This is a genomic window from Pseudomonas sp. B13(2017), assembly GCF_002113245.1.
Taxonomy (GTDB): Bacteria; Pseudomonadota; Gammaproteobacteria; order Pseudomonadales; family Pseudomonadaceae; genus Aquipseudomonas; species Aquipseudomonas putida_Z.
The window spans coordinates 115344-173014 of the sequence record NZ_NEJX01000001.1 but is presented as its reverse complement, the minus strand read 5'-3'; the positions used below and the strand labels follow the sequence as shown (position 1 = coordinate 173014).

The 57671-nt window shown below is 64.6% G+C and carries 49 protein-coding genes and 1 pseudogene (2 of these 50 cut by a window edge); 21 read left to right on the top strand and 29 right to left on the bottom strand.

Annotation, left to right across the window (positions count from 1 at the left end):
- On the top strand, positions 1–1126 hold the 3' portion of the coding sequence (gene hutI / locus CAG44_RS00750) for an imidazolonepropionase (RefSeq protein WP_085587773.1). 80 nt of this gene lie to the left of the window's left edge; only the last 1126 of its 1206 coding nucleotides appear in the window; its start codon lies off the left edge, out of view; the stop codon is at positions 1124–1126.
- A 10-nt stretch (positions 1127–1136) separates the two neighbouring features.
- Positions 1137–1940: an N-formylglutamate deformylase gene (gene hutG, locus CAG44_RS00745; RefSeq protein WP_085691411.1), complete on the top strand. Its 804-nt coding sequence runs from the start codon at positions 1137–1139 to the stop codon at positions 1938–1940.
- A 59-nt stretch (positions 1941–1999) separates the two neighbouring features.
- On the opposite strand, the gene CAG44_RS00740 is transcribed toward hutG, so the two are convergent.
- Positions 2000–7525, bottom strand: a complete 5526-nt coding sequence (locus tag CAG44_RS00740) for a dermonecrotic toxin domain-containing protein (protein ID WP_256575191.1) — start codon at positions 7523–7525, stop codon at positions 2000–2002.
- 170 nt (positions 7526–7695) lie between these two features.
- Here CAG44_RS00740 and pip point away from each other — a divergent pair, with 170 nt between their 5' ends.
- From pip to CAG44_RS00705, 7 genes are all read left to right on the top strand, one after another.
- Complete coding sequence (gene pip, locus CAG44_RS00735; protein ID WP_013974556.1) at positions 7696–8667, top strand: prolyl aminopeptidase; 972 nt, start codon at positions 7696–7698, stop codon at positions 8665–8667.
- The gene (gene dtd, locus CAG44_RS00730; RefSeq protein ID WP_025340925.1) at positions 8664–9101 is read left to right on the top strand and encodes a D-aminoacyl-tRNA deacylase; all 438 of its coding nucleotides are present in this window, start codon (positions 8664–8666) and stop codon (positions 9099–9101) included. Before pip ends, dtd begins: the two co-directional genes overlap by 4 nt.
- A 323-nt stretch (positions 9102–9424) precedes the next feature.
- A complete protein-coding gene (locus CAG44_RS00725) occupies positions 9425–11086 on the top strand; it encodes a glucan biosynthesis protein G (protein WP_085691409.1) in 1662 nt (553 codons plus the stop codon).
- Positions 11079–13652 (top strand): glucans biosynthesis glucosyltransferase MdoH, encoded by a 2574-nt coding sequence (gene mdoH / locus CAG44_RS00720; RefSeq protein ID WP_025340923.1) that lies wholly within the window; start codon positions 11079–11081, stop codon positions 13650–13652. Before CAG44_RS00725 ends, mdoH begins: the two co-directional genes overlap by 8 nt.
- Before the next feature lie 253 nt (positions 13653–13905).
- On the top strand, positions 13906–14703 hold the full coding sequence (locus CAG44_RS00715) for a transporter substrate-binding domain-containing protein (protein ID WP_024087841.1): 798 nt from the start codon (positions 13906–13908) through the stop codon (positions 14701–14703).
- Between the two features lie 78 nt (positions 14704–14781).
- The gene (locus CAG44_RS00710; RefSeq protein ID WP_015272097.1) at positions 14782–15744 is read left to right on the top strand and encodes an amino acid ABC transporter permease; all 963 of its coding nucleotides are present in this window, start codon (positions 14782–14784) and stop codon (positions 15742–15744) included.
- Entirely contained in the window at positions 15737–16471 is a 735-nt protein-coding gene (locus CAG44_RS00705; RefSeq protein ID WP_013974550.1) for an amino acid ABC transporter ATP-binding protein, read from the top strand. The genes CAG44_RS00710 and CAG44_RS00705 overlap by 8 nt, the downstream gene beginning before the upstream one ends.
- Before the next feature lie 134 nt (positions 16472–16605).
- Here the strand turns inward: CAG44_RS00705 and CAG44_RS29250 are convergent, their stop codons facing one another.
- The 12 genes and pseudogenes from CAG44_RS29250 to ubiE form a co-directional block, all read right to left on the bottom strand.
- The gene (locus CAG44_RS29250; RefSeq protein WP_371858525.1) at positions 16606–17310 is read right to left on the bottom strand and encodes a methyl-accepting chemotaxis protein; all 705 of its coding nucleotides are present in this window, start codon (positions 17308–17310) and stop codon (positions 16606–16608) included.
- 150 nt (positions 17311–17460) lie between these two features.
- Positions 17461–18549: pseudogene (locus CAG44_RS29245) on the bottom strand (methyl-accepting chemotaxis protein); the annotation flags it as partial.
- A 262-nt stretch (positions 18550–18811) separates the two neighbouring features.
- The gene (locus tag CAG44_RS00695; RefSeq protein ID WP_085691408.1) at positions 18812–20728 is read right to left on the bottom strand and encodes a methyl-accepting chemotaxis protein; all 1917 of its coding nucleotides are present in this window, start codon (positions 20726–20728) and stop codon (positions 18812–18814) included.
- 100 nt (positions 20729–20828) lie between these two features.
- Positions 20829–21536: a 16S rRNA (uracil(1498)-N(3))-methyltransferase gene (locus CAG44_RS00690; protein ID WP_013974547.1), complete on the bottom strand. Its 708-nt coding sequence runs from the start codon at positions 21534–21536 to the stop codon at positions 20829–20831.
- Positions 21533–22321 carry a twin-arginine translocase subunit TatC gene (gene tatC / locus CAG44_RS00685; RefSeq protein WP_013974546.1) on the bottom strand — a complete coding sequence of 263 codons (789 nt, stop codon included), beginning with the start codon at positions 22319–22321 and terminating at the stop codon, positions 21533–21535. The genes CAG44_RS00690 and tatC overlap by 4 nt, the downstream gene beginning before the upstream one ends.
- A complete protein-coding gene (tatB, locus tag CAG44_RS00680; protein ID WP_025340918.1) occupies positions 22318–22695 on the bottom strand; it encodes a Sec-independent protein translocase protein TatB in 378 nt (125 codons plus the stop codon). Before tatB ends, tatC begins: the two co-directional genes overlap by 4 nt.
- 3 nt (positions 22696–22698) lie before the next feature.
- Positions 22699–22971 carry a twin-arginine translocase TatA/TatE family subunit gene (locus CAG44_RS00675; protein ID WP_025340917.1) on the bottom strand — a complete coding sequence of 91 codons (273 nt, stop codon included), beginning with the start codon at positions 22969–22971 and terminating at the stop codon, positions 22699–22701.
- 154 nt (positions 22972–23125) lie between these two features.
- Entirely contained in the window at positions 23126–23461 is a 336-nt protein-coding gene (locus CAG44_RS00665; protein ID WP_046613456.1) for a phosphoribosyl-ATP diphosphatase, read from the bottom strand.
- 1 nt (position 23462) lies between these two features.
- Entirely contained in the window at positions 23463–23855 is a 393-nt protein-coding gene (hisI, locus tag CAG44_RS00660) for a phosphoribosyl-AMP cyclohydrolase (protein WP_013974544.1), read from the bottom strand.
- A gap of 72 nt (positions 23856–23927) precedes the next feature.
- Positions 23928–25547, bottom strand: a complete 1620-nt coding sequence (gene ubiB / locus CAG44_RS00655) for a ubiquinone biosynthesis regulatory protein kinase UbiB (protein ID WP_075046599.1) — start codon at positions 25545–25547, stop codon at positions 23928–23930.
- The gene (locus tag CAG44_RS00650) at positions 25544–26167 is read right to left on the bottom strand and encodes an SCP2 domain-containing protein (RefSeq protein ID WP_085691407.1); all 624 of its coding nucleotides are present in this window, start codon (positions 26165–26167) and stop codon (positions 25544–25546) included. Before CAG44_RS00650 ends, ubiB begins: the two co-directional genes overlap by 4 nt.
- Positions 26167–26937, bottom strand: coding sequence for a bifunctional demethylmenaquinone methyltransferase/2-methoxy-6-polyprenyl-1,4-benzoquinol methylase UbiE (gene ubiE / locus CAG44_RS00645; protein WP_013974541.1), 771 nt, complete (start codon positions 26935–26937; stop codon positions 26167–26169). Before ubiE ends, CAG44_RS00650 begins: the two co-directional genes overlap by 1 nt.
- Positions 26938–27061: 124 nt before the next feature.
- On the opposite strand from ubiE, the gene CAG44_RS00640 reads away from it, so the two are divergent.
- The 3 genes from CAG44_RS00640 (at position 27062) to CAG44_RS00630 (ending at position 28678) form a co-directional block, all read left to right on the top strand.
- Positions 27062–27337, top strand: a complete 276-nt coding sequence (locus tag CAG44_RS00640) for a polyhydroxyalkanoic acid system family protein (RefSeq protein ID WP_015272091.1) — start codon at positions 27062–27064, stop codon at positions 27335–27337.
- A gap of 122 nt (positions 27338–27459) precedes the next feature.
- Positions 27460–27879 (top strand): phasin family protein, encoded by a 420-nt coding sequence (locus tag CAG44_RS00635; RefSeq protein ID WP_023663112.1) that lies wholly within the window; start codon positions 27460–27462, stop codon positions 27877–27879.
- A gap of 10 nt (positions 27880–27889) precedes the next feature.
- Positions 27890–28678, top strand: a complete 789-nt coding sequence (locus CAG44_RS00630) for a phasin family protein (protein WP_085691406.1) — start codon at positions 27890–27892, stop codon at positions 28676–28678.
- A gap of 120 nt (positions 28679–28798) precedes the next feature.
- On the opposite strand, the gene CAG44_RS00625 is transcribed toward CAG44_RS00630, so the two are convergent.
- The 14 genes from CAG44_RS00625 to gshB all read right to left on the bottom strand — a co-directional run bounded on the left by CAG44_RS00625 (position 28799) and on the right by gshB (position 42785).
- Positions 28799–29413: a TetR/AcrR family transcriptional regulator gene (locus tag CAG44_RS00625; RefSeq protein ID WP_075046596.1), complete on the bottom strand. Its 615-nt coding sequence runs from the start codon at positions 29411–29413 to the stop codon at positions 28799–28801.
- A gap of 13 nt (positions 29414–29426) precedes the next feature.
- Positions 29427–31109, bottom strand: a complete 1683-nt coding sequence (gene phaC, locus CAG44_RS00620; RefSeq protein WP_085587798.1) for a class II poly(R)-hydroxyalkanoic acid synthase — start codon at positions 31107–31109, stop codon at positions 29427–29429.
- 119 nt (positions 31110–31228) lie between these two features.
- Entirely contained in the window at positions 31229–32080 is an 852-nt protein-coding gene (phaZ, locus tag CAG44_RS00615; protein WP_025340911.1) for a poly(3-hydroxyalkanoate) depolymerase, read from the bottom strand.
- 63 nt (positions 32081–32143) lie between these two features.
- Positions 32144–33823: a class II poly(R)-hydroxyalkanoic acid synthase gene (phaC, locus tag CAG44_RS00610; RefSeq protein WP_025340910.1), complete on the bottom strand. Its 1680-nt coding sequence runs from the start codon at positions 33821–33823 to the stop codon at positions 32144–32146.
- A gap of 268 nt (positions 33824–34091) precedes the next feature.
- The gene (locus CAG44_RS00605) at positions 34092–34469 is read right to left on the bottom strand and encodes a gamma-butyrobetaine hydroxylase-like domain-containing protein (protein WP_003249306.1); all 378 of its coding nucleotides are present in this window, start codon (positions 34467–34469) and stop codon (positions 34092–34094) included.
- A 163-nt stretch (positions 34470–34632) separates the two neighbouring features.
- The gene (gene hslU, locus CAG44_RS00600) at positions 34633–35976 is read right to left on the bottom strand and encodes an ATP-dependent protease ATPase subunit HslU (RefSeq protein WP_015272084.1); all 1344 of its coding nucleotides are present in this window, start codon (positions 35974–35976) and stop codon (positions 34633–34635) included.
- 76 nt (positions 35977–36052) lie between these two features.
- The gene (hslV, locus tag CAG44_RS00595) at positions 36053–36583 is read right to left on the bottom strand and encodes an ATP-dependent protease subunit HslV (protein WP_003249309.1); all 531 of its coding nucleotides are present in this window, start codon (positions 36581–36583) and stop codon (positions 36053–36055) included.
- A gap of 213 nt (positions 36584–36796) precedes the next feature.
- Positions 36797–38068 carry a dihydroorotase gene (locus CAG44_RS00590; RefSeq protein WP_015272083.1) on the bottom strand — a complete coding sequence of 424 codons (1272 nt, stop codon included), beginning with the start codon at positions 38066–38068 and terminating at the stop codon, positions 36797–36799.
- Complete coding sequence (locus tag CAG44_RS00585; protein WP_003257774.1) at positions 38065–39069, bottom strand: aspartate carbamoyltransferase catalytic subunit; 1005 nt, start codon at positions 39067–39069, stop codon at positions 38065–38067. The genes CAG44_RS00590 and CAG44_RS00585 overlap by 4 nt, the downstream gene beginning before the upstream one ends.
- 12 nt (positions 39070–39081) lie before the next feature.
- Complete coding sequence (gene pyrR, locus CAG44_RS00580) at positions 39082–39600, bottom strand: bifunctional pyr operon transcriptional regulator/uracil phosphoribosyltransferase PyrR (protein ID WP_025340908.1); 519 nt, start codon at positions 39598–39600, stop codon at positions 39082–39084.
- A gap of 49 nt (positions 39601–39649) precedes the next feature.
- Positions 39650–40087 carry a Holliday junction resolvase RuvX gene (gene ruvX, locus CAG44_RS00575; protein ID WP_013974530.1) on the bottom strand — a complete coding sequence of 146 codons (438 nt, stop codon included), beginning with the start codon at positions 40085–40087 and terminating at the stop codon, positions 39650–39652.
- Entirely contained in the window at positions 40087–40656 is a 570-nt protein-coding gene (locus CAG44_RS00570) for a YqgE/AlgH family protein (RefSeq protein ID WP_015272081.1), read from the bottom strand. The genes ruvX and CAG44_RS00570 overlap by 1 nt, the downstream gene beginning before the upstream one ends.
- A 178-nt stretch (positions 40657–40834) precedes the next feature.
- Positions 40835–41740 carry an energy transducer TonB gene (locus CAG44_RS00565; RefSeq protein WP_085691405.1) on the bottom strand — a complete coding sequence of 302 codons (906 nt, stop codon included), beginning with the start codon at positions 41738–41740 and terminating at the stop codon, positions 40835–40837.
- Positions 41741–41831: 91 nt separating this feature from the next.
- Positions 41832–42785, bottom strand: coding sequence for a glutathione synthase (gene gshB / locus CAG44_RS00560; protein WP_085587811.1), 954 nt, complete (start codon positions 42783–42785; stop codon positions 41832–41834).
- A gap of 238 nt (positions 42786–43023) precedes the next feature.
- Between gshB and CAG44_RS00555 the strand changes: the two genes are divergently transcribed.
- The 7 genes from CAG44_RS00555 to CAG44_RS00525 all read left to right on the top strand — a co-directional run bounded on the left by CAG44_RS00555 (position 43024) and on the right by CAG44_RS00525 (position 52697).
- Positions 43024–43425 (top strand): PleD family two-component system response regulator, encoded by a 402-nt coding sequence (locus CAG44_RS00555; protein WP_003257770.1) that lies wholly within the window; start codon positions 43024–43026, stop codon positions 43423–43425.
- Positions 43426–43472: 47 nt separating this feature from the next.
- A complete protein-coding gene (pilH, locus tag CAG44_RS00550; protein ID WP_025340906.1) occupies positions 43473–43838 on the top strand; it encodes a twitching motility response regulator PilH in 366 nt (121 codons plus the stop codon).
- Entirely contained in the window at positions 43835–44389 is a 555-nt protein-coding gene (locus CAG44_RS00545) for a chemotaxis protein CheW (protein ID WP_025340905.1), read from the top strand. The genes pilH and CAG44_RS00545 overlap by 4 nt, the downstream gene beginning before the upstream one ends.
- Before the next feature lie 11 nt (positions 44390–44400).
- Positions 44401–46455, top strand: a complete 2055-nt coding sequence (locus CAG44_RS00540) for a methyl-accepting chemotaxis protein (RefSeq protein ID WP_025340904.1) — start codon at positions 44401–44403, stop codon at positions 46453–46455.
- 48 nt (positions 46456–46503) lie between these two features.
- Positions 46504–51456, top strand: coding sequence for an Hpt domain-containing protein (locus CAG44_RS00535; protein ID WP_085691404.1), 4953 nt, complete (start codon positions 46504–46506; stop codon positions 51454–51456).
- Positions 51449–51922, top strand: a complete 474-nt coding sequence (locus CAG44_RS00530) for a chemotaxis protein CheW (protein WP_025340902.1) — start codon at positions 51449–51451, stop codon at positions 51920–51922. Before CAG44_RS00535 ends, CAG44_RS00530 begins: the two co-directional genes overlap by 8 nt.
- 157 nt (positions 51923–52079) lie before the next feature.
- Positions 52080–52697 carry a hemolysin III family protein gene (locus tag CAG44_RS00525; protein ID WP_013974522.1) on the top strand — a complete coding sequence of 206 codons (618 nt, stop codon included), beginning with the start codon at positions 52080–52082 and terminating at the stop codon, positions 52695–52697.
- Here CAG44_RS00525 and CAG44_RS00520 read toward each other — a convergent pair whose 3' ends face one another.
- On the bottom strand, positions 52698–53417 hold the full coding sequence (locus CAG44_RS00520) for a 16S rRNA (uracil(1498)-N(3))-methyltransferase (RefSeq protein ID WP_085691403.1): 720 nt from the start codon (positions 53415–53417) through the stop codon (positions 52698–52700).
- A gap of 148 nt (positions 53418–53565) precedes the next feature.
- Positions 53566–54972, bottom strand: a complete 1407-nt coding sequence (locus CAG44_RS00515; RefSeq protein WP_025340900.1) for an adenosylmethionine--8-amino-7-oxononanoate transaminase — start codon at positions 54970–54972, stop codon at positions 53566–53568.
- Between the two features lie 265 nt (positions 54973–55237).
- On the opposite strand from CAG44_RS00515, the gene CAG44_RS00510 reads away from it, so the two are divergent.
- Together CAG44_RS00510 and CAG44_RS00505 are read left to right on the top strand one after the other, a co-directional pair.
- The gene (locus CAG44_RS00510; protein WP_085691402.1) at positions 55238–57085 is read left to right on the top strand and encodes a flavin monoamine oxidase family protein; all 1848 of its coding nucleotides are present in this window, start codon (positions 55238–55240) and stop codon (positions 57083–57085) included.
- Between the two features lie 364 nt (positions 57086–57449).
- Positions 57450–57671: the start of a cytochrome b gene (locus CAG44_RS00505; protein WP_025340898.1), read on the top strand. 330 nt of this gene lie beyond the right edge of the window; 222 of the gene's 552 nt are visible here — the first part of the coding sequence; the start codon lies at positions 57450–57452; its stop codon lies beyond the right edge, outside the window.

The window sequence follows — 57671 nt, the reverse complement described above, 5'->3', positions numbered from 1 at the left end:
CACCGACGCCGGGCTGATCGAGTGGATCGGCCCACGCGTCGAGCTGGCGTCGGTCGATGCCGAGCGTACGGTGGACCTGGGCGGCGCCTGGGTCACCCCGGGGCTGATCGACTGCCACACCCACGCGGTGTTCGGTGGCAACCGCAGCGGTGAGTTCGAGCAGCGCCTGCAGGGCGTAAGCTATGCCGAAATCGCCGCACAGGGCGGTGGTATCGCCAGCACCGTGCGGGCTACCCGTGCGGCCAGCGAGGACGAGCTGTTCGCCAGTGCTCGCCAGCGGGTCCAGGCGCTGATGCGCGATGGCGTGACCACCATCGAGATCAAGTCCGGCTACGGCCTGGACCTGGCCAACGAGCGCAAGATGCTGCGTGTAGCCCGGCGCCTGGCCGACGAGTTGCCGCTGGCGGTGCGCGCCACCTGCCTTGCAGCCCATGCCTTGCCGCCGGAATACGTCGGCCGGGCTGACGACTACATCGCGCACATCTGCGACGAAATGCTGCCGGCCCTGGCCGCCGAAGGCCTGGTGGACGCAGTGGATGCCTTCTGCGAACACCTGGCGTTCTCCCCGGCCCAGGTCGAGCGGCTGTTCATCAAGGCGCGCGAGCTGGGTCTGCCGGTCAAGCTGCACGCCGAACAGTTGTCGTCGCTGCACGGCTCCAGCCTGGCGGCGCGCTACCAGGCGCTTTCGGCTGACCATCTGGAATTCATGACCGAGGAAGACGCCATTGCCATGGCAAAAGCCGGCACGGTCGCCGTGCTGCTGCCGGGCGCGTTCTACTTCCTGCGCGAAACCCAGCTGCCGCCGATGGACGCCTTGCGCCGCCACGGCGTGAAGATTGCCCTGGCCAGCGACCTCAACCCCGGCACCTCGCCAGGGTTGTCGCTGCGGCTGATGCTGAACATGGGCTGCACCTGCTTCCGCATGACCCCGGAAGAAGCCCTGGCCGGTGTCACCGTGCACGCTGCCACGGCGCTGGGCCTGGGCGACAGCCACGGCTCGCTGGAAGTGGGCAAGGTCGCCGACTTCGTCGCCTGGCAGATCGAACGCCCCGCCGACCTGGCCTACTGGCTGGGCGGCGACCTGCCCAAGCGCGTGGTGCGCAAGGGCCACGAGATTTCCAACTGAGTGAGGCACGATGGACAAGGTACTGAGTTTTCACCAGGGGCGCCTGCCGCTGCTGATCAGCATGCCCCATGCCGGCCTGCAACTGTCGCCGGCGGTACGAGACGGCTTGGTCGACCAGGCGCGCAGCCTGCCGGACACCGACTGGCATATTCCACGGTTGTATGACTTTGCCCGTGACATGGGCGCCAGCGTGGTGGCGGCGGAGTATTCCCGCTTCGTCATCGACCTGAACCGGCCGGATGACGACAAGCCACTGTACGTTGGTGCCACCACCGGCCTGTACCCGGCCACGCTGTTCGATGGCGAGCCATTGTTCAAGGACGGGTTGGTGCCGACAGGCGAGGAGCGCAAGCAGTATCTGGAGCAGATCTGGCGCCCCTACCACGACACGATTCGTCGCGAGCTGGCGCGGCTGCGCGAGCAGTTCGGCTACGCCCTGCTGTGGGACGCCCATTCGATCCGTTCGCTGATCCCGCACCTGTTCGACGGCAAGCTGCCGGACTTCAACCTGGGTACTTTCAACGGCGCCAGCTGCGACCCGGCTCTGGCCGAACGGCTGAAAGAGGTGTGCGCCCAGGCCCAAGGCTACAGCCATGTGCTCAATGGCCGTTTCAAGGGCGGGCATATCACCCGGCATTACGGCGATCCGGCCAATTACATCCATGCGGTGCAGCTGGAGCTGGCGCAGAGCACCTATATGGAAGAGACCGAGCCGTTCGATTACCGCGAAGACCTGGCACGGCCGACACAGGAGGTGTTGAAGCAGCTTCTGCAGGCAGTGCTGGACTGGGGCAAGGCACATTACGGGCGGTGAAGTTCGCCAGTAAGAATGGCGACGCGATGCAGGCCATGCGCGTCGCCAGTCACTACGGGTCAGTTGTTGTTGATCTGCTTGATGGTAAGTTCGCGCAGTAGCTCCTTCTCCTCCTGATCCTTGTCATCTTGCAGGCCTTGCTGCAAGTTCAACTCGTCCTGAAGCGAGTGGTCCTTGCTGGCCAGCTCGAGCACCCGCAGGCGGAAACGTGCGTCTATTTCGGCGAAGCGGTCGGCACACTCGGCGCGCAGGCGCGTGGTCCAGTCCGTATTCGCCAGCATGTAGTCGACCAGTGCATCGCTCAGTTCACTTTTCCGGACCTTTTCCAGCACACTGGATAGCTCATCGCGCGCCAGGTTCGCAGCACCTCGAAAACGCATGCTGTCGGCGATCGGCAGGTCCAGTTCCCTGGCCAGTTCCCGGCGGTAGGCCAGGCGTACCGAGACCAGGTCACCCGAACCAGTCCGTTGGTTGGCCAGCAGCTCCAGCTGTTCGATCCGGAAAAGCTGCAACAGGCGACGACGCAGTGCTTGCAGGGAATCGCCGGCGTCGACCAACAGGCGTTGGCTCATCAGGTACAGTTCAATATTGTTGAACTCCTGCAGCGCTCCGTCATGGCAGGTCTGCGAGCCGGTTACCGGGTCTGGCAATGCCGCTGCGGCGATGCTCTCCATGATCGGGCGTTCGGTTTCGTTGCTTGCAGCCACCACCAGCATCAAGCGCACCCGTTCGCAGAAGGTGGCACGCGTATTCGGGTCAACGTATGGGGCGGCATTGTGCAAACGGCCCGCCAGACGCAACAGATCACTGCCTTCGAGCCGCTCCCAGCAGTCCTGCAATGCGGCATTCTGTGCTTCGCTACCCAGCAGCCAGTCCTCCAGCCTGGGCGTATCATCGCCCAGCAGTGGGAAGTGAGGGTGGTCGAGAGATCCTTCGCTGGAAGAATCGAAGAACATCAGGTCGTCGGGGATATCCAGGGCAAAGGAATAGCTGTGCTGGCTGTCCGAGAAGGTGCGTACCCGCAGGATGGTTTCAAGAGGCAGTGGGTTGTCGAACAAGGCGATCGACGAGATTGGCATGGAATTGTTCAGGTTCGTCAGGATGTGCTCGGGCAACTGGGTGATGTTGTTCGAGCTCAGGTCCAGAAGTTCCAGTGGCAGCAAACTGTCACACCAGCTGGGCCAGGCTTGCAGGTTCATGTTGGTCAATGCGATTGACTGCAGGTTGCCGGCCAGCGATGCGGGCACATGGTCGATGTTGCCTGCACGGTTGCCCGACAGGTCCAGCGAGGTCAGGTTTCGCAGCCCTGCGAAAATGTCCATCATGGCCTGGTCGACCTCCAGCCCCATGTTGCGAAACTCCAGGTAGGTGAGCTGGGGAAGGCGGGCCAGGGCGGATGCCAGCGAGGGCATGGCGGCCTGGTGTTCATCGATGGTCAGTCGGCTGATGTTAGGGAACCGGCTGAGTAGTTCATCGAGCTGTGAGGTGCTGCCTCGCAACCGCGTCAGGCTGAGTGCACGTACGCGGGCGCCGAAGAACGCTGGAAGCCGCCTGGGGAAATGCTCGATGGCCACGTCCTCGAGTTGCAGGCGCAGGTATGACTGGCCCTGCTCCTGCTGTTCCCAGAATTGATCGATCGCTGACGCGATACGTTGCCTGTCCGCCAGTGCGGCCTGGGTCAATGGGTTGCTCGAACTGGATGCCTGGGCCCAGCCATCGATCGCATCGCGCATCTGTCGTCGCTCATCGCGAATGCGTGCTAGCTGTTCGGAAAGTGAGGCTGGCTGGTCCGTGGTGATACCCGAGGTGTCGACGTGCTCGTTCAGCAACAAGCGCTGCAGGTGGGATTCATTGATGCTGTTGCCTTCCAGCGAGATCACCGGTGGGGTGGTCAGCATGTCCGCTTCATGAAGCAGGAACGTGGGCAACGACCTGAGATTGTTGTGGCGCAATGACAGGTGGGCAATGCGCGCCAGGGCGTCGCTGCCAATCCCGATCGGCCATTGGGCCAATTGCATCTGGTCCAGGCCCAGGTAATCCAGGGTCAATTCATGGAAGCTTGGCCTGTTGCTCTGCGCCAGCCGGTTACCACTCAGGTCCAGGTATCTCAATTGGCGAAGCCCTGACAGCAGGTTCAGGTCGCTTTCGGAAAGCGTCATGTTCTGGTTGGTGAGCACCAATCGTTGCAACCCTGGCAGGCACTCGGTGATGGTGGGCACGCTGAACAGGAAGGGCGAGGGCGTTGCCCTGGGGTCAAACGGACGGCTGATTTCAAGCGACTCGATCTGCGGCATCTGCCTGAGCAGGCGTTGCAGCAGGCGCTCGTTTTGCGCCCAGCCCGCCAAGGACCCTGACGGTAAGTCGATCAGGCTCAGGCTGCGCACGCGTGCGTTGAAAAAAGCGGGCAAGGTGAGGGGCACGTCGGCAAGGGGGACGCGGGCGATACGCAGTTCTGTGGTGGGCCCGGTGCTCTCGTCCAGCGCAGTGTCGTACCAATGTTGCATGATCGAGTCACGCAGGCTGTCGTAGTCCTGTGCTGCCTGGTCGCTTGCCGGCGAAATGGCTTCGCTCCAATCGTCCAGGCTGCTTTGCAGCTCGTTGCGTTGCTCCACCAGCGTCTGCAAATGCTCGAATATCTGCAGCTGTGTACGGCCGCGGCTGGCAAGTGCCAGCAGAATCTGATCTGCCGAGCGGCCGGTGCGTGTGGCGAGCCCTGTGGCTTCGATAGCTTCGAGCAGGCGCTGACGGGTGATGCCGTGGGTGGCCGGGCCGCCGCCACTGAGTGGGTAGCCCAGGCGGCCATCGGCCAGGCGCATGGGAGAACGGTAGCCGGGGCGTACGGGCTGCATGCCCAGCAGCACCCTCAGGGCTGGGCGGGGTAGTAACGGGCTTTCCTGTACAAGGCGCTGCAGCGCTTGCTGATCGGTGACGTCCATGCCCGCCATCGCCGCGGGCAGTGCCTCGTACAATGCAGCGTAAAGGCTTGGGTACACCTTGACCGCCGCACTGGGCAGGCTTTCGTCGTGGACGATGTACCCTGCCGAAGCATGGGTAATGGTCGTGTATGGGCGAGTGCCCGGGGTGCCTATGGCATGATCCTGGGTCGGCCAGGACATGCGCTGGAGCAGCCGGAGCCTGGTCTGTGCAGGCCAGCCTGGCAAGCGTTCGAGCGTATGCATGATCAACAGGTCGCTATCCCAGTTCGGCACGCTGGACAGGTACATCCCTTCGCAGGCGCGGGCAAGGCGAATTTGTTGCTGGTAGATGCGGGCCTCTTCGGCAAGGCGCAGTGGTACCTTGCCGTTGTCGAGTATCTGCAGTTCGTTGGCACTGGCCTCGCGCGCCAGCTCATTGGCGACTGCCGATGGCAATTTCGGATACGCCCTCTGGATGGCCTCGGCGCCCGGCGCCAGGTCGCGCGAAAGGCCGGCGTAGGCCCTGGCAAACTCAGCGGGCCGAGTGCTCTCGTCTGCCAGCTGGCAGACCGTTTCGTCCAGCTTGAAGCGTTGCAGGGTGTCCTCCAGCAAGGCCGGCAGCCGCTGGCTTTCGGCCAGGGCCCGGCGCAGCTCGTCTTCGTGTACGCCGCTGACGGCGATAATCCGTTGCAGCGTCGGTTCGTCAAAGTGCCCACTCAAGTGGCCGATGCGGCGCAGGAGTGTCATGCCCGACCAACTCAGTGGCTTATCGGTAACGTGCAGCCATGCTCCGGCACCGTTGTGCCGCACTGGCGGCTGGTAACGGCGAGGACTTGCAGGGTGTTGCAAACGATATTCACCAGTCGTTGGCGTTTGGCTGACGATGTACTGATTGCCCTGCAGTACCAGCCAGCGTTTGCCTTGGTGATGCCGTAGGCCCAGTTCGTCCGGTACCAGGTCATGGGGCAGTGTCTCGACGCTCTGGTAGGGTGTGAGGTCGGGTTTCCACAGCCTCATCTGACCATCGGATGTTTCCACGTCTTCCAGTTCTTCGATAAATGAAGGCGTTTCTACAGGAATACGGGTTATCCCTGGCCCCTCATCCTCTGGCTCTTCTATCTCCGGCCCTTCCGAAGCCATGCCGGTTTCGCTGCCCTGCGAGCCTCTCAATGCTTTGGCTGCTGCGCTGAGGGCGGCCATGACGGCCACGTTTTCGATCACATCGACCAGATAGCCATAGGCAGTATCACGCTCGTCGTTTTCCCAGGCGTCGATCCCTTCATACACCTCATGGGCCAGCAGGGCCAGGCAAACGGCAAGCATTGCCTCGCCAAGCCCCGGCACGAAGAAGCCGGCGATGTTCAAGGCCGTAAGCACACGGCCGGCGATCAGTTCCCGATGGGCTTGCGTGGTGCGCCGGTCGACGATTTCGGTGGGAGTGGCGTGGAACAGCACATCCTTTTCATGACGCTGGGCCTTCTGGAAAGCCATCACGCCTTGGAAGGCGTGGCTGAAAGGCTTCATGACCGGATACAGGGTGGCGTGCGGGTCCGGAACACGTTCATGCAAGCCGCGGGCACTCCAGGCGAGGGGCATGAGCCGGTCCTTCAGGCGGGTGGTTATCGGCGCCTTGTCGCGGTCGGCGAGGTGCTTGTCCAGGTAGCCGATATCGGCCTGGAGCCTGTCGCGCAATTCGTCGTGCATGGCTTGCTGGCTGGTGAACTCCTTGAGGGGCGTGGTGCTGTCTTCAGGGATGTACAGCGCCACGGCCTGATGCCCTTCAGCTTGCAGGGTAATGAGCACAACGCCGGTCAGCTCGGCTTCCCACAACTCGAGCAAGCTGAATGTCACCGGCGAAGAGGGCGCTGGCGCCCGGTCAAGTGGTGTGGCGAGAGCGGCGGAATATAGCGTTTCGCTGATATCACCCTTGAGGCGGGCGAAATGCAGGGATTGCCGGAATGCCGAGACCTCGGCACGCCCCAGGGTTTCATAAACGGCCAGTGCGGCTTCATCGGCGCCGAGTGACGGCGTGGCCGCCGGGTAGTAGATGGCATGTACCTGTTCGTGATACTTGCCGCCGATATCCAGCGTGCGACACAAGTCGGCGAAGTCTTCGGCGGTGATACCCAGTGCATTGGTGATCGGCACGGTGCCCATGAAGCGCCGGTGATCGACGATGACCGACCTCTTGAGCAGGGAGGCGGGCGCGTCCATGCCGTGTTCGGCAGCGGCGGCCTGGTCGAAGTTGTGCAAGGCGCAGTGCAGCAGCGAGCGTGTAGCCCGGTCTACGGCCTGGCGGCTGTCGATGGCGTCGGTCGTTTCGATCGGGCGGGCATCGACGAGGTAGGTGTTGCGCACATCCAGGTCAAGCCTGAATCGCTGCTTGATGGCATCGGTGAGTGCCTTGGTGGCGTAGGTTTCCAGGGTTGGAAGCTGTTCGAACAGCTTGTGCACCTGCACCTGGTGCTCGCGGTGGCGTGCGTGCTCTTCCTGCCATGCCTTGGCGACCTCCGGTTGTTGCTGGAGTGCCGTCACCAGCCAGGCAGGGGGCTGATGCCAGTTGCGCAACGCACGTCGGGTTTCTGGGGGAGCCTGCTTGAGCCAGGTGGGGATTCTGCGCTCGATGGTGGCGTAATGAACACTAGGCACGGCAGTGACTGCAGTTGGCATGGCGAGGCCCTTGCTTGATTTGGGGCGAGGGACTATCGCGGGCCTGCCTGAACTGCTGGAGGTAGATATATGTGCCCTTGAGGTGCGGCGGCATCAGCGCGGGCAGTGCTCAAAGCGCAATTCAGGTTTATGATGGCCCACGGCCGAATAATCCTCACACGGAGTGCGCAATGCAGACCCTGTACCCGCAGATCAAACCCTACGCCCGGCACGATCTGGCCGTGGAAGCGCCGCATGTGCTGTATGTCGACGAAAGCGGCTCGCCAGAAGGTCTGCCGGTGGTATTCATCCACGGCGGCCCGGGCGCCGGATGCGACGCCCAGAGCCGCTGCTACTTCGACCCGACCCTGTACCGCATCATCACCTTCGACCAACGCGGCTGTGGCCGCTCCACGCCGCACGCAAGCCTGGAGAACAACACCACCTGGCACCTGGTCGAGGACCTCGAGCGCATCCGCGAGCACCTTGGCATCGACAAGTGGGTGCTGTTCGGCGGCTCGTGGGGCTCCACCCTGGCCCTGGCCTACGCCCAGACCCACCCCGAGCGGGTGCATGGCCTGATCCTGCGCGGCATCTTCCTGTGCAGGCCCCAGGAAATCCAATGGTTCTACCAGGAAGGCGCCAGCCGCCTGTTCCCCGATTACTGGCAGGACTACATCGCGCCAATCCCGCCGGAGGAGCGCGGTGACCTGGTCACGGCCTTCCACAAGCGCCTGACCGGCAACGACCAGATCGCCCAGATGCACGCGGCCAAGGCCTGGTCTACTTGGGAAGGCCGTACCGCCACCCTGCGTCCCAACCCGCTGGTGGTCGACCGCTTCTCCGAGCCGCAGCGTGCACTGTCGATCGCCCGTATCGAATGCCACTACTTCATGAACAACGCCTTCCTCGAGCCGGACCAGCTGATCCGCGATCTGCCGAAGATCGCCCACCTGCCGGCCGTGATCGTGCATGGCCGCTATGATGTGATCTGCCCGCTGGACAACGCCTGGGCGCTGCACCAGGCCTGGCCGAACAGCGAACTGAAGGTGATCCGTGACGCTGGCCACGCGGCTTCCGAGCCGGGCATCACCGATGCCCTGGTGCGTGCCGCCGACCAGATGGCCCGGCGCCTGCTCGACCTGCCCCTGGAAGAAGCATGAGGGGCCTGCTGCAGCGCGTGCGTGGTGCGCGGGTGGAAGTAGCGGGGGAGGTGGTAGGTGCCATCGACCAGGGTTTGCTGGTGCTGGTGGCCGTCGAGCCTGAAGATTCCCGCGAGCAGGCCGACAAATTGTTGCACAAGCTGTTGAACTACCGGGTGTTCAGCGACGAGCAGGGCAAGATGAACCTGTCGCTCAAGGATGTGGGGGGAGGTTTGTTGCTGGTGTCGCAGTTCACCCTGGCGGCAGACACCCGCAACGGCATGCGCCCGAGCTTCTCGACGGCAGCGCCACCGGCCCTCGGCGCCGAGTTGTTCGACTATCTTTTGCAGCAGGCGAAGGCCCGGCACGCCGATGTGGCAAGCGGGCAATTCGGCGCAGACATGCAGGTGCACCTGGTCAATGATGGCCCCGTAACATTTATGTTACAAATGTGAGTGTAAAAAACCCCTTGTTCACAGGAAAACAAGGGGTTTTGTACGATAAATAGTTGTTCCAGCCTGATGCGTTGTCACGCGACCTGCTGGATAATCGCGCGCTGCATGGACCTGCGTTCGCAGGTTCGTTTCACTCTGACTCGAGCATTGTCTGGATCCGTTTGGGGAATCATTACGCCCTCACGGGGTCCGAACAGTGCTCGCCAACCCGGCATTTGTCGCTGGCCGTTGGTTTCATGATCTGTTTTCGGCGAGGGTTGCTCGTGATTGTTAGTCCCCAAAAAGCATCAAGAATCCCCGGTACCGGGCTGCGCAAGGCCCTGATGGCCAGTGTGGCAGTGGTCGGCCTGATGAGCGCGGGCCAGCTGTGGGCATTCAATCTTGACGATGTTGCAGCCAAGGCAAAGGATCTGGCCGGCCAGAAGTACGAAGCACCGAAAAGCAACCTGCCGGCCGTATTCCGCGACATGAAGTTCGCGGACTACCAGAAGATTCATTTCCTGCAGGAAAAGGCCGAGTGGGCCAAGGACAAGACCTCGTTCAAACTGTCGTTCTATCACCAGGGCATGCACTTCGACACCCCGGTGAAGATCAACCAGGTCACCGCCACCAAGGTCGAGGAAATCAAGTACGACCCGAGCCGTTTCGAGTTCGGTGACGTGCCACACGACCCGGAAACCACCAAGAACCTGGGTTACGCCGGCTTCCGCGTGTTGTACCCGATCAACAAGGCCGACAAGCAGGACGAGATCATGACCCTGCTTGGCGCCAGCTACTTCCGCGTGGTCGGCAAGGGCCACGTGTACGGCCTGTCGGCCCGTGGCCTGGCCATCGACACCGCACTGCCGTCGGGCGAGGAGTTCCCGCGCTTCACCGAGTTCTGGGTCGAAAAGCCCAAGCCGGCCGACAAGCACCTGGTTATCTACGCCCTGCTGGACTCGCCACGCTCCACCGGTGCTTACAAGCTGATCCTGCGTCCAGGCAACGACACCGTGGTCGACGTGCAGTCCCGCGTGTTCCTGCGTGACCATGTCAGCCGCCTGGGCATTGCCCCGCTGACCAGCATGTACCTGTTCGGCCCCAATCAGCCGTCCAAGGTCCTCAACTACCGCCCGGCCCTGCACGACTCCGAAGGCCTGTCGATCCATGCCGGCAACGGCGAATGGCTGTGGCGCCCGCTGAACAACCCGAAACACCTGGCCGTGAGCAACTTCAGCGTCGAGAACCCGCGTGGTTTCGGCCTGATGCAGCGCCAGCGCGCCTTCAGCGACTACGAAGACCTCGACGACAACTACCAGAAGCGCCCGAGCGCCTGGATCGAGCCGAAGGGTGACTGGGGCAAGGGCACCGTCGACCTGGTCGAAATCCCGACCGCCGACGAGACCAACGACAACATCGTGGCCTTCTGGAGCCCGGAGAAGCTGCCTGAGCCAGGCAAGCCATTCGAGTACGCCTACCGCCTGCACTGGACCATCGACGAGCCGAAGTTCCAGGCTTCCGAGCTGGGCTGGGTCAAGCAGACCCTGCGTTCCACCGGCGACGTCAAGCAGTCCAACCTGATCCGCCAGCCAGACGGCAGCGTGGCCTTCCTGGTCGACTTCGCCGGCCCGGCGCTGGCCGCCCTGCCGGAAGACACCGCCGTGCGCAGCCAGATCAGCGTGGGCGACAACGCCGAGGTGGTCGAGAACAACCTGCGCTATAACCCTGAGACCAAGGGCTGGCGCCTGACCCTGCGTTTGAAGGTCAAGGAAGCCAACAAATCGACCGAAATGCGTGCCGCGCTGGTGCGTGACGTGCCGGTCGAAGCCGCCAAGCCTGCCAAGGACGCCAAGCAGGACAAGGCTGCTGCCAAGCAAGCCAAGGCCGAGAAAGCTGCCAAGGCCGAACAACCTGCCGCCGATGCGGCGCCCACCAACGGGACCCCGGCCACCACCGAGAAGGTGCTGACCGAGACCTGGAGCTATCAGTTGCCTGCCGATGAGTAACTCAAGCGCAAGGCCGGAATCGCTTCGCGAGTACCTGGCCCACCTACCACTGAGCGACGAGCAACGGGCGGAACTCGCCAGTTGCACGTCATTCAGTGAGCTGCACCAACGCCTGGCGGCCAACCCGGCCGCCAGCTCTGCCGAGGCCGTGCAGGCCTCGGTGGGCCCGCGCCTGACCGTAGGCAGCGCCGCCGAGCTGGAAGACGCCGAGATGCTTGGCGTCGACGGCAGCGGCCGCCTGTGCCTGAAGATCGCTCCGCCGATCAAGCGCACCAAGGTCGTGCCCGAGCCATGGCGTACCAACGTGCTGATCCGCATGTGGCGGCGCATGACCGGCCGCACCAACGCCCCGCAGCCGCCCAAGCGCGAGCTGCCGCCAGCCCGCTGGCGTACGGTCGGCTCGATCCGCCGTTACATCCTGCTGGCGCTGATGATCGGCCAGACCATCGTTGCCGGCTGGTACATGAAGGGCATCCTGCCGTACCAGGGCTGGTCGTTCGTGGACTTTGACGAAGTCGTCAACCAGCCGCTGTGGGACACCGTGGTACAGGTTTGGCCGTATGCCTTGCAGACGTCCATCCTGGTTCTCTTCGGCATCCTGTTCTGCTGGGTATCGGCGGGCTTCTGGACCGCGCTGATGGGCTTCCTCGAGCTGCTCACCGGGCGTGACAAGTACAAGATTTCGGGTAGCAGTGCAGGCAACGAGCCGATCGCGCCCGAGGCGCGTACCGCGCTGGTGATGCCGATCTGCAACGAAGACGTGCCGCGCGTGTTCGCCGGCCTGCGCGCAACGTTCGAGTCGGTGGCCGCCAGCGGCAACCTCGATCGCTTCGACTTCTTCGTGCTCAGCGACACCAACGACACCGACATCGCCGTGGCCGAGCAACAGGCCTGGCTGGACGTGTGCCGCGAAACCAAAGGCTTCGGCCGTATCTTCTACCGCCGCCGTCGGCGCCGGGTGAAGCGCAAGAGCGGCAACCTCGACGACTTCTGCCGTCGTTGGGGCGGCGAATACAAGTACATGGTCGTGCTCGACGCCGACAGCGTCATGAGCGGCGAGTGCCTGAGCAGCCTGGTGCGCCTGATGGAGGCCAACCCGGACGCCGGCATCATCCAGACCGGGCCGAAGGCCTCGGGCATGGACACCCTGTATGCGCGCCTGCAGCAGTTCGCCACCCGCGTGTACGGCCCGCTGTTCACCGCCGGCCTGCACTTCTGGCAGCTGGGCGAGTCGCACTACTGGGGCCACAACGCGATCATCCGCATGAAGCCGTTCATCGAGCACTGCGCCCTGGCGCCGTTGCCGGGCAAGGGTGCGTTCGCCGGTGCAATCCTCTCCCACGACTTCGTCGAAGCCGCGCTGATGCGCCGTGCCGGCTGGGGCGTGTGGATTGCCTACGACCTGCCGGGCAGCTACGAAGAACTGCCGCCGAACCTGCTCGACGAGCTCAAGCGCGACCGCCGCTGGTGCCACGGCAACCTGATGAACTTCCGCCTGTTCCTGGTCAAGGGCATGCACCCGGTGCACCGTGCGGTGTTCCTCACCGGGGTGATGTCGTACCTGTCGGCACCGCTGTGGTTCCTGTTCCTGGTGCTGTCGACCGCGCTGCTGGCGACCAACACGCTGATGGAGCCGCAGTACTTCATCGAGCCGTACCAGCTCTACCCGCTGTGGCCGCAGTGGCACCCGGAGAAGGCCGTGGCGCTGTTCTCCACCACCATCGTGCTGCTGTTCCTGCCCAAGCTGCTCAGCGTCATCCTGATCTGGGCCAAGGGCGCGACCGAGTTTGGCGGGCGCATCAAGGTCACCCTGTCGATGCTGATGGAGATGCTGTTCTCCATGCTGCTGGCACCGGTGCGCATGATCTTCCACACCCGCTTCGTGCTGGCCGCGTTCCTCGGCTGGGCCGCGACCTGGAACTCGCCGCAGCGTGACGACGACTCCACGCCGTGGAGCGAAGCGGTGCGCCGCCACGGCCCGCAGACCCTGCTGGGCATTGCCTGGGCGGCGCTGGTGGCCTGGCTGAACCCAAGCTTCCTGTGGTGGCTGGCGCCGATCGTTGGTTCTCTGGTGCTGTCGATCCCGGTTTCGGTGATCTCCAGCCGCACCCGACTGGGCCTGGCGGCCAAGGACGAGAAGCTGTTCCTCATCCCCGAGGAATACGCTACCCCGCAGGAGCTGCTGGCCACCGACCAGTACACCCACGAAAACCGCTGGCATGCCCTGCATGACGGCTTCGTGCGGGCTGTGGTCGACCCGCGGCAGAACGCCCTGGCCTGCGCCATGGCCACTGCCCGTCATGGTCAGGCGGCGCCGATCGAGGCACTGCGCGTCGAGCGCGTGGCCAAGGCGATGGAGGTCGGGCCGCAAGGGCTGGACCTCAATACCCGCCTGGCCCTGCTCAGCGACCCGGTGGCGCTGACCCGCCTGCACGAGCAGGTCTGGGCCGAGCACAATGCGGCGTGGATCAACGTGTGGCGTGCATCGATCAAGAACGACCCGCATTCGCCGCTGTTGCCGCTGCATCCGGAGAATGAAGGCCAACCGGCACTCGTCGGCGCCTGATCGGGCCTATTCGCGGGCACGCCCGCTCCCACAGGTACAGCGCATGCCTCAAAGGCTGTGAAGTACCCTGTGGGAGCGGGCGTGCCCGCGAAGCTTTTCAGGGCTCCCACCGATTTTGGCCAACAAAGTCCCCCCCGGCTCTAGGTCCCCGAGCCGCCATGCGTTAGCATCCCTCTCCGATATGACGCATCGGCCGCCACGGCCATGCCAACAATAAGATTCGCTACTTTTCTTGCTAGGGGACTTGGTGATGATCAAGAAATACCTTTCGCGACTGCTGGTCGGTGTCACCGCCCTGGTCGCCGTGACGGCAGCCCAGGCGGGCGCGATCGATGACGCGGTCAAGCGCGGCACCCTGCGGGTGGGCATGGACCCGACCTACATGCCGTTCCAGATGACCAACAAGCGTGGCGAGATCATTGGCTTCGAAGTCGATATCCTCAAAGCCATGGCCAAGTCCATGGGCGTCAAGTTCGAGCCGGTATCCACGGCCTATGACGGCATCATCCCGGCCCTGCTGACCGACAAGTTCGACATGATCGGCAGCGGCATGACCCTGACCCAGGAACGCAACCTGCGCCTGAACTTCAGCGAACCCTTCATCGTGGTTGGCCAGACCCTGCTGATCCGCAAGGAACTGGCGGGCGAGATCAAGTCGTACAAGGACCTGAACAACGAGAAGTACCGCATCACCTCCAAGCTCGGCACCACCGGCGAAATGGTTTCCAAGAAGCTGATCGCCAAGGCCAAGTACCACGGCTACGACAACGAGCAGGAAGCGGTGATGGACGTGGTCAACGGCAAGGCTGACGCCTTCGTCTACGACGCGCCGTACAACGTGGTGGCAGTGGACAAGGCCGGTGCCGGCAAGCTGCTGTTCCTCGAAGAACCCTTCACCTACGAGCCGCTGGCCTTCGGCCTGAAGAAAGGCGACTACGACAGCATCAATTTCATCAACAACTTCCTGCACCAGATCAAGCATGACGGGACCTACGATCGTATTCACGACAAGTGGTTCAAGAACAAGGACTGGCTGAAGGAAATGGAATAAGGCCCAGGCCACAAGCCGGCTTTATGACCCCGACGCGCAGGCAAACCCTGCGCGTTCGTATTTACGGAAGTACCCCACGTGATCAAACACAAGAAAGCCCAGTGGCCCTGGCACGGTTTGACTGCCCTGGTCCTGGTGGGCCTGGCGTTCAGCCTGTACATGGCCACCTCGATGATTTCCTACGAGTGGCGCTGGAACCGCGTACCGCAGTACTTCGCCTACAAGGCCGAGGAAGCACAGCGCGCCGCCGGTTACGGCACCGTGCAGGACATCGTCATCTCTGGCGACAATGCCCGTGTCACGCTGAAAGACGAGAGCGGTGCCGAGCAGGTGCTCGATGTGGACAAGGACAGCCTGCAGCTGGCCCGTGGCGACGATGTTTCCGAAGGCGACCAGATTGGCGTCACCCGCCACTGGGCGGCTGGCCCGCTGGCCTGGGGCCTGTGGACCACGCTTTGGATTTCGGTGGTATCCGGTGCCCTGGGCCTGTTGATCGGCCTGTTCGCCGGCCTCTGCCGCCTGTCCAGCAACCCTACGCTGCGTGACCTGTCGACGGTGTATGTCGAGCTGGTGCGCGGTACACCGCTGCTGGTGCAGATCTTCATCTTCTACTTCTTCATCGGTACCGTGCTCAACCTGTCCCGCGAGTTTGCCGGGGTGGCTGCACTGGCGCTGTTCACCGGCGCCTACGTGGCCGAAATCGTTCGTGCCGGCGTGCAGTCCATCGCCAAGGGCCAGAACGAAGCGGCCCGCTCGCTGGGCCTGAACGCGGGCCAGTCGATGCGCCACGTGATCCTGCCGCAGGCCTTCAAGCGCGTGCTGCCGCCTTTGGCCGGCCAGTTCATCAGCCTGGTCAAGGACACCTCGCTGGTCTCGGTGATCGCCATCACCGAACTGACCAAGAGCGGCCGCGAGGCCATTACCACCTCGTTCTCGACCTTCGAGATCTGGTTCTGCGTGGCAGGCCTGTACCTGCTGATCAACCTGCCGCTGTCGCACCTGGCCAGCCGGCTCGAGCGGAGGCTTGCGCAAAGTGATTGAAGTCCGTGACCTGCTGAAAGTCTTCGACACCCGTGGCCACGTGGTACGGGCCGTGGATAACGTCACCACCCAGGTCGCCAAGGGCGAAGTGGTGGTGGTGCTCGGCCCGTCGGGTTCGGGCAAGTCGACCTTCCTGCGCTGCCTCAACGGCCTGGAGCATTTCGACGAAGGCCATGTGGCCATCGACGGCCTGCAACTGGCCGACCCGAAGACCGACATCAACGCCTACCGCCGCGAAGTCGGCATGGTGTTCCAGCATTTCAACCTGTTCCCGCACATGACCGTGCTGGAGAACCTGTGCCTGGCACAGAAGGTGGTGCGCAAGCGCAACAAGGCCGACCGCGAGGCCAAGGCCCGGGCGCTGCTGGAGAAGGTGGGCATTGCGCAGAAAGCCAACGAATACCCGTCGCGCCTGTCCGGTGGCCAGCAGCAGCGGGTGGCGATCGCCCGTGCCCTGGCCATGGACCCGAAAGTGATGCTGTTCGACGAGCCAACCTCGGCGCTTGACCCGGAAATGGTCGGCGAGGTGCTGGACGTGATGAAGACCCTGGCCCAGGAAGGCATGACCATGGTCTGCGTTACCCACGAAATGGGCTTTGCCCGTGAAGTGGCGGACCGGGTGCTGTTCTTCGATCATGGCAAGCTGCTGGAAGATTCGGCGCCGGCCGCGTTCTTCGCCTCGCCGAAAGACCCGCGTGCGCAGGCGTTCCTGCGTCAGGTGCTTTAACCGAAGGGGGGCGCTTTGCGCCCCAATCGCCGGCAAGCCGGCTCCCACAGGAGTACCACAGGTACTGAGAACTGTACGGTCCCTGTGGGAGCTGGCTTGCCGGCGAATGGGCTGCAAAGCAGCCCCCCGCAATCTCAAATGCTGAACCGCCCCACCATCCCCCGCAACTGCTGCCCCAGTTGCTCCAGCTCCCCACTCGACGCCGCCGTCTGCTCACTGGCCGCACTGGTCTGATCCGACACATCGCGCACATTCAGCACACTGCGGTTGATCTGCTCGGCGACCACGCTCTGCTCTTCGCTGGCCGTGGCAATCTGCTGGTTCATACCCTGGATGCTGGACACCGTGTCGGTGATCTGGCTCAACGCATGCCCCGCCTTGCGGCTCAGCTCCACACTCTGCTCGGTCAGGTTCTTGCTGTTGTCCAGCAAGCGGGTCACTTCGTCGGTGCCGTTGTGCAGGCTGTCGATCAGTTGGCCGATTTCCTCGGTCGCCGTCGAGGTGCGCTGGGCCAGACCGCGCACTTCATCGGCCACCACGGCAAAACCACGCCCGGCTTCACCCGCCCGTGCTGCTTCGATCGCCGCGTTCAGGGCCAGCAGGTTGGTCTGCTCGGACACTGACTTGATCACATCGAGGATGCTGCCAATGCGCTGGCTCTCGCCCGCCAGGTGCTGCATGGCCGCCAGGCAATGGTCCATCTGCCCGGCCAGCTGTTCGATACGGCCAATAGCTTCGGCCACCACCTGGTCGCCGATCTGTGCCTGCTGGTCGGCGTTGGTCGCCGCCAGCGAGGCCTGTTCAGCGTTCTGCGCCACTTCCTGCACGGTGGCGCTCATCTGGTTCATGGCCGTGGCCACCTGGTCGGTTTCCTCGCGTTGCTGGTTGATGCGCAGCTTGGTGTCTTCGCTGCTGGCCGCCAGCTGTGTGGCGGCCTGTGACAGGTGGCCGACGCCCTGGTCGATGCCACCGATCAGCTCGCGCAGGCTCAAGGTCATTTCGCGCATGCTGGTTTGCAACTGGCCCATCTCGTCGCGGCGTTGCACAGGTTCGACCTGGCTCAGGTCGCCCTTGGCGATGCGCCCGGCCACGGCCAGGGTCTGGCGCAAAGGCTGGGTGATCTGCAGGGTGATCAGCCAGCCGGCCACGACGCCTACCACCAACGCCAGCAGGGCTACAGTGGTCAGCAGCGAACGGGCTTCAAGGGCTTCCCTGTCGCGCTGCTCGATCTTGCGTTTGCCGAGTTCCAGGCTTACCGCGCGCAGCTCGTTGCCCATGTTCTCCATATTGTTTTGCAGCTGTTCGACCCGCACCGCAGCCCGACGATACTCATCCAGGCTGGCGCGGTACTTGGCCAGCTGCTCGCCGGGCTGCTGGGTGAGCGCACGGGGCAAGCCAAGTGGAGCAAGGCCTTTGAGCAGTTGCGCAAGGCTGCTGGCGGCGGCATCCAGGGAGGTGTCGCCGACCTTGGCGAAGCTTTCCACAGGGGAGAAGGTATAGGCCGGCACCAGGCTCTGCTGGTTGGCACCGTCGACATGTCGGCCAAGCGTGTCCATCAGCCCCAGCACACCGCCTTGCTGGCTGTCGGCAGGCATCCTCAGCAAGGCCTGGGTCTGGAGATCGTCGATCACTTCGGTGAGCTTCTGCTCATGGGCCTGCATGGCCTGGCGCAGGGCGATACGCTTGGCGACAGTATTCTCCAGCTCGCTGAAATCGTCGCGCAGGCGCTGCAGCAACGCCAGTTTTTCGGTCAGCATCTGCCGGGATTCATCCACGCTGCTACGTTGTTGCAAAGTGCTCAGCATGCTGTTGAGCTGGTCGAGAATGTTGGCTATCCGCGTTCTGCTGGCGTTGTCGTTGAGTACGCGGTAAGTGATGCGCTCTGCGCGCAAGTCTTTGGTCAGGTCGTTGATCAGGCCGATTTCGCTGAGTTGCTGCGAACGCACAATGGCGTCATCCAGTGCACGCCAGCCACTGACGGTGGTGGCCAGGGTAAGCAGCAGGACTACGGCAAAGCCGAGGGCGAGCTTGGCTGCGACACTGATGTTGCCGAGCTTGCGGTTGAGGTAGCCGAGCATGAGGAATCTCCGTGCGATTGGGGGCGAGGATGCAGGCGCATTGCTGGCATCACACCTTTGCCAATCGGCAGCGGAGCTGTAGGACTTGACCTGATAATCAGGTAGGAAATTTCACTTCATTAGGTGGGATTTATTGCCTGTGCCGGCCTCTTCGCGGGCTCGCCCGCTCCCACAGGGATCGCACAGGCTTCAAGGGCCATGCAGTGCCTGTGGGAGCGGGCAAGCCCGCGAAGAGGCCGGCACAGATGGCTCATGCTTGAGATCACAGCCTGAACCGCCCCACCAACCCTTGCAGGTGGGTACCCAACCGCGCCAGCTCCACGCTGGAGCTGGCCGTCTCTTCACTGGCCGCCGAGGTCTGGTCAGAAATATCCCGCACGTTCATCACGCTGCGGTTGATCTCTTCTGCCACGGCCGTCTGTTCTTCAGCTGCCGTGGCAATCTGCTGGTTCATGGCCTGGATCGACGATACGGTCCGGGTGATGGTCTCCAGCGAGCTGCCGGCACGGCGGGTCAGTTCGACGCTGCTGTCGGTCAGCTGGCGGCTGCTGTCCATCACGCTGGCCACGCGCTGGGTGCCGCTTTGCAGGCCGGCAATCAGTTCTTCGATCTCTTCGGTCGATTGCTGAGTGCGCTGCGCCAGGCTGCGCACCTCATCGGCCACCACGGCAAAGCCACGCCCGGCCTCGCCGGCCCGGGCCGCCTCGATCGCTGCGTTGAGGGCCAGCAGGTTGGTCTGCTGGGCCACCGACTTGATCACGTCGAGCACGCTGCCGATCTTGTCGCTTTCGGCCTTGAGCTGGTTCATCGCTTCGCTGGAATTGACCACTTCGCCGGCCAGGCGCTCGATCTGCGCCACCGCCTCGCCCACCACACGATCGCCTTCGCGGGCTTGCTGGTCGGCCATCAACGCAGCTTCCGAGGCCTGCTCGGCATTGCGCGCCACCTCATGCACGGTAGCGGTCATCTGGTTCATGGCGGTCGCCACCTGATCGGTCTCGACCTTCTGGTTGTTGACCCCGGCACTGGTCTGCTCGGTCACCGCCGACAGCTCCTCGGCAGCACTGGCGATCTGCGTGACGCCATCACCGATGCCGCTGATCAGTTCGCGCAGGCCCTGGGTCATACGATGCATGCTGGCTTGCAACTGGCCCAGTTCGTCGCGGCGTTGTGCCTGCAGGTTCAGGGTCAGGTCGCCACTGGCCACGCGTTCGGCGGCGTGCAAGGTCTGGCGCAGCGGGACGATGATCTGCCGGGTGATGGCCCAGGCCGCCAGCAGGCCGAGGGTCAGGGCCAGCACGGTGGCCACGGCAAGCACGCTCTTGGCCTGGGCCGCCCCGGCGTCGCGCACAGCGGTTTGCGAGGTGGTCATCGCCTGGCTGGTCTGCAGCAGTACCGTGCCGTGCTCGACCATGCTCTGCAGGGCCTGCTCACTGGCGACCTGGGCACTGCCGAACTGGGTGACCGCGTCGCGGTAGCCTGCCAGGGCGGTGGTGGCATCGTCCAGGCTGGCAGCGTGCTCCGCCGGCACTTTGGCCGGTAGCGCGCGCAGTTCGGCCAAGGCCTGATCGATGGCCTTCAGCGCCGTTTGCTGGTAGTCGGCGTTGCCGCTGTAGGTGTAACCGCGTACCTGGAACCGCGCCTGTTGCAACAGGGCGCTGACTTCCACCGCGTGCTGGTACTGGCTGATATCGCCACCCTGCAGCAGGCCGCGTTGCACCCGGCCAATCAGCTCCGCGGCCTTGTCGGCAGTGTCGCCTAGCACGGCGCGGCTGGCCTCGCGGCGTTGGCCGGCCTGTTTCAGCTCGTTGAACGCCTGCTGGTAGCCGCGCACGGCCTCGCGCTGCTGCTCAAGGCGCTGGCTGTCAGCGGGCTGCTCGATCTGCCCGAGCATAAACTGCACCTGGCGTTCGAGGTTACCCAGTGCCTTTTCCAATTCTGCCACCGAGGCTTCGTCAGGCTGGCGCTGGTAATGCTGGCGGGCGATGCGCAGTTCCTGGGTGTATTGCTGAATGACCGAGATGTTTCCCAGCTTGTCGCCACGGTTGATGATGCTGTCCATGCCGTGCCAGCCAGCCAGGGTGATGGCCAGGGTCAACAGCAGCACCAGGCCGAAGCCCAGCCCCAGTTTGCGATTGACGCTCACATTGCCCAATGATTGGGCGAACCATTGATACATGTACGACTCCCCGGCGCCTTGGCAGCACGATTAATTGTTGTGTTGCCAAGACAATCGGCCCGGGGAGGGGAAACTTTATGGTTAAAAGTTGACTTGAGTGTCAGAAAATTCGTGAAAGCAGCGCTGTCACCGCGGTCTCTACCCGCAGGATGCGGTCGCCCAGCTGGACCGGAGCCAGGCCTGCCTTGCCCAGCAGGTCCACTTCGTAGGGGATCCAGCCGCCCTCCGGGCCGATGGCCAGGGTCACGGGCTGCTCCACGGCGCGCGGGCAGGCGGGGTAGGGGCCGGGGTGGCCGACCAGGCCCAGGGTGCCTGCGGCGATGGCCGGCAGGCGGTCTTCGACGAACGGTTTGAAGCGCTTCTCGATGATCACTTCGGGCAGCACGGTGTCGCGGGCTTGTTCCAGGCCCAGGATGAGGTTCTCGCGAACGCTGTCCGGGTGCAGGAACGGTGTTTGCCAGAAGCTTTTCTCGACCTTGTAGCTGTTCAGCAGGATCAGCCGCGGCACGCCAAGGGTGGCCACGGTCTGGAACAGCCGGCGCAGCATTTTCGGCCGAGGTACGGCCAGCACCAGGGTCAGCGGCAGCTTGGCCGGTGGCTGCTGGTCAAAGGCGACTTCCAGTTCGGCTTCGTGCTTTTCCAGGCGCAGCACCGTGGCCTTGCCCATCAGGCCGTTGATACGGCCCACGCGCAGGTTGTCGCCCACCGCCACACGGTGGATGTCCTGCATGTGGGTGAAGCGCCGGTCTGCGAGAACGACGCGGTCGGCCGAGACGAAGTCGGCCTCTTCAAGGAGCAACAGGTTCACGGTTGGGTCGCTGGTGGCTGGTCGTTGTGGTCGTTGGCGGTTTCGTCGTGGGCGCTGCGCTTGCGGATCAGGCTGCCGCACAGCACGCCGATCTCGAACAGCAGCCACATGGGAACGGCCAGCAGGGTCTGGGAGAAGATGTCCGGTGGGGTGAGGACCATGCCGACCACGAAGCAGCCGATGATCACGTAGGGGCGAATCTTCTTCAGGTACTTCACGTCGACCACGCCGATCCATACCAGCAGCACCACCGCCACCGGGATTTCGAAGGCCACGCCAAAGGCGAAGAACAGCGTCATCACGAAGTCGAGGTAGCTGGCGATGTCGGTCATCATCGACACGCCTTCCGGCGTGGCGCTGGCGAAGAAGCCGAAGATCAGCGGGAACACCAGGAAATAGGCGAAGGCCATGCCGGCGTAGAACAGGAAGATGCTCGACACCAGCAGCGGAATGGCGATGCGCTTTTCATGGCGGTACAGCCCGGGTGCGATGAAGCCCCAGATCTGCTGGAGGATGAACGGTATCGCCAGGAACAGCGAGACGATCATGGTCAGCTTGAACGGCGTGAGGAACGGCGAGGCCACGTCGGTGGCGATCATCGTCGCATTGGCCGGCAGGTGCTCGCGCAGCGGCGCGGAGACCAAGGTGTAGATCTGCTGGGCGAAGGAGAACAGCCCGGCAAAGATCAGGAAAATGACGGCAACGCAGCGCAGCAGGCGGGTGCGCAGTTCGGTCAGGTGCGAAACCAGCGGCATTGGCTGGTCGTGTTCCGGATTTTCGCTCATGGGGCTCGCGGCGGTTGAGGCGGTTCAGAAGGCGTGGCCGGGGTGGCAGCGGTCTCGACCGGCCTGGCTTCGAGCCCGGCGGGGGGCTGAACGGTTGCGGTGGTGACAGGCGGCTGCGCCGGTGGCGTCATCGGGTTGAGGATGCGCTTGGCTTCCTCTTCCATCTGCAGGATGTGCTCGTTGTGCAGCTGGCGGCGGATTTCGTCGGCGCCGATTTCGCGCTCCACTTCCATCTTGATGCTGTTGAAACTGCGCTTGAGCCGGCCGATCCACAGGCCTGCCGTGCGCGCGGCACCGGGCAGGCGCTCGGGGCCGAGCACCAGCAGGGCGACCAGGCCGACGAGCAGCAGCTCGCTGAAACTGATGCCGAACATGGGTCAGTCTTTCCGCTGCGGCTCTTGAGCCGGCTGGGCCTGGCCTTCGATGGTGTGGCCCTGGTTCTGCTGGGCAGTGTTCTGCACCGGTGGAACGGGTTGGGCAGGCGGCGGGGTCTGCTCGGCCGGCTTGTTCTCTTCGTCGCTCATGGCCTTGCGGAAGCCCTTGATCGACTCACCCAGGTCACTGCCGAAGTTCTTCAGCTTCTTGGTGCCAAACACCAGGACCACGACCACCAGCAGGACGATCCAGTGTTTCCAGTCAAAGATACCCATTTCGTACTCCTGAAAAATGTGTGTACAGCAAATCGATCCGGCAACACGGCCCCTGTGGGAGCGGGCATGCCCGCGAACACCGGCGTAGCCGGTGCCATGCACCGCGTCGCATTCTTCGCGGGCACGCCCGCTCCCACAGGCGCCCCAAAATACGTCAGGCAGAAGGCGTTCGTGCGGCCTTCTCATCATGCCCGGAAAGCCCGAAGCGGCGTTCCAGCTCATCGAGCACGGCTTGCGGATGCTGGCCCAGCGCGCTGAGCATTACCAGGCTATGAAACCACAGGTCGGCGGTTTCGTAGATGACATCGCTGTAATCCTTGCTGACCGCGGCATCCTTGGCGGCAATGATCGTCTCGACCGACTCTTCGCCGAGCTTTTCGAGGATCTTGTTCAGGCCCTTGTGGTACAGGCTGGCCACGTAGGAGCTGTCGGGCGCCGCTTGCTTGCGTTCTTCAAGCACTTCGGCCAGGCGGTTGAGGGTGTCGCTCATGTCAGTGTCCTGCGCTGTAGATGGCATCCGGGTCTTTCAGGACCGGGTCGACGGTTTTCCACTGGCCGTCTTCGAAGACGCGGTAGAAGCAGCTTTCACGGCCGGTATGGCAGGCGATATGGCCCAGTTGCTCGACCATCAGGATGATCACGTCGGCATCGCAGTCCAGGCGCATTTCATGCAGCTTCTGCACATGCCCGGATTCCTCGCCCTTGCGCCACAGCTTGCCACGCGAACGCGACCAATAGATGGCGCGTTGCTCGGCGGCGGTCAGGGCCAGCGATTCGCGGTTCATCCAGGCCATCATCAGCACGCGTCCGGTCTTGTGGTCCTGGGCGATCGCCGGTACCAGGCCCTCGCTGTTCCACTTGATCTCGTCCAGCCAGTCTTTCATCGTCGACTCCAAAGCGGGCCCGCTCCTGTGCCGGGCCCTTTGCGCTAGTGTGCCAGCCATGGGCGCGGCTGGCTATTGGCGCACGATCAGGTAAAGGCCGGCGGCCAGCATCAGCCAGGCCGGCCAGGCGGCAGGGGCGGCCAGGCTGGTGGCCGCGGCGGCACCAGCGGCCAGTACCGCACCACCGCCGAGCAGGCCGGCGCCGAGCAGGCGCAGCGCCCAGCGGTCGCCCTGGCGGCGCCGCTCCGGCAGTTGCGGATCGTGCAGGTGCGGTTGCGACAGGCGCTCGAGCAGGTCGCGGGCCATGTCGGCCAGGTGCGGCAGTTGCTCGACCTGGCTGTGGATGTTGCCGAGCACTGCCTTGGGGCTCATGCGGTCGCGCATCCAGCGCTCGAGGAATGGCTTGGCGGTGCTCCACAGGTCCAGCTCGGGGTACAGCTGGCGGCCCAGGCCCTCGATGTTGAGCAGGGTCTTCTGCAGCAACACCAGCTGCGGCTGCACTTCCATGTTGAAGCGGCGGGCGGTCTGGAACAGGCGCATCAGCACCTGGCCGAAGGAAATATCCTTTAACGGTTTTTCGAAGATCGGCTCGCACACGGTACGGATCGCCGCTTCGAACTCGTTCACCTTGGTGTGCGCCGGCACCCAGCCCGAGTCGATGTGCAACTGGGCGACGCGGCGGTAGTCACGCTTGAAGAAAGCGATCAGGTTGCGCGCCAGGTAGTCCTGGTCCTCGGCGGTCAGGCTGCCGACGATGCCGCAGTCGATGGCGATGTACTGCGGGCTCCATGGTTTGACCGTGCTGACGAAGATGTTGCCGGGGTGCATGTCGGCATGGAAGAAGCTGTCGCGGAACACCTGGGTGAAGAACACCTCCACACCCCGTTCGGCCAGCAGCTTCATGTCGGTGCGCTGGTCGGCCAAGGTGGCCATGTCGGTAACCGGCACGCCGTAGATGCGCTCCATCACCAGCACCTTGGGGCGGCACAGGTCCCAGTACACCTGGGGCACGTACATCAGCTCGGAGCCTTCGAAGTTGCGCCGCAGCTGGCTGGCGTTGGCCGCTTCGCGCAGCAGGTCGAGCTCGTCGTAGATGGTTTTTTCGTAGTCGCCGACGATTTCCACCGGGTGCAGGCGGCGGGCGTCGGCCGAAGCGCGCTCGGCGGCCTTGGCGATCAGGAACAGCCAGGCCAGGTCCTGGGCGATCACCGGCTTCAGGCCCGGGCGTACCACCTTGACCACCACTTCTTCGCCACTTTTCAGGCGCGCAGCGTGCACCTGGGCCACCGAGGCCGAGGCCAGCGGCTCGACGTCGAAGCGGCTGAACAGTTGCGTTACCGGGGCGCCCAGCTGCGCCTCGATCAGTGCCACGGCCTGCTTGGGGTCGAACGGCGGCACACGGTCCTGCAACAGCATCAGCTCATCGGCAATGTCGTTGGGCAGCAGATCACGGCGGGTGGACAACAACTGGCCGAACTTGATGAAAATCGGCCCCAGGTCCTGCAGGGCCAGGCGCAGGCGCGCGCCACGGCTGAGCTCGGACGGCTTGCGCGGCAGCCAGCGCCACGGCATCAGCAGGCGCAGGCTCATCAGCCACCAGGGCAGCGGCAGGTCGAACAGCAGGTCATCGAGACGGTAGCGGATCACCACACGCTGGATGCGAAAAAGACGGCGGACGGCGAGCAGCTTCATGCGTTATCGCTGGTATCAAGGGATCGGGAGAGGCGCTTGAGGCGCGCCTCAAGGCGTTCTGTATCGAGCTTCAGGGCATCGAGCTCGCTGAAGGCGGCTTCGGCTTCGCGCTTGCCGACCAAGGTGCGGGACTCTTCGGCCAGGTACTCGGAAAGGTTCTGGCTGAAGCGCGCCAGGCCCTGGCGGGTCCAGCGTGCACGCAGGCGGATGTGGCCCGACAGCAGCGCTGTGGCGACCGGGCCGAGCCAGCGTTGCAGCTCGTGCTCCCAGTCCAGCTCCAGGTCCTGCAGCACACCGAACAGGTCGAGCAGCACGGCGCTGTCGCCATGCAGTTCGACTTGCGGGCTGTGCAGCACGGCAGTCTTGTCCCTGGCCAGGGCCAGTTGCGCCAGGCTGCCGGCCGGGGCGCGCAGGCTGCAGTCGACCTCGCCTTGCCAGTGGGCGGCGAGCATCAGGCCCTCTTCATCGGGCAGGATGAACACCTGCAAGGCTGGCTGGCGGCAGTCGATCTCGATGACCTTGCCCTCCAGCGCGGCCAGCCGCGGCAGGGCCGTGCTGTCCATGCGCAGGACGCGGTTCAGGCCATGTTCGACGCTGGCGAGCAGCCCGGCCAGCAGCATCAGGGCTTGATCCCCCGGTGCACGGCAACGATGCCGCTGGTCATGTTGTGGTAGGTGACGCGGTCGAAACCGGCCTCGACCATCATGGCCTTCAGGGTTTCCTGATCGGGGTGCATGCGGATCGACTCGGCGAGGTAACGGTAGCTCTCCGAGTCGTTGGTGATCAGCTTGCCGGCCAGCGGCATGAAGGCGAACGAGTAGGCGTCGTAGGCCTTGGACATCAGCTTGTTGGTCGGCTTGGAGAACTCCAGCACCAGCAGGCGACCGCCCGGCTTGAGCACGCGCAGCATCGAGCGGATGGCTTCGTCCTTGTGGGTGACGTTGCGCAGGCCGAAGGCGATGGTCACGCAGTCGAAGTGGTTGTCCGGGAATGGCAGCTTCTCGGCGTCGGCCTGGACGAACTCGATGTTGCCGGCCACGCCACGGTCGAGCAGGCGGTCACGGCCCACCTTGAGCATCGACTCGTTGATGTCGGCCAGCACTACCTGGCCGGTCGGGCCGACCAGCCGCGAGAATTTGGCGGCCAGGTCGCCGGTACCGCCGGCGATGTCCAGTACACGGTTGCCGGCGCGTACGCCCGACAGCTCGATGGTGAAGCGCTTCCACAGGCGGTGCATGCCGCCGGAAAGCACGTCGTTCATCAGGTCGTACTTGGCCGCTACCGAGTGGAACACCTCGGCGACTTTCTTCGCCTTCTGGCTTTCAGGGACGTCCTGGTAACCGAAATGGGTGGTGGGTTCGGCGTGGTCGCCTTTGCGCTGGTCGTTCATATCGCTTCACCGGAAAAAATTACCGCCATTCTAGGGCGAACGGGCGGATTTGTCTTGGCGGGGTGTGCCAGTGGGCAGGGGCGGGCATAATGCCCATTATGTCTTCATCTTCAGGAACACCCGCATGACCCAGATCAGCGTCGAACGCAAACATTCCCTCGGCCGTGATGCCGCCCGTGCCAAGGCTGAAGCGCTGGTCGACAAACTGACCCGCGAGTACGACCTCAAGGCCACCTGGAACGGTGACCGGGTCGACGTGGCGCGCAGCGGTGCCAACGGCAGCGTGCACATCTTCGATGACCGCATCCGCGTCGAATTGAAGCTGGGGATGATGCTGTCGATGATGAGCGGCACCATCAAGGGCGAGATCGAGCGGGCGCTGGACAAAGCCCTGGCCTGACCCCTTCCCGGGCCATGCTCGTTCACCTTAGGGTGAAGATTCTAATTTCCCTCTCTACCTTGTGCTCAAGCCCAACCTCCATGGGCGGTTCCTCCTCCACTCATGAGCATGAGGTACAGAGCATGGCCAAAGTGACTGTGAAGAAAAAGGACGACGCCCCGGGTACGCTGGGCGAGGTGCGCGGCTACGCGCGCAAGATCTGGCTGGCGGGCATCGGCGCCTATGCGCGTGTGGGCCAGGAAGGCTCCGACTACTTCAATGAGCTGGTCAAGGCCGGCGAAGGCGTCGAGAAGCGTGGCAAGAAGCGCATCGACAAGGAGCTCGATGCTGCCAACAACCAGATCGACGAAGCGACCCAGGAAGTCAGTCGCGTACGCGGCAAGGTCGAAGTTCAACTGGACAAGATCGAAAAAGCTTTCGACGCGCGGGTAGGTCGCGCCTTGAATCGCCTTGGCATTCCGTCTAAACATGACGTTGAGGCGTTGTCCATCAAGCTTGAACAGCTGCACGAGCTGCTCGAGCGCGTCGCGCACAAACCATAAGGAGAGCAGGATGGCTGGCAAGAAGAATTCCGAGAAAGAAGGCAGCTCCTGGGTCGGCGGGATCGAGAAGTACTCCCGCAAGATCTGGCTGGCGGGGCTTGGTATCTATTCGAAGATCGACCAGGACGGCCCGAAGCTGTTCGACTCGCTGGTGAAGGATGGCGAGAAGGCCGAGAAGCAGGCGAAGAAGACCGCAGAAGATGTTGCTGAAACTGCCAAGTCGTCGACCACTTCGCGTGTGTCGGGCGTGAAGGACCGTGCGCTGGGCAAGTGGAGCGAACTCGAAGAGGCCTTCGACAAGCGCCTGAACAGTGCCATCTCGCGCCTTGGCGTGCCGAGCCGCAACGAGATCAAGGCCCTGCACCAGCAGGTGGACAGCCTGACCAAGCAGATCGAGAAACTCACCGGCGCTTCGGTTACCCCGATTTCGTCGCGCACTGCAGCCAAACCGGCTGCGAGCAAGGCGGCGGCCAAGCCACTGGCCAAGACGGCAGCGGCCAAGCCTGCGGCAAAAACCGCGGCAGCCAAGCCGGCAGCCAAGGCCGCAGCGGCTAAACCTGCTGCCAAGACTGCGGCGGCCAAGCCTGCGGCGAAACCGGCAGCGGCCAAACCGGCTGTGGCGAAGAAGCCTGCAGTGAAGAAAGCACCGGCCAAGCCGGCAGCCGCCAAGCCGGCAGCCGCCAAGCCGGCAGCTCCGGCGGCCAGCGCCGCTCCGGCCGCTAGTGCAGCTCCGGCGCCAACTGCGGCTCCGGCCAGCAACCCACCTTCGGCACAGACAGGCACCGGTACCCTGATCTGATACCGCGTCGCCTTCTTCGCGGGCTTGCCCGCTCCCACAGGTCCTGTGTGCACTCGAGCACTGCATTTCACCTGTGGGAGCGGGCATGCCCGCGAAAGCCGCGACACCGAAACAACAGGCTTACCCCTCCAGATACCGCACCGCCAACTGCTCCGCCGCCCCCCGCGCCTGGGCCTGCAGATGCGGCGCCACCAGCATCATCACCTGGTACACCACAATCCCCACATCCCCCTCGCGCCCCAGTACCCGCTGATAATCCAGCGAGAACATCAGTGTCAGGGTGATCTGCTCCACCAGTTGCCCCAGCGCCTGGGTCTCGCTCTCTACCAACCCCTGGCCCTTGAGGCTGGCTAGCAACGCCGCCAGTGTGCGCTTGAGCGCGTTGATCAGGTTGCGCATGCCGCGGGCCAGTTTGGGCAGGCGCCCGGTCAGGTTCGACAGGTCCTGGAACAGGAAGCGGTACTGCGCCATGCGTTCGACGATCAGGTGCAGAAACAGCCAGTAATCCTCGGCGTCCAGGCGTACCTCCAGCGGCGGGTCGAGCAAGGGCATCAGCGCTTCTTCAAAGCGCTCGAACAGCCCCAGCACCAACGGCTCCTTGCCGTGGAAGTGGTAGTAGAGATTGCCAGGGCTGATGCCCAGTTCGTTGGCAATTTCCAGGGTGGATACGTTCGGTTCGCCCTGCTGGTTGAACAGCTGCAGGGCACATTCGAGGATACGGTCGCGAGTCTTCATCCAGTCGGCATGCTCATCGGGTCAGCACGTAGGTGCCCGGCGCGGGGCCCAGCGGTGGGTAGGTGGCATTGCCCAGTTCGCTGCGCGGTGCCTTGAGCGGGCCGGAGCGCGGGGTGATCCACTCCAGCCACAACGGCCACCAGCTGCCTTCGCTGCGCTTGGCGTCGTGGAACCAGGCACGCGGGTCGCTGGATAGCTTGGGGTTGGCCAGGTAGTAGGCCTTGGGGTTGCCGGGCGGGTTGATGATGCTCTGGATATGCCCGCTGTTGGCCAGCACGAAGCGCCGGTCGCCACCCAGCAGCAAGGCCGAGCGGTACACCGCATCCCACGGGGTGATGTGGTCGTTGCTGCCGGCCACGGTGAAACTGTCCAGCTCGACCTTCTGCAGGTCGATGGGGGTGCCGCATACCTCCAGGCCGGCGGGGTGGGTCAGCGGGTTGAGCTTGAAGAAGTCCAGCAGGTCGCCATGCAGCGCGGCGGGCAGGCGCGTGCTGTCGGCGTTCCAGTACAGGATGTCGAAGGCTGGTGGTGTCTTGCCGAGCAGGTAGTTGTTGACCCAGTAGTTCCAGATCAGGTCGTTGGGCCGCATCCAGGCGAAGATCCGCGCCACCTCGGCGCCATCCAGCACGCCGCGCTGGTAGGAGCGGCGCTTGGCGGCCTCGATGGTCTGCTCGTCGGCGAACAGGCTGGCGGGGCTTTCGAACTTGCTGTCCAGCAGGCTGACCAGGTAGGTGGCGCTGCGCACCCGGCGCAGCTGGTGCTTGGCCTGCAGGTGGCCCTGCAGCGCGGCCATGGTCAGGCCGCCGGCACAGGCGCCCATCAGGTTGGGGTCGCGGTTGCCGCTGATGCTGCGGCAAGCGTTGAGCGCTTCTTCCAGGGCCTGAACGTAGCTGGACAGGCCCCATTCGCGGTGGCGCGGGTCGGGGTTGCGCCAGCTGACCATGAACACCTGCAGGCCATTCTTGAGCATGTACTGGACGAAGCTGTTGGTCGAGCTGAGGTCGAAGATGTAGAACTTGTTGATCTGTGGCGGCACCACCAGCAGTGGCCGGGCATGCTGCTTTTCGCTCATCGGTTTGTACTGGATCAGCTCCAGCAGCTCGTTGCGAAACACCACGGCGCCGGCAGTCGCGGCGAGGTTGCCGCCAACTTCAAAGGCGCGCTCGTCGACCTGGCGTGGCAGGCCGTCATTGTGGCGCAGGTCATCGAGCAGGTGGGCCACACCGCGCACCAGGCTCTGGCCACCGCTGTTGAACAGTTCCTTGACCGCCAGCGGGTTGAGCAGCGAGTTGCTTGGCGCCAGGGCATCGTTGATCAGGTTGAACAGGAAGTGCGCACGGGCCCGGTCATCGTCGTCCAGGTGGCTTTCCTCGATCCACAGTCGGGTTTGCTTCTGCCAGGCCAGGTAGGCCTGCAGGCCGCGACGGTAGAACGGGTTCTGGCTCCATGTCGGGTCATTGAAGCGCGTATCGCGCGGGTTCGGCTGAAGCGGTGTGTCACCCAGCATCACCCGGCCCAGCTGGCCACCCAGGGCCAACAGGTGATGTGCGGTGTGCAGCGGGTGACGCAGGCTTTGGCGGCTGACATTGCGCAGCGTGGAAATCAGGTCACGGCCGCGCAGGCCGAGGATGGCGTTCTGCACGTTCATGCTGGTGGCGGGAAGCGTTGGCGTTCCTTTGGCCGGTTTGTCTTTCATGGCAACACTCCCTCGTCTAAGCCATTTCGCTGTCGAGACCTTCGCGGGCATGCCCGCTCCCACAGGTTCGGCGCCATCCCTGTGGGAGCGGGCGCGCCCGCGAAGAAGGCCGCATCGATTTACCCGCCCGAAGCCGGGCGAGGGTGCATGACGGCGCGCTGTCGTTCTTGCTGAAGGAACTTCATGATGATCGGGGCGACGGCCTCGGCCCGGGTGATCAGGAACAAATGACCGTCGTCGATAATGTGTAGCTGGGCATTGGGAATCCGCCAGGCCAGCAGGCGCATGTTGATCAGCGGGATCAGTGGGTCGTCGTCGCCGGCCAGCACCAGGGTCGGTTGCTGGATCTTGTGCAGCCAGTGGATGCTGGTCCAGCCGAGCCCGGCGAACAGCTGCCAGTAGTAGCCCATCTTGCCGCCGGAGCGCACCTTGGCGGCGTGCTGCATGGCCAGTTCGGGGTCACGCCGGAAGCCGCCGCCATAGATCGTCGGCGCAATGCGGATGACATGCGACGGCTGCACGTAACGCCGTGGGCTGGCCATCATCCACAACACCTTGGGCTTGCCTGGCACCATCACCGCACCGGCTGCGGTGGCGGCCAGCACCAGTTTCTTGCAGCGTTCGGGGTAATCGTGGGCGAACTGCTGGGCCAGGGCGCCGCCCCACGACACACCGATGACATTGACCTGGCCGTAGTCGAGGTAGTCGAGCATGCGTGCCGTCAGCTTGGCCAACCCGGGGAAGCGGTACGGGTGGCGCGGCGTGGACGAGCCGCCGACCCCGGGTACGTCAAAGGCAATGACTTCCAGGTCCGGGTCCAGTGCTTCGATGAACGGAAACACCAGCTCCAGGTTGGCACCGATGCCGTTGAAGATCAGCAGCGGCGTCAGGTGCGGTTTGCCCGGGCGGACGGCGGTGCGGATGGACTGGTTGTCCAGCTCGACGGTCCTGAAGATGTAGGGTTGCGGCATGCGCGTGACTCATGGGGTGAAATGAACACCGTGGCGCCCCGCAGGTGGCCACGGCGCTGCAGCTCAACGCTCGTGAACGTAGGTGCCCGGGGATGCCTCGCCAGCGGCATAGGCACGGTTGCCCAGGCGGGTCGGCGCCTTTTTCAGCTCGCCGGCACGCTCGCCCAGCCAGCTTTGCCAGTGCAGCCACCAGGAGTCGGCATGCTTGGTGGCGTTTTCCTGCCAGGCCACCGGGTCACCCGGGCGATCGGCACCGGTCATGAAGCGCGCCTTGGGGTTGCCTGGCGGGTTGAGGATGCTCTGGATGTGGCCGCTGTTGGACAGCACGAACTCGATCTTGCCGCCGAACAGATGCGCCGAGCGGTAGCACGACTGCCACGGGGTGATGTGGTCGTTGGTGCCGGCAAGGCTGTAGATGTCGCATTTGACCTGTTTCAGGTCGATCGGGGTGCCGCAAACCTCCAGGGCGTCCGGGCGGGTCAGCGGGTTGCTCTTGAACATTTCGATCAGGTCGCCGTGGAAGGCGGCCGGCAGGCGCGTGGTGTCGTTGTTCCAGAACAGGATGTCGAACACCGGCGGCTCGTTGCCGAGCAGGTAGTTGTTGACCCAGTAGTTCCAGATCAGGTCGTTGGGGCGCATCCAGGCGAACACCTTGGCCATCTCGCTGCCTTCGAGCACGCCGGCCTGGTAGGAGTGGCGCTTGGCGGCCTCCAAAGTCTGCTCGTCGACGAACAGGGCGACCTGGTTGTCCATGGTGGTGTCCAGCACGCTGACCAGCAGAGTCAGGGCATTGACCTTGTTTTCGCCGAGGGCGGCATAGTGGCCGACCAATGCCGTGCAGGTGATGCCGCCGGAGCAGGCACCGAGCATGTTCAGGTCCTTGCTGCCGGTAATCGCCAGCACCGCGTCGACCGCCTCCTTGAGCGCGTCGATGTAGGTGGACAGGCCCCATTCGCGCTGGGCTTTGGTCGGGTTGCGCCAGCTGATGATGAAGGTCTGCTGCTGCGAGCGCAGGCAGTAGCGCGCCAGGCTCTTTTCCGGGCTCAGGTCGAATACATAGAACTTGTTGATCTGCGGCGGCACCACCAGCAGCGGGCGGGCATGCACCTGCTCGGTGATGGGGCTGTACTGGATCAACTCCAGCACATCGTTGCGGTACACCACGGCGCCTTCACTGGTGCCCAGGTTCTTGCCCACCTCGAAGGCGTCCATGTTCACCTGGCTGGGCATGCCACCGTTGTTGACCAGGTCCTTGGCCAGGTTGGACAGGCCATCGAGCAGGCTCTTGCCGCCGGTTTCGAAAAAGCGTTTGACCGCTGCCGGGTTGGACAGGGTGTTGGTCGGAGCCATGGCTTCGGTCATCAGGTTGATGACGAACTGGCCGCGGCTGATGTCCTGGGGCGACAGGTCGCTGTTGCCGATCCAGTCCTGCAGCTCCTTGCGCCAGGCCAGGTAGGTTTGCAGGTAGCGACGGTAAAGTGGGTTGTTGCTCCATGCCGGGTCATTGAAGCGACGGTCGTCGCTTTCCGGGGCAAGGCTGGACTTGCCCAGCAGCACGTTCTTCAGCTCCAGGCCAAAGTGGGCCACATGCTTGGCGCTGTGCAGCGGTTGGCGCACGGCCTGGCGCAGCACGGTGCGTGCCGAGCTCAACAGGTCTTTGCGGCGGATACCGATGACCGGGTTCAACCCCAGGGTGTTTTCCGAGGCCTGCCGCTGCAGCTCATCGTTGTTCTTGTTACTCATCTACGACGCTCCGTTGTCCTGAGACGAGTACCGGTTGCTGTGGCGGGTGCACAGTTCTGAGCCCGGTACTGCTACTCGGGTGACCAGTGATAAGGAACAGCGGTGCTGCGAGGGTTCTGACTACCTGCAATTTGATGCAGGGAACTTGCCACCCCCATTGGTTACCCGACTTTCATGTAATGCGCAAGACAGCCCGTCACTGGGCTGTCTGTAAGTCATTCAAACAGATGATTTTAGAAAATGCGCTCTAAATCCTGCAGGCCTTGCGCTAGAGCATGAGTTTGACCACCGACTCGGCGGGGTCGCGGGATTTCCCGGCCTTGTGCAGTTCGTCGAGGTACTCGGCCCACAGCTGTTCCTGGCGCAGGCACAGCTGCTCGAGGTATTCCCAGGTGAACAGGCCGCTGTCATGGCCGTCGTCGAAGGTCAGTTTCAGTGCGTATTGCCCGGCAGGTTCCAGGCCGCTGAGGCCGACGTTGATCTTGCCGAACTGCAGGATGGGGTTACCGTGGCCCTGGACCTCGGCGGAGGGGGAGTGCACGCGCAGGAATTCGGCGGGCAGGTGGTAGACCTCGCCGGGGGCGTAGGTGAGGCTGAGGGTTTTCGAGGCTTTGTGCAGGTTGATGGCGGTGGGCAGGCGGGCCATGGGCGGAATCTCTCGGGAGCTGATGAAGCAAGCTTCCAGCTTATGATGGAGGGATTCAAGGGCCTCTTCGCGGGCACGCCCGCTCCCACAGGATCACCACATGCTTTGGGTCTGTGGTGATCCTGTGGGAGCGGGCGTGCCCGCGAAGCAGTCGACGCCGTCTTTACAGGATGTAACGCGACAGGTCTTCGTTCTGCGCCAGCTCACCCAGGTGGCTGTTCACATACGCCGCGTCGATCTGGATCGGCGCTTCGTCATGGGTGCTGGCCAGGTCGCCAGCACTGAACGACACCTCTTCGAGCAAACGCTCGAGCAGGGTGTGCAGGCGACGGGCACCGATGTTCTCGGTCTTCTCGTTGACCTGATAGGCAATCTCGGCCAGGCGCTTGATACCGTCGGCGAGGAACTCGATGTTCAGGCCTTCGGTCTTGAGCAGGGCCTGGTACTGTTCGGTCAGCGACGCGTGCGGCTCCTGCAGGATGCGCTCGAAGTCTTCCGGGGTCAGGGCCTTGAGCTCCACACGGATCGGCAGGCGGCCTTGCAGCTCGGGCACCAGGTCGCTCGGCTTGCTCAGGTGGAACGCACCCGAGGCAATGAACAGGATGTGGTCGGTCTTGACCATGCCCAGCTTGGTGTTGACGGTGCAGCCTTCGATCAGCGGCAGCAGGTCGCGCTGCACGCCTTCACGGGACACGTCGGCGCCGCCAACATTGCCGCGCTTGGCAACCTTGTCGATTTCGTCGATGAACACGATGCCGTGCTGCTCGACAGCTTCCAGGGCCTTGGCCTTGAGCTCTTCCTCGTTGACCAGGCGGCTCGCTTCTTCATCGCGAACCATCTTCAGCGCCTCTTTAACCTTCAGCTTGCGCGCCTTGCGCTTGCCTTTGCCCATGTTGGCGAACAGGCTCTGCAGCTGGTTGGTCATTTCTTCCATGCCGGGCGGCGCGGCAATTTCGACGCCCACGGCATCGGCCACTTCGATCTCGATTTCCTTGTCGTCCAACTGGCCTTCGCGCAGGCGCTTGCGGAACAGCTGGCGGGTGTTGGAATCGGTGCTGGTCTGCGCGGCTTCCTCGGCGAAGCTGCTGACCCGCGCCTGCGGCAACAGGGCGTCGAGGATGCGGTCTTCGGCGGCGTCCTCGGCGCGGTGGCGCACGCGGATGATCTCTTGCTCACGCAGCATCTTCAATGCGGCATCGGCCAGGTCGCGGATGATCGACTCGACGTCGCGGCCCACGTAGCCCACTTCGGTGAACTTGGTGGCTTCGACCTTGAGGAACGGCGCGTTGGCCAGCTTGGCCAGGCGGCGGGCGATTTCGGTCTTGCCGACGCCGGTAGGGCCGATCATCAGGATGTTCTTCGGGGTCACTTCGGCGCGCAGCTCGGCGGGGAGCTGCATGCGCCGCCAGCGGTTGCGCAGGGCGATGGCCACGGCGCGCTTGGCGTCGTCCTGGCCGATGATGTGGCGGTTGAGTTCGTGGACGATCTCGCGGGGGGTCATGGACATGATGAAAATGGTCCTCGGGCGGAATGAATCAGCGTGGAAAAACCCCATCACCGGGATGGGGCGCCAGAACAGCTGATCAGTCGGCCAGGTCCTGCTCCTCGATGGTCAGGTTGTGGTTGGTGAACACGCAGATGTCGCCGGCGATGTTCAGGGCGGTCTCGGCGATTTCACGGGCCGAGAGGTCGGTCTTGTTCAGCAGGGCGCGGGCTGCGGCCTGGGCGTAGGCGCCGCCGGAACCCATGGCAATCAGGCCGTCTTCGGGTTCGACCACGTCGCCGTTGCCGGTGATGATCAGGGAGGCGTCCTTGTTGGCCACGGCCAGCATGGCCTCCAGGCGGCTCAGGGAACGGTCGGTACGCCATTCCTTGGCCAGCTCGACGGCGGCGCGGACCAGGTGGCCCTGATGTTTCTCGAGCTGGCCTTCAAAGCGCTCGAAAAGGGTGAACGCATCGGCGGTGGCGCCGGCGAAGCCCGCGATGACCTGGCCGTGGTACAGGCGGCGCACCTTCTTGGCGTTGCCTTTCATCACGGTGTTGCCGAGGGATACCTGGCCGTCGCCGCCCATGACGACTTTGCCGTTACGGCGGACAGAAACGATGGTGGTCAAGGGGAGAGTCTCCACGCAGCGGGGCGAAAGTGCCTGATGCAGACTCATATGGGGGTGGGGGGAAGGATTTCAACCGTGGGGGATGAATGGTAGGTGTTCCCTTGCACTGGCCTCATCGCCGGCAAGCCAGCTCCCACAGGGATATCACAGGCCTTGAGGGCAGTGATTTCCTGTGGGAGCTGGCTTGCCGGCGATGAGGCCAGTGAGGGTTACTCAGGCCTCGTGGCAGACATGCCCATCGACCAAGGTATAACGTACCGCACCCGGCAAGCAGTGGCCGATAAACGGGCAGTTCTCGCCGCGCGAGAACCACTGCTCGCCGGCCACGGTCGAGGCCTGCGGGTCGAACAGCACCAGGTCGGCCGCGCCACCCACTTTCAGCTCGCCGGCCGGCAGGCGCAGGGCAGCCGCCGGGCCGCTGCTGAGCCGGGCCAGCAAGGTTGGCAGGTCGAGCAGGCCATCCTGAACCAGGGTCATGGCCAGCGGCAGCAGCAGCTCGACGCTGCTGATGCCCGGCTCGGTGGCGCCGAACGGGGCCAGCTTGGCGTCGCGCTCGTGCGGCTGGTGGTGGCTGGAGATCGCCTGGATCACGCCCGACTTCACCGCCGCACGCAGGCCGTCACGGTCGGCGGCGGTGCGCAGCGGTGGCTGCACGTGGTACAGGCTGGAGAACTCACGCAGCGACTCGTCGGTAAGGATCAGTTGGTACAGCGCCACATCGGCGGTCACCGGCAGGCCAAGCTGCTGGGCCTGCTCGATCAGCCGTGCGCCACGTGCGCTGGTGATCTGGGTGAAGTGCGCACGCACGCCGGTCTGTTCCACCAGCAGCAGATTGCGCGCCAGGGCCACGGTCTCGGCGGTTTCCGGAATGCCCGGCAGGCCGAGGAAGCTGGCCATGGCGCCTTCGTGAGCCAGGCCACCCTGGGCCAGGTCGCGGTCCTGGGAGTGGAACACCACGGTCAGGTCGAAGGTGGCGGCGTATTCCAGGGCGCGGGCCAGGGTACGGTTGTTGGGGATCTCCTTCAGGCCATTGCCGAAGGCCACGCAGCCGGTGTCGCGCAGGGCCACCAGCTCGGCCAGTTGCTCGCCTTCCAGGCCCTTGGTCAGGGCGCCGATCGGGTAGACCTTGCTGTTGGCGGCCTCGCGGGCGCGGTCGAGGATCAGTTCGGCCACGGCCGAGGTGTCCAGCACCGGCTTGGTCTGCGGCGGGCAGCACAGGCTGGTGACACCGCCGGCGACGGCGGCGCGGGTCTCACTGGCGATGTTGCCTTTGCGGCTGTAGCCCGGCTCGCGCAGGGACACGCCGAGGTCGACCAGGCCGGGGGCGGCGACCAGGCCATCAGCCTGGATCGTGCGGCTGGCGCTGAAGCCGGCCGGGGCTGCACCGATGGCGGCAATGCGGCCGCCGTCCAGGTGCAGGTCGGTGACCTGGTCCAGGCCGCTGTTGGGGTCGATGACCCGGGCGCCGAGAATACTGATGGTCACTGGGCGTTCTCCTGGTCGAATTGACGTTGCGCGTTCTGCCCACTCATGGCCATGGACAGCACGGCCATGCGCACGGCGATGCCGTAGGTGACCTGGTTGAGGATCACCGAGTGCTTGCCGTCGGCCACCGCCGACTCGATTTCCACGCCGCGGTTGATCGGGCCCGGGTGCATGACGATGGCGTCGGGCTTGGCCCCGGCCAGGCGCGCGGTGGTCAGGCCGAACAGGCGGTAGAACTCGCCTTCGCTGGGCAGCAGGCCACCGGCCATGCGCTCACGCTGCAGGCGCAGCATGATCACCACGTCGACATCCTTCAGGCCTTCGGCGAGGTCGGTGTACACCTTCACGCCGTACTGCTCGATACCGATCGGGATCAGGGTTTTCGGGCCGATCACGCGGATGTCCGGGCAGCCCAGCGCTTTGAGCGCCAGCATGTCGGAGCGGGCCACGCGCGAGTGCAGGATGTCGCCGACGATGGCCACCGACAGGTTCTCGAAGCTGCCCTTGTGGCGGCGGATGGTGAGCATGTCGAGCATGCCCTGGGTCGGGTGCGCATGGCGGCCGTCACCGCCGTTGATCACGGCAACTTCCGGGCACACGTGCTCGGCGATGAAGTGCGCGGCCCCGGAGTCGGAGTGGCGCACCACGAACATGTCGGCGGCCATGGCTTCGAGGTTGCGCAGGGTGTCGAACAGGGTCTCGCCCTTGCTGGTCGAGGAGGTCGACACGTTCAGGCTGATCACGTCGGCCGACAGGCGCTGGGCCGCCAGTTCGAAGGTGGTACGGGTACGGGTGGAGTTCTCGAAGAACACGTTGCACACGGTCTTGCCGCGCAGCAACGGGACTTTCTTCACGGCCCGGGCACCGACTTCCAGGAAGGAGTCGGCGGTGTCGAGGATCTCGGTGAGCAGTTCGCGGGGCAAACCGTCGAGCGAGAGGAAGTGGCGCAGCTGGCCCTGATCATTGAGCTGCAGCGGGCGCTTGGCGTCGATTGGCGTCATCGCGGGGGACTCTTAAAGGGCGGAAGCGGAGGCGAGGTCCTGGCGCTCGAGGGCGAGCGGTGCGGGTCCGGTCAATTTTACCCGTTCATGGGCGGCCAGCGACAGGGTGGCGCCGAGTACATTCGGGCGGATTGGCAGTTCGCCGGCATCCAGGTCCAGCAGGCAGACCAGGGTGACGCTGGCCGGGCGGCCATAATCGAACAGTTCGTTGAGCGCGGCGCGCACCGTGCGGCCGCTCATCAGCACGTCATCCACCAGCACCAGGTGCTGGCCCTCGACCTCGAACGGCAGCTCGGACGGGCGCACTTGCGGGTGCAGGCCGTTCTGGCTGAAGTCGTCGCGATAGAACGACACGTCCAGAGTGCCCATGGGGCTGGTGTCGCCCATGGCTTCCTGCAGGGCCTGGGCAACCCAGACGCCGCCGGTGCGGATGCCGATGTAGCGTGGTTCGGTAATTGCCCGGCGGGCCAGGTGGGCGCGAAGGTCGACGGCCATCTGCCGAATCAGTTCGGCTGGATCGGGTAGGCTCATTGCAGGCTCCTCGGAAGGGTGCGCCGGGCGGGCCCGGCGGCAAAGATGATCAGGTATTGGCCTCCAGCCAGCCTTGCAGCAACAGGGCGGCGGCGATGGCATCGACCGGGTTGTCGCGGTAGCTGCCGCGCTGGCCGCCACGGGCCATGCGTTCACCCTTGGCCTCGAAGGTGGTCAGGCGTTCGTCGTGGGTGTGCACGGGCAGGTTGAAGCGGCCGTTCAGGCGGCGGGCGAACTTTTCTGCGCGGGCGCTCATTTCGCTGGGGGTGCCGTCCATGTTCAGCGGCAGGCCGACGACGATGGCGTCGGGCTTCCATTCGGCAATCAGCTTTTCCACCTGGGCCCAGTCCGGCACGCCGTTCTGTGCCTTCAGGGTGCAAAGCTCGCGGGCCTGGCCGGTGACCACCTGGCCGACGGCTACGCCGATCTGTTTGCTGCCGTAGTCGAAGCCCAGCAGCAGACGCAGTTCAGGGTGCAGTTCAGCCATCAGGCGTGGCCCGCCTGGCTGGTCAGCAGGTTCAGGTTGATCCCCAGGCTGGCAGCGGCGGCTTCCAGGCGCAGGTCGCTGGTCAGGCCGAAGATGATTTCCGGGTCGAACGGGCAGTTGAGCCAGGCGTTGTCGGCAAGCTCCGCTTCCAGTTGGCCCGCTTCCCAGCCGGCATAGCCCAGGGTGATCAGGCTCTGTTTCGGGCCTACCCCGGCGGCGATGGCAAGCAATATATCCTGCGAGGTGGTCAGCGACAGCCCTTCCAGCGCCACGGTGGCCTGGAAACTGCATTCGCTGCTGTGCAGCACGAAGCCACGGTCGGTCTGTACCGGGCCACCTTGGTAGATCGGCACCTGCAAGGTACTGGCCGGTGGCATTTCGTCCGGGCGCAGCTGCTCGAGGATGTCGGCCAGGTTCAGCTCCTGCGGCCGGTTGACCACCAGGCCCATGGCGCCATGGGCGTTGTGCTCGACGATGTACGTGAGGGTCTGGGCGAAGTTCGGATCGGCCATGTGCGGCATGGCGATCAGGAACTGATGCTTGAGGTAGCTCGGCGTGAGGGTTTTCATGGGGGATAGTGTGGCGCCAGGTGGCGAGGCTGACAAGGTGCTCGGCATGGCTGTTTTGGGGCTGCTGTGCAGCCCATCGCCGGCAAGCCAGCTCCCACACCGATCGCATTGATCTCAAGCCATGTGCTATCCCTGTGGGAGCTGGCTTGCCGGCGATGGGGCGCGAAGCGGCCCTGATTCAGTTACTGGACAGACGGTCCCCACGGGCAAAGCGCCAGGTGCGGATGATCTCCAGCCGGTCAAACTCGGCCAGGTCCCCGGTAAACGGCGCAAACGGCGCCGCCAGCCGCACGATGCGCTGCGCCGCCTGGTCCAGCACCGGTTGCCCGGAAGACTCCAGCACCAGCACCTCGTACAGTGAACCATCGCGGTTGATCGACACCATCATGCGCAGGTTGCCGTAGATCTGTTGCCGGCGCGCTTCGTCGGGGTAGTTCAGGTTGCCCACCCGCTCGACCTTCTTGCGCCACTCTTCCTTGTACCAGGCACCCTTGTCGCGCATGGTCGAGGCAGCATTGAGCCGATGGATGCGCGGGCGCTTGGCGTACATCTGCTGTTCGTTGGACAGCTCCGCCTCCAGGCTGGCGATCTGGCTGGACAACTGCGAGCTGTCGAAGTCCGGTGCCGGGGCTGCCGGTTTGGGCTGCGGCTTGCTTTCCTTGGGCTTGGGCTCGACCTTCTGTGGCTTGGGCGCCGTGGTCACTACCGCCGACTTCTGCGGGACAGGGGGCGGTACCACCTCGGGCTTCGCGGCGGGTGGCGGGGTGATCTTGTTGATCTTGCTGTCCTGGAACGGTGCCAGTTCGGTGGTCTTGGGCACCGCTTTCTTGTCCAGGGTGCCGCTGCCCTGCTGGTTGTCCTGGGCCTGGAAATCGGCCTTCTCCGGCGGTTTCTCGCTCTTGAAGGTGGCCAGGGTGATGTCCATGGTGTGGCGGATTTCGGCAGGCTTGACCACGCTGAAGCCGACGCCGAGGATCAGCGCCAGGTGCACCAGGGCAGCCAGGAACAGGGTAAAGCCGAGCCGGTCCACCGGGCGAACACGGGGGGGCAGCAGGTCGGCGGGGATGTCAGCGGGCAGCGTCATCAGGTTTCCAGCAACCGCAGGGCGGGGTAGCAGGCCAGGCCAAAAGGACCCGCATCATACCCCACTCTGGGTTGTTGCCGTGCGTCGGCGGTCAGCGCGCCTTCAGCTGGCGATCAATGGCATCCATCAATTGCCCGCCGATATCGGTGTTGTAGGCGGCATCGATCTCGCGGATGCAGGTGGGGCTGGTGACGTTGATTTCGGTGAGGTAGTCGCCGATCACGTCCAGGCCTACGAACATCAGGCCCTTCTCGCGCAGTGTCGGGCCGACCTGGGCGGCGATCCAGCGGTCGCGGTCGGTCAGCGGGCGAGCCTCGCCACGGCCGCCGGCGGCCAGGTTGCCACGGGTTTCGCCGCTGGCCGGGATACGCGCCAGGCAGTAGTCCACCGGCTCGCCGTCGATCATCAGGATGCGCTTGTCGCCGTCGACGATCTGCGGCAGGTATTCCTGCGCCATGATCTGCTGGTTGCCGTGCTGGGTCAGGGTTTCCAGGATCACCGACAGGTTCGGGTCGTCCTTGCGGTGGCGGAACACCGAGGCACCGCCCATGCCGTCCAGCGGCTTGAGGATCACGTCACCACGGCTGTTGGCGAACTCGCGCAGGATGTCGACACGGCGGCTGACCAGGGTCGGCGCCATGCACTGCGGGAACTGGGTGGCGAACAGTTTTTCGTTACAGTCGCGCAGGCTCTGCGGGCGGTTGACCACCAGCACGCCTTCGCGCTCGGCCTGCTCCAGCAGGTAGGTGCTGTAGACGAACTCCATGTCGAAGGGCGGGTCTTTGCGCATCAGGATCACGTCCAGCTCGGCCAGCGCGCTGTCCTGCTCCTCGCCCAGCTCGAACCAGCGGGCCGGGTCGGCGAACACTTTCAGCGGGCGCATCTGCGCACGGGCCTGGCCGGCGCCCAGGTACATATCGCGCTGTTCCATGTAGAACAGGCTCCAGCCGCGTGCCTGGGCGGCCAGCAGCATGGCCAGCGAGCTGTCCTTCTTGTAGGAGATGGACGCGATGGGGTCCATGACAATGCCGAGGCGAACGCTCATGGGGTGGTTCCTCTTGGCGGCGCGTGGCCGCGATGGATCGAAAGAAAAGTGGCTCAGGGTGGCGCCGTGAACGCCGCCGGTCAAGGGGCGCCGCAGATGGAACGGCCACCCGGAGTGTGCTAAAAATGCCAGTCATAGTGCTGAATGACAGGCCCATGGGGGCTGCTGCGCAGCCCTTTCGCGACGCAAGGCCGCTCCCACAACGGCCCCAGGATTTCGGCAAATGGTAGCCCAACAGATGGAACAACCCCTGAAGGTGATGGTGATCGACGATTCGCGCACGATCCGCCGCACCGCGCAGATGTTGCTCGGTGAAGCGGGCTGCGAGGTGATCACCGCCAGCGATGGCTTCGATGCCCTGGCCAAGATCGTCGACCACCAGCCCAGCATCATCTTCGTCGATGTGTTGATGCCGCGCCTGGACGGCTACCAGACCTGCGCGGTGATCAAGCACAACAGTGCCTTCAAGGACACCCCGGTCATTCTGCTGTCGTCACGTGACGGCCTGTTCGACAAGGCCCGCGGCCGGGTGGTCGGCTCCGACCAGTTCCTGACCAAACCGTTCAGCAAGGAAGAACTGCTCGACGCGATCCGCGCCCACGTGCCCGGTTTTGCCGCAGCCCAACAACACGCACCCTGACCGCGCCCCGCCATGGCACGGTCTTTCTTTCCTGATGGGGAACCAGCATGGCCCGAGTTCTGATTGTCGACGACTCGCCGACAGAGATGTACCGATTGACCGAATGGCTGGAAAAGCACGGCTACCAGGTGCTCAAGGCCAACAACGGTGCCGATGGCGTGGCCCTGGCCCGGCAGGACAAGCCCGACGCGGTGCTGATGGACATCGTCATGCCCGGCATGAACGGCTTCCAGGCCACCCGCCAGCTCAGCAAGGACCCGGAAACCAGCGCCATCCCGGTGATCGTGGTCACCACCAAGGACCAGGAAACCGACCGTATCTGGGCCACGCGCCAGGGCGCTCGTGACTTCCTGACCAAACCGGTGGAAGAGGACGCGCTGATCGCCAAGCTCAAAGAAGTGCTGGGGGCTTGACCACCCGCCCGCAGGGCGCGTCGCTGACCGCCTTCGAGTTGTTGCTGGACATCGACCGGCGCTGCCGCCTGCTGGTCGCCGACCAGCCGCCGCAGGACAACCGCCTGCAACAGTGGAGCGGCATCGGCTTTCGCATTGCCGGGCAATGGTTCGTCGCGCCCATGGGCGAGGTGGCCGAGGTGCTGCGCGAACCGCGCAGCAGCCGCGTCCCCGGTGTGCAGCCGTGGGTGTGCGGGGTAGCCAACCTGCGCGGCCGGCTGTTGCCGGTGATGGACCTGAGCAGCTTCTTCGGCCTGGGCCACGCCGCCCCGGGCAAGCAGCGGCGGGTGCTGGTGCTGGACCACGAGGACCTGTTCGTCGGCCTGCTGGTGGACGAGGTGCTGGGCCTGCAGCACTTTGCCCTGGACAGCCTGCAACTGTCGCCACCACAGCCCCTGATCCGCGCCGCTGCGCGTTTCGTGCAGGGGCACTTCCCGCGTGAACGCAACTGGGCGATCTTCAGCCCCTTCGCCCTGGCCCAGGCGCCGGGCTTTCTCGATGTGGCGTTATAGGACCTGCGAACGTGAACAAGCCTGCCACCCCCGTCACCACCGTGACCCCACGTACCCGCAGCATCGCGCAGATCACCGTGCTGTTCCTGATCCTGATCTTGTCGATCATCCTGCTGTTCGCCAACTTTGCCTACCTGAACACCCAGTCCAACTACGACAAGCAGTACATCGGCCACGCCGGCGAGCTGCGGGTGCTGTCGCAGCGCATCGCCAAGAACGCCACCGAAGCCGCCACCGGCAAGGCCCTGGCCTTCAAGCTGCTGTCGGACGCGCGCAACGATTTCGAACGGCGCTGGGGCTACCTGCGTGAAGGTGACAAGTCCACCGGCCTGCCACCCGCGCCGCCCATGGTGCGTGACGAGATGGAAGCGGTACGCCGCGACTGGGAAAACCTGCGCAAGAACACCGATACCATCCTGGCAAGCGAGCAGACCGTGCTGTCGCTGCACCAGGTGGCGGCGACCCTGGCCGAGACCGTGCCGCAGTTGCAGGTGGAATACGAGAAAGTGGTCGAGATCCTGCTGCAGAGCGGCGCCCCGGCCAGCCAGGTGGCGGTGGCCCAGCGCCAGTTGCTGCTGGCCGAACGCATCCTCGGCTCGGTCAACACTGTGCTGGCCGGTGACGACACCGCGGCCCAGGCTGCGGATGCCTTTGGCCGTGATGCCGGGCGCTTCGGCCAAGTGCTGGAAGGCATGCTCAGTGGCAGCGCGGCGATCCAGGTGACCCGTGTCGAGGACGCCGACGCCCGTGCGCGCCTGGCTGAAATTGCCGAGCTGTTCCAGTTCGTTGCCGGCTCGGTGGATGAAATCCTCGAAACCTCGCCAGAACTGTTCCGCGTGCGCGAGGCTGCCGGCAACATCTTCAGCCTGTCGCAAACTTTGCTCGACGAGGCCTCGCACCTGGCCAACGGTTTCGAGAACCTGGCCGGCGGGCGCACCCTCGACACTGTCGGCGGCTATGTCCTGGGCCTGCTGGCGTTGGCTTCGATCATCCTCATCGGCCTGGTCATGGTGCGCACCACCAACCGCCAGCTGCGCGAGACGGCGGAAAAGAACGAACGCAACCAGCAGGCGATCATGCGCTTGCTCGACGAAATCGAAGAGCTGGCTGACGGCGACCTGACCGTGACCGTATCGGTGACCGAAGACTTCACCGGCGCCATTGCCGATTCGATCAACTATTCCGTGGACCAATTGCGCGACCTGGTCGCCACCATCAACCACAGCGCCGTGCAGGTCGCTGCCGCCGTACAGGACACACAGAACACCGCACGCCAGCTGGCCAAGGCCTCTGAACACCAGGCCGAGCAGATCAGCGAGGCATCCGAGGCGGTCGGCGACATGGTCGAGTCGATCGACCGGGTTTCGGCACATGCCTACGAGTCGGCCAAGGTTGCCGAGCGCTCGGTGGCGATCGCCAACAAGGGCAACGAGGTGGTGCACAACACCATCAACGGCATGGACAACATTCGCGAGCAGATCCAGGACACCGCCAAACGGATCAAGCGCCTCGGTGAGTCTTCCCAGGAAATCGGCGATATCGTCAGCCTGATCGACGACATTGCCGACCAGACCAACATCCTCGCCCTCAACGCGGCAATTCAGGCCTCGCTTGCCGGCGAGGCCGGCCGTGGGTTCGCCGTGGTCGCCGACGAAGTGCAGCGCCTGGCCGAGCGCTCGTCGTCGGCCACCCGGCAGATCGAAGCGCTGGTGCGCACCATCCAGGCCGACACCAACGAGGCGGTCATCTCCATGGAGCAGACCACCGCCGAAGTGGTGCGCGGTGCCCGCCTGGCCCAGGATGCCGGGGTGGCGCTGGCCGAAATCGAAGGCGTATCGCAGAACCTCGCCGACCTTATCCACAGCATCTCCGATGCCGCCCAGCTGCAGACTTCGTCTGCCGGGCAGATCTCCCACACCATGGCAGTCATCCAGCAGATTACCGCGCAGACCTCCGCCGGCTCCGGTGCCACCGCCGACAGCATCCGCCACCTGGCACGCATGGCCAGCGAGATGCGCCGTTCGGTGTCCGGGTTCACCCTGCCGCCACCAGCAGAGCCCAAGTGAAGAGCCCTACTGATGAGCTCTACTGAAAAGCCGCGCCGAGGAGTGCCCATGGCTGTAGCAGCTGTAAGCCCCGAGCGCCACGACACAGTGGCGCTGGCCTGGACCAAGGCCGCCATCCTCGACTGCCTGGGCCAGGCGCGCCAGGCGCTGGAGCGCTTTGCCGGCGAGCCTGGCGACCTGTCGATGCTGGCATTCGTGGTCGACAACCTGCACCAGGTGCACGGCTGCCTGCGCATGCTCGAACTGCGCGGCGCCACGCGCCTGGCCGAAGAACTGGAGCTGTTCGCCAGGGCCCTGGCCGATGGCCAGGTCAGCCCCCGCGGTGATTGCCTGGGCGCGTTGTTCCGCGGCCTGGAGCAATTGCCGTCGTATCTGGAGCGCCTGCGCGGCGCCCGCCACGACCTGCCACTGGTGATGCTGCCGCTGCTCAACCAGCTGCGTGCCTGCCGTGGCGAGGAGCCGTTGGCCCAGGCCAGCCTGATCAGCGGCGCCACCCAACGCTTTGCCGGTGCCGACGACCTGGCCAACCTCGACCTGTCGCTGGGCAACTGGCGCGAGCAGCTGCAGGCAGGGCCTGGCCGCGATGCCCTGCGCTCGGTGGTGACCGCGCTGTGCGACGACCTGATGCGCATCAAGGAGCGCCTGGACCAGTTCGTGCGTGGCGACCGCCAGCACAGCGAGCAGCTCGATGCCCTGCTGGCACCGCTGCGCCACGTGGCCGACACCCTGGCGGTGCTTGGCTTCCAGCAGCCACGCCGGGTGATCATCGACCAGGTGCTGGCGTTGCAGGCCCTGGCCCAGGGCGAGCGGGCGGTGGACGACGCGGTGTTGATGGATGTAGCGGGGGCCCTGCTATACGTGGAGGCCACACTCAATGGCATGGTCGGCCCGCTGGAGGAAAATGGCCAGGGCGGCCTGCCGGGCTCGGACCTGGCCGAAATCCGCCAGCTGGTGTTGAACGAGTCGCTGAACGTGCTGCAGCAGGCCAAGGACCTGATCGGCGATTGTCTGGAGTCCGGCTGGCCGCGGCAACGCCTGCAACCCTTGCCAGGGCTGTTGCAGCAGATTCGCGGTGCGCTGGCGATGTTGATGCTGCCGGCCGTGGCCGAGCTGTTTGCCGGTTGCGCCAGCTATGTACAGCGCTGGCTGCAGCACCTGGACGTGGAGCCGCCAGCCGATGAGCTGACGCACCTGGCCGAGGCCCTGAGCGCCGCCGAATGCTACCTGCAATGGCGGGTGGCGGACCCATTGGCGGATGGCCAGCCCTTCATCGACATGGCGCGCGCCAGCCTGGCGACGCTGGGTGTGCACTGCGCGCTGGTCGAGGCCACCGCGGGCCACGATGGCAGCGCTGATGGCATCGATGACGAGTTGCGTGAAGTGTTTCTCGACGAGGCCGGTGAACTGCTGCCGGAAATCGAGCGCCACTGGCTGCGCTGGCGTGCCGACAACCAGCAGCGCGAGGCATTGGGAGAAGTGCGCCGCGCCTTGCATACGCTCAAGGGCAGCGGCCGCATGGTGCATGCCGAGGCGGTGGCCGAGCTGGCCTGGGGCGCCGAGCACCTGCTGAACCGGGTACTCGAGGGCCGCAGCGTGCTCAGCCCGGAAGGCGTGGTGGCCCTGCAGCAGGCATTCGTCTACCTGCCCGACCTGCTGGCCGACTTTGCCGCCGGCCAGCTGCCACAACTGACGGAAATCGAGCAGCTGGCCGGGCACCTGCATGCCCTGGCCGAAAACGATGCCCCGGTGGCGACCGACATCGACGGCCTCGACCCGCAATTGCTCGATATCTTCCGCAGCGAGGCGCAGGGCCACCTGGCCAGCCTGGATGCTTTCCTGCAGGGCGCCGACGGCCACGATACGCAGGTCAGCGATGGCCTCCAGCGCGCCCTGCATACGCTCAAGGGCAGTGCCGCCATGGCCGGGGTGATGCCGGTCGCCGAACTGGCCACCGCCTTCGACCGCCTGGCTCGTGAATACAAGGGCCACCAACTGCCCCTGCAAATGGCCGAGATCGAATGGCTGGAAGCTGCTCGCTCGCTGTTCCACCTGGGCCTGGCGCAACTCGACAGCACGCCGCTGGCGGCCATCCCCGGTGCCGCGGAGCTGATCGAGCAGGTTGGCCAGGCGGTGGACGCGCACCTGGCCAGCTTGCATGACGACCCGCAGCATGCGCGGCGCAGCAAGCGCGACCCGCAGTTGATCGCCAGTTTCCTGGCCCAGGCCATGGATATCCTGCTGGATGCCGAGTCGTTGCTGTCGCGCTGGCAGGAACAGCCCGGCCAGCGCGATGCACTGGATACCCTGCTCGACGAACTGACCACCCTGGGCCATGCCGCACACTTGGCCGACCTGTGGCAGATGGATGACGTGTGCGAGGCCTTGCTCGACCTGTACGGCGCCGTGGAGGAGGGCAGCCTGCCCGCCGATGCGCGCTTCTTCGCCCACGTGCAGCGGGCCCATGAAGCCCTGCTGGACATGCTCGACGAAGTGGCGGCGGGGCAGGACATCCCGCCAAGGCCGGAGCTGGTCGACAGCCTGCGCAACCTGCTGGGCCAGGCTCTGGCACCGGAGGCCACTGGCCTGGTGGGCATCGACACGGTCACGCCGCTGCACCCGGACATGGACCTCGCCGATACCCTTGGCCTGGGGGCGGCGCACAACCCTTTGCTGTCGGCTGTGGCCGAGCCGCTGGTCGAAGAGCCGGAAAGCCCAGGCGAAGAGCTGCTGGAAGTCTTCCTCGAAGAAAGCTCGGACATCGTCGAGAGTGCCGCCGCAGCCCTGGCGCGCTGGCAGGCCGACCCGCGCAACAGCGTCGAGGTGGACAACCTGATGCGCGACCTGCACACCCTCAAGGGCGTGGCGCGCATGGTCGAAATTGCGCCGATCGGCGACCTGGCCCACGAACTGGAGTTCCTCTACGAGCTGCTGGCCGCTGGCCGTATGCCGCCGAGCGCGCCACTGTTCGCCTTGCTGCAGAACTGCCATGACCGCCTGGCGCACATGCTCGATGCCGTGCGCCTGGGGCAGCCGTTGCATGCCGCCACCGCGCTGATCGACTATATCCGCAACTTCAGCTTCTCGGCCCTGGCCGACAGCGCCGCCGGCCAGGGGCCGGTCGAGGCCGCGACCAGTGAGGCGCCAGCGGCGGCGCCGGAGCGGGCGCCGGGCGACATGGTCAAGGTCGATGCCGAGTTGCTCGACGAGCTGGGCAACCTGGCCGGGGAGCACTCGATCATCCGTGGGCGCATCGAGCAGCAGGTCAACGATGCGCAGTTCACCCTCAACGAGATGGAAACCACCCTCGAACGCATGCGCGACCAGTTGCTGCGCCTGGATATCGAGACCCAAGGGCGGATGTCCAGCCGGCAGCAGTTCGAAGGCGATGCCTATGACGACTTCGACCCGCTGGAAATGGACCGCCACTCGCAACTGCAGCAGCTGTCGCGGGCCCTGTTCGAGTCCGCCTCGGACTTGCTCGACCTCAAGGAAACCCTGGCACAGCGCGCCCAGGAGGCCTACAGCCTGCTGCAGCAGCAGGCGCGGGTGAACAGCCAGTTGCAGGAAGGCCTCACCGCTACCCTGATGGTGCCCTTCGAGCGCCTGGTGCCACGCTTGCAGCGCGTGGTACGGCAGGTGGCCAGCGAATTGGGCAAGCAGGTGGAGCTGGTGGTGGGCAATGCCGAGGGCGAACTGGACCGCAGCGTGCTCGAACGTATGGTGGCGCCGCTGGAGCACATGCTGCGCAACGCCGTCGACCATGGCCTGGAAAGCCGCGAAATGCGCCTGGCCGCCGGCAAGCCGGAGCAGGGCACCATTCACCTGAATCTGCTGCACGAAGGCGCGGACATCGTTATCGAAATGACCGACGACGGTGCCGGCGTGCCACTCGAAGCGGTGCGCCGCAAGGCCATCAAGCGCGGCCTGCTGGACCCGCAGGCGCAGTTGAGCGATCACGAGATCCTCCAGTTCATCCTGCGCCCGGGCTTTTCCACTGCCGAGAAGATCACCCAGATTTCCGGGCGTGGCCTGGGCATGGACGTGGTACACGAAGAGGTCAAGCAACTGGGGGGCTCGATGAGTATCGAGTCGGCCCAGGGCAAGGGCGCGCGCTTCCTGATCCGCCTGCCGTTCACCGTGTCGGTCAACCGTGCGCTGATGGTGCATCTGGGCGAAGAGCAGTACGCCATTCCGCTGAACACCATCGAGGGCATCGTCCGCGTGCCGCCGGCCGAACTGGCGGCGTGCTACCAGCTGGACGCCCCGCGTTATGTGTACGCTGGCCACGAATACGAGCTGCGCTACCTGGGTGAACTGCTACAGGGCATGCCGCGCCCGGCATTGCTCGGGCAGAGCGTGCCGCTGCCGGTGCTGCTGGTGCATTCCCAGGAGCAGTCGTTCGCCATCCAGGCCGACAGCCTGTCGCCCAGCCGCGAGATCGTGGTGAAGAGCCTGGGGCCGCAGTTTGCCGCGGTTGCCGGGTTGTCGGGGGCAACGCTGCTGGGCGATGGCCGGGTGGTACTGATTCTCGACCTGCTGGGCCAGTTGCGTGGCCAGCAGCGGCGCCTGGCGCGCCTGCCGGGTGGCGGTGCGGCCCGGCGCCAGGTGTTCGGCCCGGCGCCACAGCGGGCGTTGCTGGTAATGGTGGTGGACGATTCGGTGACCGTACGCAAGGTCACCAGCCGCCTGCTGGAGCGCCACGGCATGAGTGTGCTGACGGCCAAGGACGGGGTCGATGCCATGGCACTGCTGGAAGAACACCGCCCCGATGTGTTGCTGCTGGACATCGAGATGCCGCGCATGGACGGCTTCGAGGTGGCCACACGCATTCGCCGTGACGAGCGGCTGAAAGATTTGCCGATCATCATGATCACCTCGCGCACCGGGCAGAAGCACCGCGACCGTGCCATGGCCATCGGCGTCAACGAATACCTGGGCAAGCCGTACCAGGAGTCGGTCCTGTTGCAGAGCATTGCCCACTGGAGCCAGACCCATGCTTGAACTGATCGCCGGCCAACGCAGCAGCCTGACCGGGCTTTTGCTGCCGTTGGGCGACCGTACCCTGGTGTTGCCCAACGTGGCGGTGGCCGAACTGAGTGGCCAGCGCAACCTGGTGTGCCAACGCGGCGAGCCGGCCTGGCACCTGGGCTGGATCGACTGGCGCCAGCAGCGCCTGCCGCTGATCGGCTTCGAAGCCGCGTGCGGTGGCGAGACACCCTGCGGCGAGCGGGCGCGCGTGGTGGTGCTCAATGCCCTGGGTGATACCGGCCTGCGTTACCTGGCGTTGTTGCTGCAGGACATACCGCGCTCGTGCAAGCTCGACAGCCAGCTGAACTACGTGGACGTGGCGCTGGGCCGCCTGGAGCTGGCGGCGGTACAGGTGGGTGAGCAGGTGGCACGGGTGCCGGACCTGGCTGCGCTGGAACGGCTGGTGCGTGACGCGGAACTGCAACCTGAGCTTGGTTAGGATGCAAGGCACAGGGCCCTTTCGCGGGCACGCCCGCTCCCACAGGAAAATCATACACTTCAAGGCAAGTAGATAACCTGTGGGAGCGGGCATGCCCGCGAAGAGGCCATCAGCATCACATCAGGAACCCAGCCCACCTCAGGAGGTCTGTGTTTGCATGTACTACGGTGAACGCTTCAACGCCTGGACCCACCTGGTCGGTGCCGTCCTGGCCTGTATCGGTGCCATCTGGCTGATCGTGGTCGCGGGCCTGCAGGGCGACCCGTGGAAGATCGTCAGTTTCTCCATCTACGGCAGCACCTTGCTGTTGCTGTACAGCATTTCTACCCTGTACCACAGCACTCGCGGGCGGGCGAAGGTGATCATGCGCAAGCTCGATCACCTGTCGATCTACCTGCTGATCGCCGGCAGCTACACGCCGTTCTGCCTGGTCAGCCTGCGCGGCCCCTGGGGCTGGAGCCTGTTCGGGGTGGTCTGGGGGCTGGCCGTGATCGGCATGCTGCAGGAGATCAAGCCGCGATCCGAGGCGCGCATCCTGTCGATCATCATCTATGCGGTGATGGGCTGGATCGTGCTGGTGGCGGTCAAACCATTGCTGCACTCGCTCGGCAGCGCAGGCTTTGCCTGGCTGGCCGCTGGCGGGGTGTTCTACACCGTCGGCATCATCTTCTTCGCTTTCGACAGCCGCTTCCGCCACTGGCATGGCATCTGGCACCTGTTCGTGATCGCCGGCAGCCTCATGCACTTCGTGGCGGTGTCGTTCTACGTGCGCTAGTTAAAAGTCGCCCCACAGTTGCTGTGCCACCGACAGTGCCACCACCGGTGCGGTTTCGGTGCGCAGCACGCGTGGGCCCAAGCGTGCTGCGTGGAAACCGGCAGCCTTGGCCTGGTCGACCTCCGCTTCGCTCAGGCCGCCTTCGGGGCCGATCAGGAAGGCCAGGGTGGCGGGCTTGGCGTGGCTGGTGAGCGGTTCGGCCACCGGGTGCAGGACCAGTTTCAAGTCGGCCTTGGCACTGTTCAGCCACTCGGCCAGGGTCACTGGCGGGTGGATGACCGGCAAGGTCGAGCGGCCGCATTGTTCGCAGGCGCTGATCGCCACCTGGCGCCAGTGCGCCAGGCGCTTGTCGGCGCGTTCGTCCTTCAGCCGCACTTCGCAGCGTTCGCTGACGATCGGGGTGATTTCGTTGGCGCCCAGCTCGGTGGCTTTCTGGATCGCCCAGTCCATGCGCTCGCCACGGGACAGGCCTTGGCCGAGGTGCACGTGCAGTGGTGAATCGGCCTGGCCGGCGAGGGCCTGGTCGAGGCTGACGCGCACGGTTTTCTTGCCCACTTCGAGCAACTGGCCGCGGTATTCCTGGCCACTGCCGTCGAACAGCTGCACGGCGTCGCCGGGGGCCATGCGCAGTACGCGGCCGATGTAGTGGGCCTGGGCTTCGGGCAGGTCATGCTCGCCAAGGCTCAGGGGGGCGTCGATGAAAAAGCGGGACAGTCTCATGGGTTTGCTCGGTAGAAGAGAGACGCAGACCCCCTGTGGGAGCGGGCGTGCCCGCGAAGCAGGCACCGCGGTGCATGGCAAGGGCTTCGCCCTTGTTCGCGGGCATGCCCGCTCCCACAGGGAACGTGGTATGGCTAACTGTCCGGGCTTAGCCCGGGTCGCGGAAGTCGGGGTGGAAGTTGGCCGGTACGGCCACGCTGACGCTATCGCGGGTGGCAATGTCGATGCCTTCGCTGGCCACTTCTGCCAGGAAGTCGATCTGCTCTGGCGTAATCACATACGGCGGCAGGAAGTACACCACGCTGCCCAGCGGGCGCAGCAGGGCACCACGCGTCAGGGCATGCTCGAACACTTTCAGGCCACGACGCTCTTGCCACGGGTAGGCAACCTTGCCGGCCTTGTCCTGGACCATCTCGATGGCCAGAGCCATGCCGGTCTGGCGAATCTCGGCCACATGTGCGTGGTCGGCCAGGTGCGCGGTGGCGCTGGCCATGCGGGTGGCCAGTGCCTTGTTGGCCTCGATCACGTTGTCCTGCTCGAAGATGTCCAGGGTCGCCAGCGCCGCGGCGCAGGCCAGCGGGTTGCCGGTGTAGCTGTGCGAGTGGAGGAACGCGCGCAGGGTCGGGTAGTCGTCGTAGAACGCCTGGTACACCTTGTCGGTGGTCAGGCAGGCGGCCAGCGGCAGGTAGCCGCCGGTCAGGGCCTTGGACAGACACAGGAAGTCCGGGCGAATGCCGGCCTGTTCACAGGCGAACATGGTGCCGGTGCGGCCGAAGCCCACGGCGATCTCGTCGTGGATCAGGTGCACGTCGTAGCGGTCGCAGGCCTCGCGCAGCAGCTTGAGGTACACCGGGTGATACATGCGCATGCCGCCGGCACCCTGGATCAGCGGTTCGACGATCACCGCGCTGATCGAGGCGTGGTGCTCGGCCAGGGTCTGTTCCATGGCCTGGAACATGGTGCGCGAGTGCTCTTCCCAGCTCGTGCCCTCGGGGCGCAGGTAGCAGTCGGGGCTGGGCACCTTGAGGGTGTCGAGCAGCAGCGCCTTGTAGGTTTCGGTAAACAGCGGCACATCACCGACCGACATGGCGGCGATGGTTTCGCCGTGGTAGCTGTTGGTCAGGGTGACGAAGCGCTTCTTGCCTGGCTTGCCGACGTTCTGCCAGTAGTGGAAGCTCATCTTCAGCGCCACTTCGATGCACGACGAACCGTTGTCGGCATAGAACACCCGGTCGAGGCCGGCGGGGGTCATGGCTACAAGGCGCTCGGACAGCTCGATCACCGGCTGGTGGCTGAAACCGGCCAGGATCACGTGCTCCAGCTGGTCGACCTGGTCCTTGATGCGCTGGTTGATACGCGGGTTGGCGTGGCCAAACACGTTGACCCACCAGCTGCTCACCGCATCCAGGTAGCGCTTGCCTTCGAAGTCTTCCAGCCACACGCCTTCGCCGCGCCTGATCGGGATCAGCGGCAGCTGCTCGTGGTCTTTCATCTGGGTGCAGGGGTGCCACAGGACCTTTAGGTCGCGTTGCATCCACTGATCATTGAGGCCCATGGGCACTTCTCCTGGCTTTGCGGCTTGGTTCGACCGCGTAAGCCTAAGCAATGCCGCAGGGCAGGACAACCGCCGCTTTTCATCGGCTTGCCAGCTGAGCTTGCCACCGCGTGGAATCGCTGCAGGCAAAAATGTCAGTGGCGAAAAGGACTTGATGTCACTGCGCTGGCAGGGTCGGCGGACCTGACGTATTCTTAACGCATCTCTCCCGGGGCATTCCTGCCTCTCCCCATTTCTGTAACCCCCTGACTCGGAGTTCGCCGACATGGCTGCTGCTTGGGTGCGCCTGTGCGCGTTGGTATTGATTGGTGTGTCCAGCGGCGCCGCGCTGGCAAAGGACAAGACACCTTCGGCGATCGTAGTGGGTGGCGGCCTAGCGGGCCTGACGGCCGCCTACGAGCTGCAGAACAAAGGCTGGCAGGTGACGCTGCTGGAGGCCAAGGCGGGCATGGGCGGGCGCTCGGGCCTGGCCACCAGCGAGTGGATTGGCAACGCCAAGGCGCAGCCGGTGCTCAACCAGTACCTCGACCGTTTCAAACTTGAAACACTGCCGGCACCAGAGTTCGTGCGTACCCCCGGTTACCTGATCGATGGCGAGTATTTCAGCGCCACCGACCTGGCCACCAAGCAGCCGGCTACTGCCGATGCGCTCAAACGTTACGAGAAAACCCTCGATGACCTGGCCCGTTCGATCGACGATCCGCTGAACCCGCAAGCCAACAGCACGCTGTTCGCCCTCGACCAGATCAACGTCTCTAGCTGGCTGGACAAGCTGCAACTGCCGACCACCGCCCGTCAGCTGGTCAACCAGCAGATCCGTACCCGCTACGATGAGCCATCGCGCCTTTCGCTGCTGTACTTTGCCCAGCAGAACCGCGTGTATCGCGGCGTCAGCGACCGTGACCTGCGTGCCGCGCGCCTGCCCGGCGGCAGCCCAGTGCTGGCCCAGGCGTTCGTCAAGCAACTGAAGACCATCAAGACCAGTTCGCCGGTGACCTCCATCGTCCAGGACAAGGACGGTGTCACGGTCAAGGTCGGCAGCGTCGGCTACCAGGCGGATTACCTGGTCATGGCCGTGCCCCTGCGCGCCTTGGCCAAGATCCAGATGACCCCGGGCCTGGACAGCCAGCACCTGGCGGCGTTGAAGGGCACCAACTATGGCTGGCGCGACCAGCTGATGCTCAAGTTCAAGAAGCCGGTGTGGGAAAGCCGCGCGCGCATGTCGGGCGAAATCTTCAGTAACGCAGGCTTGGGCATGCTGTGGATCGAACCCGCGCTCAAGGGTGGCGCCAACGTGGTGATCAACCTGTCGGGCGACAACGCCCGTCTGCTGCAGGCGTTCGGCGACAAGCAGATGGTCGATCAGGTGCTGATCCGCCTGCATGCGTTCTACCCACAGGCCCGTGGCTCGTTCACCGGCTACGAGGTCAAGCGCTACAGCACCGACGCCGGTACCGGCGGCGCCTACCTGGCCTATGGCCCGGGCCAGATTAGCAAGTACTGGCGCCTGTGGGAGCGCCCGGTGCAGCGCATCACCTTTGCCGGTGAGCATACCGACGCCCTCTACCCAGGCACCCTGGAAGGCGCCCTGCGCAGTGGCCAGCGCGCGGCCAGCCAGGTGCAGGACCTGCTGGCCGGCAAGTCGTTCGACCCGGCCAAGGCGGCACCGGTGGCGGCGGCAGCAGCTGCAGGCGCCGTAGCGGCCAAGGAGAGCAAGGGCGGGTTCTTCTCCAACCTGTTCGGTGGTTCTTCCGACAAGGGCGACAAGGCCGACAAGGCCCCGGTCAAGGCCGAGCCGAAGCCGGTCGATGAGGCCAAGCAGGACAAGCCGGGCTTCTTCAAGCGCCTGTTTGGCGGGGCGGACAAGCCTGAGGTGAAGGCCGAGCCGATTGCCAAGGCCGAGGAAGTGGCGCCAGCCCCAGCCCCGCAAGCTGCGCCGGTCCCGGTTGCGCCAGCGCCTGTGGCCAAGGAGGCGGCGGCCAAGCCTGCTGCTACCAAGCCTGCACCTGCCAAGCATGCACCGGCGCACAAGCCAGCCCAGACCAAGAAGGCAACTGCCAAGTCCGAACCGGCCAAGAAGCCGGTGGCCAATACCCAGGCCAAAGCGGGTTGATTTGTTGACTTTGCTGGCCCTATCGCCGGCAAGCCAGCTCCCACAGGATCATCATAGGTTCGAAGGCCTGTGCAATACCTGTGGGAGCTGGCTTGCCGGCGATGAGGCCAGTACAGGCAGTACAAGACTGCTCCCACAGGTTGGCCTGCTCCTGAGCTTGATGCTGGCCTTGTGGGAGCTGGCTTGCCGGCGATAGGGCCGGCACTGGCATCCGCTGATTACCCAACTATCGTTAATGTTTCCTTAATGGGAAGCTTACAGAATACATATCGGATTTCTCGATAATCCAAAGCAATTTTTTACGCTTTTATTCGATGCGTTACGCGTTAGTCTGTGCACAGCTTTCACGGGGAAACACGTCAACATGCAACTGCGCAATTCATCTTCTCGCTACGGCGTGGTCAGCATCGTCCTGCACTGGGGCGTGGCTCTGGCAGTCTTCGGCCTGTTCGGCCTGGGCCTGTGGATGGTCGGCCTCGACTACTACAGCCCTTGGCGCAAGGCCGGCCCGGACCTGCACAAGAGCATCGGCCTGGTGCTGCTGGCGGTGATGCTGCTGCGGGTGGTCTGGCGCTTCATCAGCCCG

Coding starts and splice junctions, on each gene's coding strand:
- CAG44_RS00695 (WP_085691408.1), bottom strand. CDS start 20,728: ATGTATCAATGGTTCGCCCAATCATTGGGCAATGTGAGCGTCAATCGC.
- CAG44_RS00510 (WP_085691402.1), top strand. CDS start 55,238: ATGGCTGCTGCTTGGGTGCGCCTGTGCGCGTTGGTATTGATTGGTGTG.
- CAG44_RS00585 (WP_003257774.1), bottom strand. CDS start 39,069: ATGACGCCAATCGACGCCAAGCGCCCGCTGCAGCTCAATGATCAGGGC.
- CAG44_RS29250 (WP_371858525.1), bottom strand. CDS start 17,310: ATGAGCGCCACCGTGCAGGAAGTGGCGCAGAACGCTGAACAGGCCTCG.
- CAG44_RS00570 (WP_015272081.1), bottom strand. CDS start 40,656: ATGAAAACCCTCACGCCGAGCTACCTCAAGCATCAGTTCCTGATCGCC.
- tatB (WP_025340918.1), bottom strand. CDS start 22,695: ATGTTCGGCATCAGTTTCAGCGAGCTGCTGCTCGTCGGCCTGGTCGCC.
- CAG44_RS00555 (WP_003257770.1), top strand. CDS start 43,024: ATGGAACAACCCCTGAAGGTGATGGTGATCGACGATTCGCGCACGATC.
- CAG44_RS00525 (WP_013974522.1), top strand. CDS start 52,080: ATGTACTACGGTGAACGCTTCAACGCCTGGACCCACCTGGTCGGTGCC.
- phaZ (WP_025340911.1), bottom strand. CDS start 32,080: ATGCCGCAACCCTACATCTTCAGGACCGTCGAGCTGGACAACCAGTCC.
- CAG44_RS00675 (WP_025340917.1), bottom strand. CDS start 22,971: ATGGGTATCTTTGACTGGAAACACTGGATCGTCCTGCTGGTGGTCGTG.
- ruvX (WP_013974530.1), bottom strand. CDS start 40,087: ATGGCTGAACTGCACCCTGAACTGCGTCTGCTGCTGGGCTTCGACTAC.
- CAG44_RS00625 (WP_075046596.1), bottom strand. CDS start 29,413: ATGAAGACTCGCGACCGTATCCTCGAATGTGCCCTGCAGCTGTTCAAC.
- pyrR (WP_025340908.1), bottom strand. CDS start 39,600: ATGAGCCTACCCGATCCAGCCGAACTGATTCGGCAGATGGCCGTCGAC.
- CAG44_RS00535 (WP_085691404.1), top strand. CDS start 46,504: ATGGCTGTAGCAGCTGTAAGCCCCGAGCGCCACGACACAGTGGCGCTG.
- gshB (WP_085587811.1), bottom strand. CDS start 42,785: ATGAGCGTTCGCCTCGGCATTGTCATGGACCCCATCGCGTCCATCTCC.
- CAG44_RS00605 (WP_003249306.1), bottom strand. CDS start 34,469: ATGGCCCGCCTGCCCACCGCCATCAACCTGCACAAAGCCTCGAAAACC.
- phaC (WP_025340910.1), bottom strand. CDS start 33,823: ATGAGTAACAAGAACAACGATGAGCTGCAGCGGCAGGCCTCGGAAAAC.
- pilH (WP_025340906.1), top strand. CDS start 43,473: ATGGCCCGAGTTCTGATTGTCGACGACTCGCCGACAGAGATGTACCGA.
- CAG44_RS00520 (WP_085691403.1), bottom strand. CDS start 53,417: ATGAGACTGTCCCGCTTTTTCATCGACGCCCCCCTGAGCCTTGGCGAG.
- CAG44_RS00530 (WP_025340902.1), top strand. CDS start 51,449: ATGCTTGAACTGATCGCCGGCCAACGCAGCAGCCTGACCGGGCTTTTG.
- CAG44_RS00665 (WP_046613456.1), bottom strand. CDS start 23,461: ATGAGCGACACCCTCAACCGCCTGGCCGAAGTGCTTGAAGAACGCAAG.
- CAG44_RS00650 (WP_085691407.1), bottom strand. CDS start 26,167: ATGCTGCTGGCCGGGCTGCTCGCCAGCGTCGAACATGGCCTGAACCGC.
- hslU (WP_015272084.1), bottom strand. CDS start 35,976: ATGTCCATGACCCCCCGCGAGATCGTCCACGAACTCAACCGCCACATC.
- mdoH (WP_025340923.1), top strand. CDS start 11,079: ATGAGTAACTCAAGCGCAAGGCCGGAATCGCTTCGCGAGTACCTGGCC.
- CAG44_RS00565 (WP_085691405.1), bottom strand. CDS start 41,740: ATGACGCTGCCCGCTGACATCCCCGCCGACCTGCTGCCCCCCCGTGTT.
- hisI (WP_013974544.1), bottom strand. CDS start 23,855: ATGAAAGACTGGCTGGACGAGATCAAGTGGAACAGCGAGGGCCTGGTA.
- CAG44_RS00640 (WP_015272091.1), top strand. CDS start 27,062: ATGACCCAGATCAGCGTCGAACGCAAACATTCCCTCGGCCGTGATGCC.
- ubiE (WP_013974541.1), bottom strand. CDS start 26,937: ATGAACGACCAGCGCAAAGGCGACCACGCCGAACCCACCACCCATTTC.
- pip (WP_013974556.1), top strand. CDS start 7,696: ATGCAGACCCTGTACCCGCAGATCAAACCCTACGCCCGGCACGATCTG.
- CAG44_RS00740 (WP_256575191.1), bottom strand. CDS start 7,525: ATGCCAACTGCAGTCACTGCCGTGCCTAGTGTTCATTACGCCACCATC.
- ubiB (WP_075046599.1), bottom strand. CDS start 25,547: ATGAAGCTGCTCGCCGTCCGCCGTCTTTTTCGCATCCAGCGTGTGGTG.
- CAG44_RS00515 (WP_025340900.1), bottom strand. CDS start 54,972: ATGGGCCTCAATGATCAGTGGATGCAACGCGACCTAAAGGTCCTGTGG.
- tatC (WP_013974546.1), bottom strand. CDS start 22,321: ATGAGCGAAAATCCGGAACACGACCAGCCAATGCCGCTGGTTTCGCAC.
- dtd (WP_025340925.1), top strand. CDS start 8,664: ATGAGGGGCCTGCTGCAGCGCGTGCGTGGTGCGCGGGTGGAAGTAGCG.
- CAG44_RS00635 (WP_023663112.1), top strand. CDS start 27,460: ATGGCCAAAGTGACTGTGAAGAAAAAGGACGACGCCCCGGGTACGCTG.
- CAG44_RS00725 (WP_085691409.1), top strand. CDS start 9,425: ATGGCCAGTGTGGCAGTGGTCGGCCTGATGAGCGCGGGCCAGCTGTGG.
- phaC (WP_085587798.1), bottom strand. CDS start 31,109: ATGAAAGACAAACCGGCCAAAGGAACGCCAACGCTTCCCGCCACCAGC.
- hutG (WP_085691411.1), top strand. CDS start 1,137: ATGGACAAGGTACTGAGTTTTCACCAGGGGCGCCTGCCGCTGCTGATC.
- CAG44_RS00630 (WP_085691406.1), top strand. CDS start 27,890: ATGGCTGGCAAGAAGAATTCCGAGAAAGAAGGCAGCTCCTGGGTCGGC.